The sequence below is a fragment of the Streptomyces sp. NBC_00988 genome (assembly GCF_045162645.1).
GTDB lineage: Bacteria > Actinomycetota > Actinomycetes > Streptomycetales > Streptomycetaceae > Streptomyces.
Window position 1 is genome coordinate 4,131,435 of sequence record NZ_CP108730.1, and the last position, 55,752, is coordinate 4,187,186.

56 protein-coding genes and 1 pseudogene (1 of these 57 cut by a window edge) are annotated in these 55,752 nt (G+C 68.8%); 40 read left to right on the forward strand and 17 right to left on the reverse strand.

Annotated features, from left to right (window positions below; all coding sequences use genetic code 11):
* The first annotated feature begins 10 nt into the window (after positions 1-10).
* Entirely contained in the window at positions 11-997 is a 987-nt protein-coding gene (locus tag OG496_RS18750) for a DMT family transporter (RefSeq protein ID WP_405976645.1), read from the forward strand.
* Here the strand turns inward: OG496_RS18750 and OG496_RS18755 are convergent.
* Positions 994-3,993 (reverse strand): bifunctional [glutamine synthetase] adenylyltransferase/[glutamine synthetase]-adenylyl-L-tyrosine phosphorylase, encoded by a 3,000-nt coding sequence (locus tag OG496_RS18755; protein WP_405971659.1) that lies wholly within the window; start codon positions 3,991-3,993, stop codon positions 994-996. The two genes, OG496_RS18750 and OG496_RS18755, sit on opposite strands and share 4 nt — an antisense overlap.
* 193 nt (positions 3,994-4,186) lie before the next feature.
* Between OG496_RS18755 and OG496_RS18760 the strand changes: the two genes are divergently transcribed.
* From OG496_RS18760 to OG496_RS18785, 6 genes are all read left to right on the forward strand, one after another.
* Positions 4,187-4,699, forward strand: a complete 513-nt coding sequence (locus OG496_RS18760; RefSeq protein ID WP_405971660.1) for a pyridoxamine 5'-phosphate oxidase family protein — start codon at positions 4,187-4,189, stop codon at positions 4,697-4,699.
* 24 nt (positions 4,700-4,723) lie between these two features.
* The gene (locus OG496_RS18765; RefSeq protein WP_399394732.1) at positions 4,724-5,164 is read left to right on the forward strand and encodes a VOC family protein; all 441 of its coding nucleotides are present in this window, start codon (positions 4,724-4,726) and stop codon (positions 5,162-5,164) included.
* 134 nt (positions 5,165-5,298) lie between these two features.
* Positions 5,299-6,174 (forward strand): alkaline phosphatase family protein, encoded by an 876-nt coding sequence (locus OG496_RS18770; RefSeq protein WP_405971661.1) that lies wholly within the window; start codon positions 5,299-5,301, stop codon positions 6,172-6,174.
* Between the two features lies 1 nt (position 6,175).
* Complete coding sequence (locus OG496_RS18775; protein WP_405971662.1) at positions 6,176-7,537, forward strand: MFS transporter; 1,362 nt, start codon at positions 6,176-6,178, stop codon at positions 7,535-7,537.
* Positions 7,534-8,553, forward strand: a complete 1,020-nt coding sequence (locus tag OG496_RS18780) for a TolB family protein (protein WP_405971663.1) — start codon at positions 7,534-7,536, stop codon at positions 8,551-8,553. The genes OG496_RS18775 and OG496_RS18780 overlap by 4 nt, the downstream gene beginning before the upstream one ends.
* Before the next feature lie 300 nt (positions 8,554-8,853).
* Positions 8,854-9,018 carry a hypothetical protein gene (locus OG496_RS18785; RefSeq protein WP_405971664.1) on the forward strand — a complete coding sequence of 55 codons (165 nt, stop codon included), beginning with the start codon at positions 8,854-8,856 and terminating at the stop codon, positions 9,016-9,018.
* Positions 9,019-9,032: 14 nt separating this feature from the next.
* Here the strand turns inward: OG496_RS18785 and OG496_RS18790 are convergent.
* Positions 9,033-9,125, reverse strand: a pseudogene (locus tag OG496_RS18790) (glutamine synthetase); the annotation flags it as partial.
* A 247-nt stretch (positions 9,126-9,372) separates the two neighbouring features.
* On the opposite strand from OG496_RS18790, the gene OG496_RS18795 reads away from it, so the two are divergent.
* Positions 9,373-10,011 carry a DUF4145 domain-containing protein gene (locus OG496_RS18795; protein WP_405971665.1) on the forward strand — a complete coding sequence of 213 codons (639 nt, stop codon included), beginning with the start codon at positions 9,373-9,375 and terminating at the stop codon, positions 10,009-10,011.
* 114 nt (positions 10,012-10,125) lie between these two features.
* On the opposite strand, the gene OG496_RS18800 is transcribed toward OG496_RS18795, so the two are convergent.
* On the reverse strand, positions 10,126-12,150 hold the full coding sequence (locus tag OG496_RS18800) for an ATP-binding protein (protein ID WP_405971666.1): 2,025 nt from the start codon (positions 12,148-12,150) through the stop codon (positions 10,126-10,128).
* A 234-nt stretch (positions 12,151-12,384) separates the two neighbouring features.
* Here OG496_RS18800 and OG496_RS18805 point away from each other — a divergent pair, with 234 nt between their 5' ends.
* Together OG496_RS18805 and OG496_RS18810 are read left to right on the forward strand one after the other, a co-directional pair.
* On the forward strand, positions 12,385-12,795 hold the full coding sequence (locus OG496_RS18805) for a GntR family transcriptional regulator (RefSeq protein WP_405971667.1): 411 nt from the start codon (positions 12,385-12,387) through the stop codon (positions 12,793-12,795).
* Between the two features lies 1 nt (position 12,796).
* Positions 12,797-13,363: an HD domain-containing protein gene (locus tag OG496_RS18810; RefSeq protein WP_405971668.1), complete on the forward strand. Its 567-nt coding sequence runs from the start codon at positions 12,797-12,799 to the stop codon at positions 13,361-13,363.
* Here the strand turns inward: OG496_RS18810 and OG496_RS18815 are convergent.
* Together OG496_RS18815 and OG496_RS18820 are read right to left on the reverse strand one after the other, a co-directional pair.
* The gene (locus tag OG496_RS18815) at positions 13,351-13,824 is read right to left on the reverse strand and encodes an NUDIX domain-containing protein (protein ID WP_405971669.1); all 474 of its coding nucleotides are present in this window, start codon (positions 13,822-13,824) and stop codon (positions 13,351-13,353) included. The two genes, OG496_RS18810 and OG496_RS18815, sit on opposite strands and share 13 nt — an antisense overlap.
* Before the next feature lie 2 nt (positions 13,825-13,826).
* Positions 13,827-14,585, reverse strand: coding sequence for a helix-turn-helix domain-containing protein (locus OG496_RS18820; RefSeq protein ID WP_405971670.1), 759 nt, complete (start codon positions 14,583-14,585; stop codon positions 13,827-13,829).
* A gap of 553 nt (positions 14,586-15,138) precedes the next feature.
* On the opposite strand from OG496_RS18820, the gene OG496_RS18825 reads away from it, so the two are divergent.
* From OG496_RS18825 to OG496_RS18910, 18 genes are all read left to right on the forward strand, one after another.
* Positions 15,139-15,507 (forward strand): hypothetical protein, encoded by a 369-nt coding sequence (locus OG496_RS18825; protein WP_405971671.1) that lies wholly within the window; start codon positions 15,139-15,141, stop codon positions 15,505-15,507.
* A 135-nt stretch (positions 15,508-15,642) separates the two neighbouring features.
* Positions 15,643-15,933 (forward strand): hypothetical protein, encoded by a 291-nt coding sequence (locus OG496_RS18830; RefSeq protein WP_405971672.1) that lies wholly within the window; start codon positions 15,643-15,645, stop codon positions 15,931-15,933.
* Positions 15,930-16,583 (forward strand): GGDEF domain-containing protein, encoded by a 654-nt coding sequence (locus tag OG496_RS18835; protein ID WP_405971673.1) that lies wholly within the window; start codon positions 15,930-15,932, stop codon positions 16,581-16,583. The genes OG496_RS18830 and OG496_RS18835 overlap by 4 nt, the downstream gene beginning before the upstream one ends.
* On the forward strand, positions 16,580-17,590 hold the full coding sequence (locus tag OG496_RS18840; protein WP_405971674.1) for a DUF2637 domain-containing protein: 1,011 nt from the start codon (positions 16,580-16,582) through the stop codon (positions 17,588-17,590). Before OG496_RS18835 ends, OG496_RS18840 begins: the two co-directional genes overlap by 4 nt.
* Entirely contained in the window at positions 17,590-17,982 is a 393-nt protein-coding gene (locus OG496_RS18845; RefSeq protein ID WP_405971675.1) for an RRQRL motif-containing zinc-binding protein, read from the forward strand. The genes OG496_RS18840 and OG496_RS18845 overlap by 1 nt, the downstream gene beginning before the upstream one ends.
* A gap of 13 nt (positions 17,983-17,995) precedes the next feature.
* Positions 17,996-18,313, forward strand: coding sequence for a hypothetical protein (locus OG496_RS18850; protein WP_405971676.1), 318 nt, complete (start codon positions 17,996-17,998; stop codon positions 18,311-18,313).
* Between the two features lie 2 nt (positions 18,314-18,315).
* Positions 18,316-18,651 (forward strand): hypothetical protein, encoded by a 336-nt coding sequence (locus tag OG496_RS18855; RefSeq protein WP_405971677.1) that lies wholly within the window; start codon positions 18,316-18,318, stop codon positions 18,649-18,651.
* A gap of 48 nt (positions 18,652-18,699) precedes the next feature.
* Positions 18,700-19,026 carry a hypothetical protein gene (locus OG496_RS18860; protein ID WP_405971678.1) on the forward strand — a complete coding sequence of 109 codons (327 nt, stop codon included), beginning with the start codon at positions 18,700-18,702 and terminating at the stop codon, positions 19,024-19,026.
* A gap of 81 nt (positions 19,027-19,107) precedes the next feature.
* Positions 19,108-21,366: a cell division protein FtsK gene (locus OG496_RS18865; protein WP_405971679.1), complete on the forward strand. Its 2,259-nt coding sequence runs from the start codon at positions 19,108-19,110 to the stop codon at positions 21,364-21,366.
* A 140-nt stretch (positions 21,367-21,506) separates the two neighbouring features.
* Positions 21,507-21,782, forward strand: a complete 276-nt coding sequence (locus tag OG496_RS18870) for a hypothetical protein (protein WP_405971680.1) — start codon at positions 21,507-21,509, stop codon at positions 21,780-21,782.
* Positions 21,779-21,973 (forward strand): hypothetical protein, encoded by a 195-nt coding sequence (locus OG496_RS18875; RefSeq protein WP_405971681.1) that lies wholly within the window; start codon positions 21,779-21,781, stop codon positions 21,971-21,973. Before OG496_RS18870 ends, OG496_RS18875 begins: the two co-directional genes overlap by 4 nt.
* A gap of 14 nt (positions 21,974-21,987) precedes the next feature.
* On the forward strand, positions 21,988-22,590 hold the full coding sequence (locus OG496_RS18880; protein ID WP_405971682.1) for a hypothetical protein: 603 nt from the start codon (positions 21,988-21,990) through the stop codon (positions 22,588-22,590).
* Positions 22,587-22,919 (forward strand): MazG-like family protein, encoded by a 333-nt coding sequence (locus tag OG496_RS18885; RefSeq protein ID WP_405971683.1) that lies wholly within the window; start codon positions 22,587-22,589, stop codon positions 22,917-22,919. The genes OG496_RS18880 and OG496_RS18885 overlap by 4 nt, the downstream gene beginning before the upstream one ends.
* On the forward strand, positions 22,916-23,227 hold the full coding sequence (locus OG496_RS18890; RefSeq protein WP_405971684.1) for a hypothetical protein: 312 nt from the start codon (positions 22,916-22,918) through the stop codon (positions 23,225-23,227). Before OG496_RS18885 ends, OG496_RS18890 begins: the two co-directional genes overlap by 4 nt.
* 84 nt (positions 23,228-23,311) lie before the next feature.
* The gene (locus OG496_RS18895; RefSeq protein ID WP_405971685.1) at positions 23,312-24,229 is read left to right on the forward strand and encodes a bifunctional DNA primase/polymerase; all 918 of its coding nucleotides are present in this window, start codon (positions 23,312-23,314) and stop codon (positions 24,227-24,229) included.
* Positions 24,230-24,428: 199 nt separating this feature from the next.
* Positions 24,429-25,979 (forward strand): YfjI family protein, encoded by a 1,551-nt coding sequence (locus OG496_RS18900; RefSeq protein ID WP_405976646.1) that lies wholly within the window; start codon positions 24,429-24,431, stop codon positions 25,977-25,979.
* A 284-nt stretch (positions 25,980-26,263) separates the two neighbouring features.
* Positions 26,264-26,503: a helix-turn-helix domain-containing protein gene (locus OG496_RS18905; RefSeq protein WP_405971686.1), complete on the forward strand. Its 240-nt coding sequence runs from the start codon at positions 26,264-26,266 to the stop codon at positions 26,501-26,503.
* Between the two features lie 85 nt (positions 26,504-26,588).
* Positions 26,589-27,839 (forward strand): tyrosine-type recombinase/integrase, encoded by a 1,251-nt coding sequence (locus tag OG496_RS18910; RefSeq protein ID WP_405971687.1) that lies wholly within the window; start codon positions 26,589-26,591, stop codon positions 27,837-27,839.
* A gap of 344 nt (positions 27,840-28,183) precedes the next feature.
* Here the strand turns inward: OG496_RS18910 and OG496_RS18915 are convergent, their stop codons facing one another.
* The 3 genes from OG496_RS18915 to glnA all read right to left on the reverse strand — a co-directional run bounded on the left by OG496_RS18915 (position 28,184) and on the right by glnA (position 31,394).
* Positions 28,184-28,726, reverse strand: coding sequence for a DUF4231 domain-containing protein (locus tag OG496_RS18915; protein ID WP_405971688.1), 543 nt, complete (start codon positions 28,724-28,726; stop codon positions 28,184-28,186).
* A 292-nt stretch (positions 28,727-29,018) separates the two neighbouring features.
* Complete coding sequence (locus OG496_RS18920) at positions 29,019-29,351, reverse strand: hypothetical protein (protein WP_405971689.1); 333 nt, start codon at positions 29,349-29,351, stop codon at positions 29,019-29,021.
* A gap of 681 nt (positions 29,352-30,032) precedes the next feature.
* The gene (gene glnA, locus OG496_RS18925) at positions 30,033-31,394 is read right to left on the reverse strand and encodes a type I glutamate--ammonia ligase (protein WP_019064820.1); all 1,362 of its coding nucleotides are present in this window, start codon (positions 31,392-31,394) and stop codon (positions 30,033-30,035) included.
* A 354-nt stretch (positions 31,395-31,748) separates the two neighbouring features.
* Here glnA and OG496_RS18930 point away from each other — a divergent pair, with 354 nt between their 5' ends.
* From OG496_RS18930 to OG496_RS18950, 5 genes are all read left to right on the forward strand, one after another.
* On the forward strand, positions 31,749-32,420 hold the full coding sequence (locus OG496_RS18930) for a DUF3105 domain-containing protein (protein WP_405971690.1): 672 nt from the start codon (positions 31,749-31,751) through the stop codon (positions 32,418-32,420).
* Entirely contained in the window at positions 32,417-33,046 is a 630-nt protein-coding gene (locus OG496_RS18935; RefSeq protein ID WP_405971691.1) for a DUF305 domain-containing protein, read from the forward strand. The genes OG496_RS18930 and OG496_RS18935 overlap by 4 nt, the downstream gene beginning before the upstream one ends.
* Before the next feature lie 266 nt (positions 33,047-33,312).
* Positions 33,313-35,232, forward strand: coding sequence for a S53 family peptidase (locus OG496_RS18940; RefSeq protein ID WP_366491401.1), 1,920 nt, complete (start codon positions 33,313-33,315; stop codon positions 35,230-35,232).
* 111 nt (positions 35,233-35,343) lie between these two features.
* Complete coding sequence (locus OG496_RS18945) at positions 35,344-37,380, forward strand: NAD(+) synthase (protein ID WP_405971692.1); 2,037 nt, start codon at positions 35,344-35,346, stop codon at positions 37,378-37,380.
* A gap of 120 nt (positions 37,381-37,500) precedes the next feature.
* Complete coding sequence (locus OG496_RS18950) at positions 37,501-37,914, forward strand: peptidoglycan-binding domain-containing protein (RefSeq protein ID WP_366491239.1); 414 nt, start codon at positions 37,501-37,503, stop codon at positions 37,912-37,914.
* Positions 37,915-37,976: 62 nt separating this feature from the next.
* On the opposite strand, the gene OG496_RS18955 is transcribed toward OG496_RS18950, so the two are convergent.
* The 4 genes from OG496_RS18955 to OG496_RS18970 all read right to left on the reverse strand — a co-directional run bounded on the left by OG496_RS18955 (position 37,977) and on the right by OG496_RS18970 (position 42,833).
* On the reverse strand, positions 37,977-39,191 hold the full coding sequence (locus tag OG496_RS18955; protein ID WP_405971693.1) for an MFS transporter: 1,215 nt from the start codon (positions 39,189-39,191) through the stop codon (positions 37,977-37,979).
* Positions 39,192-39,289: 98 nt separating this feature from the next.
* Entirely contained in the window at positions 39,290-40,342 is a 1,053-nt protein-coding gene (locus OG496_RS18960; RefSeq protein ID WP_366491237.1) for an endonuclease/exonuclease/phosphatase family protein, read from the reverse strand.
* A gap of 196 nt (positions 40,343-40,538) precedes the next feature.
* Entirely contained in the window at positions 40,539-41,189 is a 651-nt protein-coding gene (locus OG496_RS18965) for a TetR/AcrR family transcriptional regulator (RefSeq protein ID WP_405971694.1), read from the reverse strand.
* A 54-nt stretch (positions 41,190-41,243) separates the two neighbouring features.
* Positions 41,244-42,833 carry an MFS transporter gene (locus OG496_RS18970; RefSeq protein ID WP_405971695.1) on the reverse strand — a complete coding sequence of 530 codons (1,590 nt, stop codon included), beginning with the start codon at positions 42,831-42,833 and terminating at the stop codon, positions 41,244-41,246.
* Between the two features lie 215 nt (positions 42,834-43,048).
* Here OG496_RS18970 and panB point away from each other — a divergent pair, with 215 nt between their 5' ends.
* From panB to OG496_RS18985, 3 genes are all read left to right on the forward strand, one after another.
* Positions 43,049-43,924 (forward strand): 3-methyl-2-oxobutanoate hydroxymethyltransferase, encoded by an 876-nt coding sequence (gene panB / locus OG496_RS18975; protein WP_405971696.1) that lies wholly within the window; start codon positions 43,049-43,051, stop codon positions 43,922-43,924.
* Positions 43,925-44,130: 206 nt separating this feature from the next.
* Complete coding sequence (locus OG496_RS18980; RefSeq protein ID WP_405971697.1) at positions 44,131-45,150, forward strand: ATP-binding cassette domain-containing protein; 1,020 nt, start codon at positions 44,131-44,133, stop codon at positions 45,148-45,150.
* Positions 45,147-45,971, forward strand: a complete 825-nt coding sequence (locus tag OG496_RS18985) for an ABC transporter permease (RefSeq protein WP_365299765.1) — start codon at positions 45,147-45,149, stop codon at positions 45,969-45,971. Before OG496_RS18980 ends, OG496_RS18985 begins: the two co-directional genes overlap by 4 nt.
* Positions 45,972-46,023: 52 nt before the next feature.
* Here OG496_RS18985 and OG496_RS18990 read toward each other — a convergent pair whose 3' ends face one another.
* A complete protein-coding gene (locus OG496_RS18990; protein ID WP_405971698.1) occupies positions 46,024-49,332 on the reverse strand; it encodes a BTAD domain-containing putative transcriptional regulator in 3,309 nt (1,102 codons plus the stop codon).
* A gap of 277 nt (positions 49,333-49,609) precedes the next feature.
* Here OG496_RS18990 and OG496_RS18995 point away from each other — a divergent pair, with 277 nt between their 5' ends.
* Positions 49,610-50,410: a site-2 protease family protein gene (locus OG496_RS18995; RefSeq protein ID WP_328683724.1), complete on the forward strand. Its 801-nt coding sequence runs from the start codon at positions 49,610-49,612 to the stop codon at positions 50,408-50,410.
* Here OG496_RS18995 and OG496_RS19000 read toward each other — a convergent pair.
* The 3 genes from OG496_RS19000 to OG496_RS19010 all read right to left on the reverse strand — a co-directional run bounded on the left by OG496_RS19000 (position 50,400) and on the right by OG496_RS19010 (position 52,491).
* Positions 50,400-50,570 carry a hypothetical protein gene (locus OG496_RS19000; protein WP_405971699.1) on the reverse strand — a complete coding sequence of 57 codons (171 nt, stop codon included), beginning with the start codon at positions 50,568-50,570 and terminating at the stop codon, positions 50,400-50,402. The two genes, OG496_RS18995 and OG496_RS19000, sit on opposite strands and share 11 nt — an antisense overlap.
* A 69-nt stretch (positions 50,571-50,639) precedes the next feature.
* Positions 50,640-51,380 (reverse strand): NADPH-dependent F420 reductase, encoded by a 741-nt coding sequence (gene npdG, locus OG496_RS19005; protein WP_405971700.1) that lies wholly within the window; start codon positions 51,378-51,380, stop codon positions 50,640-50,642.
* Positions 51,381-51,417: 37 nt separating this feature from the next.
* Entirely contained in the window at positions 51,418-52,491 is a 1,074-nt protein-coding gene (locus tag OG496_RS19010) for an exo-alpha-sialidase (protein WP_405971701.1), read from the reverse strand.
* Between the two features lie 105 nt (positions 52,492-52,596).
* On the opposite strand from OG496_RS19010, the gene OG496_RS19015 reads away from it, so the two are divergent.
* Both OG496_RS19015 and OG496_RS19020 read left to right on the forward strand, forming a co-directional pair.
* Entirely contained in the window at positions 52,597-53,199 is a 603-nt protein-coding gene (locus tag OG496_RS19015) for a hypothetical protein (protein WP_405971702.1), read from the forward strand.
* Between the two features lie 337 nt (positions 53,200-53,536).
* Complete coding sequence (locus tag OG496_RS19020) at positions 53,537-54,862, forward strand: MFS transporter (RefSeq protein ID WP_405971703.1); 1,326 nt, start codon at positions 53,537-53,539, stop codon at positions 54,860-54,862.
* Positions 54,863-54,955: 93 nt separating this feature from the next.
* Here the strand turns inward: OG496_RS19020 and OG496_RS19025 are convergent, their stop codons facing one another.
* The gene (locus tag OG496_RS19025; protein ID WP_327404556.1) at positions 54,956-55,183 is read right to left on the reverse strand and encodes a hypothetical protein; all 228 of its coding nucleotides are present in this window, start codon (positions 55,181-55,183) and stop codon (positions 54,956-54,958) included.
* A gap of 58 nt (positions 55,184-55,241) precedes the next feature.
* Between OG496_RS19025 and map the strand changes: the two genes are divergently transcribed.
* Positions 55,242-55,752 carry the 5' portion of a type I methionyl aminopeptidase gene (map, locus tag OG496_RS19030; RefSeq protein WP_366491227.1) on the forward strand. 347 nt of this gene lie beyond the right edge of the window, so 511 of the gene's 858 nt are visible here — the first part of the coding sequence; its start codon is at positions 55,242-55,244; the stop codon falls past the right edge of the window.

Genomic DNA, 55,752 nt, shown 5'->3' on the forward strand with positions numbered 1-55,752 from the left:
CTTGTCCTGCATGGTCCGGCTGCCCGACCGTGGACCCATGCAGCCCGCCTCGACAGTCCGCATGGCCGTGCTCGCCCTCCTCTGGGGGTCCGGCTTCCTCTGGATCAAACTCGCCCTGAACCACGGCCTCTCCCCCGCCCAGATCACGATCACCCGCTGCGTCCTCGGCACCCTGGTGCTGCTGGCCCTGGCCCGCTCGGCCGGTCAGCGCCTGCCCCGCGACCGCGCGACCTGGGGCCGCCTCGCGGTGGCCGCCCTGTTCTGCAACGCCATCCCGTTCGCGTTGTTCAGCGTCGGCGAACAGACCGTCGACTCCGGTGTGGCGGGCGTCCTGAACGCCACAACTCCCTTGTGGTCCCTGCTGATCGGCATCGCGCTGGGCACAGACCGCGGCCTGAGCCGTGCCCGCCTGACCGGACTCCTCCTCGGCTTCGCGGGCACGGTCCTGATCTTCGCCCCCTGGCACCGTTCGGGCCTGCTCACCTGGGGCGCGCTGGCCCTCCTGGGCGCCGCCGCGAGCTACGCCGTGGCCTTCGCGTACATGGCCCGCAAACTCACCACGGGCCAGGCGCCGTTGGCCGTCTCGGCGGCGCAGTTGATGGCGGCGACGGCTTGGACCACCCTCGCCCTGCCTGCCACCGGCCCAGTACACCCCGACCTGACGGCCCTGCTCGCGGTGACCGCCCTGGGCGTCCTCGGCACCGGCGTGACCTTCTACCTCAACTACCGCCTGATCGCGGACGAGGGCGCGACAAGCGCCGCAACAGTCGGATATCTCCTGCCAGTTGTGTCGGTAACGCTGGGTGCGGTGCTGCTGGACGAGAGGGTGGGGCTGCGGGTGATGGCAGGCATGGCGGTAGTCCTGGTGAGCGTCGCCCTTACAAGGCGCAGCTCAGTGGACATGCCTTTCAGGGGTGCGGGGCTGCGACATTCGCGGCTCAGCCGCGCGGGCGCGCCCAGCCCCCACCGACGGTCAGCCGACGAACAACCCGCCTAGGCCCCGTAGAACAACACGTCCACCACACCACGCGCCCGCCGAGTAGTACGCCGGTAGTCGTCGAGCATGTCCCCCACATGCCCCGGCCCGTACCCCAAGTACCTTCCCACGGCAGCCAGTTCACGCGGATCAGACGGAAACGTGTCGCCCGCCCGCCCTCGCACCAACATCACCGCGTTACGAACCCGGGTAGCCAACACCCAGGCCTCGTCCAACGTCGCCGCGTCCTCGCCGGAAATGAGCTCAGCCGCACAAGCCGCCGCAAGCCCCGCCCGAGTACGCGTAGTCCGCAACCCCGGCTCCGCCCACGCATGCTGCAACTGCATCAGCTGCACAGTCCACTCGACGTCGGACAGCCCCCCACGCCCCAACTTCGTATGCAGAGTCGGGTCAGCCCCACGAGGCAACCGCTCGGACTCCATACGGGCCTTCAACCGCCGAATCTCCCGTACGGCATCGTCACCCAGCCCCTCCGCCGGATACCGCAGAGGATCGATCAGCTCGATGAACCGCCGCCCCAACTCCTCGTCCCCGGCAACAGGTTCGGCCCGCAACAACGCCTGCGACTCCCAAACCAGCGACCACCGGCGGTAGTACGCCTCGTAGGAGTTCAACGACCGTACAAGCGGCCCCGACTTACCCTCCGGCCGCAGATCCGCGTCGATCAGCAGCGGCGGATCCGAACTGGCGACCTGAAGCAACCGCCGCATCTCGGAGACGACCTTGTTGGCCGCCTCGGAGGCTTCCCGCTCGGCCACCCCCTCGCGGGGTTCGTGCACGAACAGGACGTCCGCGTCGGAGCCGTAGCCCAGTTCGTGGCCGCCGAAGCGGCCCATGCCGATGACGGCGAAGCGGGTGGGGAGGGTGTCGCCCCAGCCCGCGCGGACGACCGCGCGCAGGGTGCCGGCGAGGGTCGCGGCGGTGAGGTCGGAGACGGCGCCGCCGACCCGGTCGACGAGGGCGCCCTGGTCGGCCTCGACGGGCTGGGTCTCGGTGCCGTAGGAGCCGACGATGTCGAAGGCGGCCGTACGGAAGAGTTCGCGGCGGCGGACGCCGCGGGCGAAGGTGACGGCCTGGACGGCGTCGTCGGCGCGGCCGACCGCGGCCAGTATCTCCTGGTCCAGGTGGGCGCGTTCGCGGGGTTCGAGGCCGCTGCCGCCGTCGCCGTCGCCGAGGAGGGCGACCGCTTCGGGGGCGCGCATGAGGAGGTCGGGGGCGAGGCGGCCGGCCGACAGGACGCGGGCGAGGTTCTCGGCGGCGGCGCCCTCGTCCCTCAACAGCCGAAGGTACCAAGGGGTCTTGCCGAGCGCGTCGGACACCTTGCGGAAGTTGAGGAGGCCCGCGTCCGGGTCGGCGGAGTCCGCGAACCAGCCCAACAGGACGGGCAGCAGGGTGCGTTGGATGGCGGCCTTGCGGGTGACGCCGGAGGCGAGGGCCTCGATGTGGCGCAGGGCCGCCGCCGGGTCGCTGTAGCCGAGGGCGACCAGCCGTTCGCGGGCCGCCTGGGGGCTCAACCGGGTCTCGCCGGGGGCGAGTTGGGCGACCGCGTCGAGCAGCGGGCGGTAGAAGAGCTTCTCGTGCAGGCGTCGTACGACGGTGGCGTGCCGCTTCCACTCGCGGTTCAGCTCGGCGACGGGGTCGGTGCGCAGGCCCATCGAGCGGCCGAGGCGGCGCTGGTCGGACTCCTCGACCGGGACGAGGTGGGTGCGGCGCAGCCGGTAGAGCTGGATGCGGTGTTCCATCGTGCGCAGGAAGCGGTAGGCGTCGTCGAGGCGGGCGGCGTCCTCGCGGCCGACGTAGCCGCCGGCGGCGAGGGCCTCAAGGGCGACGAGCGTGGTGCCGCTGCGCAGCGAGGTGTCGGCGCGGCCGTGCACCAACTGCAGGAGCTGGACGGCGAATTCGACATCGCGGAGGCCGCCGGGGGCGAGCTTCAGTTCGCGGTCGATCTCGGCGGCGGGGATGTTCTCGACGACCCGGCGGCGCATCTTCTGCACGTCGGTGACGAAGTTCTCGCGCTCCGCCGCCTTCCACACGAGGGGTTCGAGCGCATCGATGTACTCCGCGCCGAGCGCGAGGTCGCCGGCCACCGGGCGGGCCTTGAGCAGGGCCTGGAACTCCCATGTCTTGGCCCAGCGTTGGTAGTAGGCGAGGTGGCTGGCGAGGGTGCGGACCAAGGGCCCGTTGCGGCCCTCGGGGCGCAGATTGGCGTCGACGGGCCAGATGGATCCCTCGACGGTGGTCTCGGAGCAGATCCGCATCATGTGCGCGGCGAGCTTGGTGGCCGCGCGGACCGCCTTGCCCTCGTCGGCGCCCTCGACGGCCTCGCCGACGAAGATCACGTCGACGTCGGAGATGTAGTTCAGCTCGTGGCCACCGCACTTGCCCATCGCGATCACCGCCAGCCGGCACAGCGCGGCGTCGTCGGGCGCGGCGGCACCGGCGATGGCGAGGGCTGCGCGCAGGGTGGCGGTCGCGAGGTCGGCGAGTTCGGCGGCGGTCTGCGCGAGGTCGGTGGTGCCGCACACGTCACGGGCGGCGATGGACAGCAGGCAGCGGCGGTAGGCGACGCGCAGGGCGACGGGGTCGGTGGCCTCGGCCAGCCCGCGCTCGAACTCCTCCACCCCGGGGTGGAGATCGCGCGGCTCGTACATGACGAGGGCGTGCCAGTCGCGCGGATGCCGGGCGAGATGATCCCCTAGGGCGGCGGAGGCGCCGAGGACACCGAGCAGCCGGTCACGCAGGGGCTTCGCCGCGATCAGGGTGTCCAGCAGCTCGCGGCGAGGAGTGTCCTCGGGCTGTGCCTCCAGGAGCCGTACGAGACCCTGAAGGGCCAGGTCGGGGTCGGCGGTGGCGCCCAGGGCCTCCAGCAGGACCGGGTCGTTCCTTATCGGCGCCAGCTCCGCGCTCTCCAGGAGCCGCTCGGCGGCCGAGGGATCGGTGAAACCGTGCCGCAGCAGTCGCGTGAAGGTGCTGCTCCTGCGCCCCGGCGCCGTCATCCTCGGCCTCCCTCGGATCAAGGTCGTTCGGATCTAGGTCGTAACGTCCCGAGCCTAACCGCAGGTGCGGGCGGTGGCGCCGGGGCGTGCGGCGATGAGTTCTGGAGGGGTACGGGGTCTGCCCCGTAGAACCAGAGAGGGACCGACACAGGGAGAAGCCGATGATCTACGGCTCAGGTACTAGGGGTAGCCGATGACCGACAAGAAACCGATCACCCGTCTCGACCCCCGCTACAGCGACCCGGCGGCGACCGCGACCGACTGGTCCGCGGCCGAGGCTCAGCTCGCGGCGGCGGAGCAGTTCTGGATCTCGACGGTACGGCCGGACGGGCGGCCGCATGTGACGCCCCTGCCCGCGGTGTGGGCGGACGGCGCGCTGCACTTCTGCACCGGGCCCGAGGAACGCAAGGCGCGCAACCTCGACGGCAACCCGCACGTCGTGCTGACGACGGGCACGAGCACCTGGGACGAGGGGTACGACCTGGTCGTCGAGGGTGCGGCGGCGCGGGTCACGGACGAGGACCGGCTGCGGGAACTGGCCGCCGCGTGGGAGGCGAAGTACGGCGGCTTCTGGCGCTTCGACGTGCGGGACGGGGCGTTTCATCACGGTTCCGAACACGCCTACGTCTTCGCTGTGGCGCCCCGCACGGTTTTCGGCTTCGGTAAGGGGGAGCCGTTCAGCCAGACACGGTGGCGGTTCGAGTGACGCGCCTGACAAAGGAGTCAAGCCATGGACATGACCCTCGAAGTGATCGTCCTGCCGGTCTCGGACGTGGACCGGGCCAAGGAGTTCTACCGGGACAAGGTCGGCTTCCACGTCGATCTCGACGGTGAGGTGATGGAGGGCGTGCGGATCGTGCAGCTGACGCCGCCGGGCTCGGGCTGTTCGATCGCGCTGGTCGACGGGTTGCAGATCCCCACTGGGACGCCGCAGCCGGGGACGTACCACGGCATGCAGCTGTGCGTGCAGGACGCGAAGGCGGCCTACGACGAACTGACCGCGCGCGGGCTCGATGTCAGCGAGCCGGTGCAGTTCGCGCCGCAGGACGGGGCGACGTTCATGTACTTCAAGGACCCGGACGGGAACGGCTGGGCGATCCAGGAGTACCGGAAGCGGGCCGCCGAGCCGCTGCACCAGGTGCTGGCCCAAGTGGCCGCACTGCAGGAGTAATTCACCACTTCTTCATCCGCCGGGTTGGGAGCGGTGGAGTGCGGGCATCTTGGCGTGTGCATGCTCGGTTCGCACCGTCACCCCCGTCCTCCCCCCACCCGGAGGTAGATGTGTCCGGCAGTTCCGCTAGTTCCGTGTACCGCCGCAGCCGCGCCGCCGTGGCGTCCGCGCTCGCCTTCTCGGCGGCCGCCGTCGGGGTCTGGACCGGTTTCGGCACCGTCTCGACCGCGCACGCCGCGACCGGGGTGCCGACCCCGGACCACGTCGTCGTGGTGGTGATGGAGAACCACGCCTACAGCCAGGTCATCGGCTCCTCCAGTGCCCCCTACATCAACTCGCTCGCGACCGGCGGCGCCGCCCTCACCCAGTCGTACGGGATCACCCACCCGAGCCAGCCGAACTACTTCGCGCTGTTCTCCGGCTCCACCCAGGGCATCACCAGCGACAGTTGCTACACGGCGGGCTTCTCCTCGGCCGCGAACCTCGCCTCCGAGGTGACCGCGGCGGGCGGCACCTGGGCCAGCTACAACGAGACGCTGCCGAGCCAGGGTTCGACGACGTGCAGCAGCGGCAACTACGCGCGTAAGCACAACCCTTGGTTCGGCTTCTCCAACGTCGCGACGTCCACAGCGAAGACGTTCACGCAGTTCCCGACGGACTACACGACCCTGCCCGACATCTCCTTCGTCACCCCCAACCTGTGCAGCGACATGCACGACTGCTCGGTGGCGACGGGCGACACCTGGGTGAAGAACAACCTTGGTGCGTACGCCACTTGGGCCAAGACCCACAACAGCCTGCTCGTCGTCACCTTCGACGAGGACAACCTGCTCAGCGGCAACCGCATCCCGACGGTCTTCTACGGCCAGCCGGTGACCGCCGGTTCGACGTCCTCGACCACGTACAACCACTACAACCTGCTGCGGACCCTGGAGGACTCCCAGGGCCTGACCACCCACGCGGGCAACGCGGCCTCGGCCGCCGACATCACCGGCATCTGGGCGTCCTGAGATGTACGTGGCGGACAGCCGCGCCAACGCCGACCCGAGTGCCGGGAGTACTACGGGTATTGCCCGTAGGACGGCGCGGGTGTCCGCTGCCGTAACCCCCACCGTCTTCGCCCTCGGCGCGGTCAGCCTCATCACCGACGTGTCGTCCGAGATGGTGACTGCGGTCCTCCCGCTGTACCTGGTGACGGGCCTCGGCCTGTCCCCGCTGGGCTTCGGTCTCCTGGACGGCATCTACAACGGCTTCTCGGCGCTCGTCCGGCTGGTCGGCGGCCACCTCGCCGACCGCGGCGGCGGTCGCCACAAGTGGATCGCGGGCATCGGCTACGGCATCTCGGCGCTCTGCAAACCGCTCCTGCTGCTGGCCCACACCCTCACCCCCATCGGCCTGATCCTCGCCGCCGACCGCACGGGCAAAGGCCTGCGCACGGCACCGCGCGACGCGCTGATCTCCCTCTCCTCCACCCCGGAGAACCGCGGTCGTGCCTTCGGCGTACACCGCGCGATGGACACGGCGGGCGCGCTGCTCGGCCCGTTGGCGGCGTTCCTGATCCTCCGGGCGACGGTGGACGGCTACGACGCGGTGTTCACGGTGAGCTTCTGCGTGGCGGTGGTCGGCGTCCTGGTGCTGGTGCTGTTCGTGCCGGGGTCGTCGTCAACTGCCGCGCCCCGCACGGAGAAGGCCGTACGGGAGAGGGTCGTAGGGAAAAAGGCCGTAGGGGAAAGGGCCGTCGGTGAGAAGCCCGTAGGTGAGAAGGCCGTACGCCCGACCCTCCGCGCCGCCTTCGCCCTCCTCGCCCGCCGCGACCTGCGCCGGATCACCGTCTGCGCACTGCTCCTGGGCCTCGCGACGGTCAGCGACTCCTTCGTCTACCTGCTCCTGCAACGGCGACTCGGTGTCCCCGACCGCTGGTTCGCACTGCTGCCGCTGGGCACGGCGGCGGCGTTCCTGCTCCTCGCCGTACCCCTGGGCCGGCTCGCGGACCGTGTCGGCCGCTGGCGGGTGTTCCTCGGCGGCCACGGCGCCCTCCTCACGGCGTACGCCTTGTTGCTGACGTCCTGGCACGGCACGGCCCTCCCCTACGCCGTCCTCCTCCTGCACGGCGCCTTCTACGCGGCGACCGACGGCGTGCTGATGGCGGCGGCCTCGGACAGCGTGCCGGAGGAACTGCGGTCGTCAGGGCTCGCGTTGGTGCAGACGGGCCAGGCGGCGGCACGGTTCGTGTGCTCGCTCGGCTTCGGCGCGGCGTGGACGCTGTGGGGAGACCGTACGGCGCTCATGGCGTCGGCGGTGGCGCTGGGAGTCTGCGCGGCCTTCGCCCTGACGCTCCGCCCCGGCCGATCAGTTCTGGAGCCCGCCTCATGACCTTGCGCAACCGCGTCCTGATCCTCGTCGCTGCCATAGCCGCACTCGCCGTAGTGGCGGTGGCCTCGATACTGCACGCGTCGGCCCGGGCCGAGCGACGGAACGAGACCCAGCCCGGCGGCCCGAAGATCACCGCGGGAAGGATCACGCTCACCGCGCCCGGCACCATGGTGTTCCGCAACATGGCCTGGGGCCCCCACCGGGACGAACTCACCACGGTCCCGGCGTCCGACCCCTCCGGCCCCCGCACCGCCGCGGGCGTCAAGTGCCTGCGCTTCTACGCCAGTTCGGGCACCGGGGTCTGCCTCCAGGCGGTCCACGGCACGGTCACGGACACGTACCGCGCGCTGATCCTCGACGCACACCTCAAGGAGACGGCCCACTACGACGTCCCCGGCATCCCCTCCCGTGCGCGCGTCTCCCCCACGGGCCGCTTCGCCGCGTGGACGGCGTTCGTGGGCGGCGACTCGTATGCCGGGACGAATTTCTCGACGCGGGCGGCGATCGTGGACACGAGGACGGGGAAGCTGATCCCGACGCTGGAGTCGTTCCGGATCATCAAGGACGGCCACGTCTACCACGCGGCCGACGTCAACTTCTGGGGCGTGACCTTCGCGTCGGACGACCGCACGTTCTACGCGACGGTGGCGACGAAGGGCAGCACCTATCTGGTGCGGGGCGACCTGCGCACGCGCACGGTCACCACGCTCCACACCAACGTCGAATGCCCGTCCCTCTCCCCCGACGGCACGCGCATCGCGTACAAGAAACGCGTGAAGGGCCTCCCGAAGGACGCCCCCTGGCACCTCTACGTCCTCAACCTCCGCACGATGCGCGAGACTTCACTGGCGGAGCCGAGGAGCGTCGACGACCAGGCCGTCTGGCGCGACGACCACACGATCGTCTACGCCATGCCCGGCGACTACGGCGCGGACCTCTACGAGGTACCGGCGGACGGCACGGGCAGGGCTCGGCTGATCAGCGGCGCGGCGGTGTCTCCGGCGTTCCTGAGGTAGCGCCCGACAGCTGTCCACCGTCCTGACCAAAACCGTCGCCGAGCGGCTCATCACCGGCGCCCGACTCCAGACCCGGGTCAGCCCGGACAAGGGTCAGGCCCCGGACGTCTGTGGCTACACCGCCCCCGACGGACGGTCGACGCTGTCCCTCAACCCGACCTCCCGCGCCTACGCCGCCGAACTGTCCGCCGCCCACAACCTGAGCGCGAACCCGGACCCGGCCGGGATGCGCGTCGTACGGGTCGACACGGTGGGCGACCTGGGCCGGCGGGCCTTACGGGAAACGGCGTCCAGACCCAGGTGCGGCAGCGGATCTCCTTCGTGGTGTGGAACACGGGCGCCCGAAGCTGGGTACTGACCTTCGCGACCACCACGGGCACCTCGACAGAGCCGACCACCGTGCCGCACGACACGGTGGTCCAGGTCGCCCGCTCCATCACGGCGAGACTGCCCGCGAGCCGGTGACCCACGCGCCCCGCCTACAGAACCGGCAAGTTCTTCCGCAGCTCGAACGCCGTGACCTCGGAGCGGTACTCCTCCCACTCCTGCCGCTTGTTGCGCAGGAAGTGTTGTGGTCCGTGAGCGACCTCGGGAGACCGACGTCGATGCAGCACTGGCCGTTGGCCGAACAGTCGTCGTTGGTCGTCGTTGGTCGCCTTGGGCCGCCCTTCGACGGCCCACAGACGGCCCCGCTGATGCGCAGCGGCACGAGCGGCGATTGAGGCCACAAATGAGGCCCGTTCGCATCAGATCGGTGTGCTTGCTGGAACGCCACAATGAGCATGCGACGGCGCCCACCGCGCGGGTACCCTCACTGCCATGGCATCGACAAATTGCGGCTGGTGTGGCGTTCTGACTCACATGATCCCAAGCTCGCAGGATCCTATTCGGGTGCCCAACCCTGCGGGCTACGGCGATCCGGTTTTCATGTCCACGTTCCAGTGCTCGAATGAGCATTGCAGCCGATACAGCATCGGCTATACGACCTCTCGCTCTCAGTACCTGAGCCGTGAGCAGTTCATCGTGATGCCCATGGAGTGGGAGCCCGCGAATGTCCGTCGCCCTAATTTCCCTGACGTGCCGGATCGGATTTCCGAAACCGCAAGCGAGGCACATGCCTGCCTTAGCGTTGGAGCGGCACGCGGCGCCGTTGCTCTAGCCCGTGCCGTTGTTGAGGCAACAGCCAAGGAAAAGAGCATCACTGCGGGCAGCTTGATGCAGAAGATCGACGAAATGGCCAACCAGGGAATCATCCGCGAGCTGACCAAAGAGACGGCGCACGCCATCCGCGATGGCGGCAACGAGATCGCCCATGGTGACATCGCCAACGATCCGATGCCGCTCGAAGATGCAACAGCCATTGTTGAGTTCATGGATTCACTGTTGGAAGAGGTCTTCCAACACCCTGCGAAGTTGGACCGCTTGAGACAGAGTCATCAGAACCGGAAGAACCCCTGACCCCGTCTCCGTGATCACCTGCATCCTTCCTTACGGGACCCGAAAAGCGTCGCCTAACCACGCCTGATAGGGCAGCGCTTGGGATTTAAATGAAACCCCTCCCAATAACTTGGGTCAGTTATCGTATCCTTCCACAGCAGAATTCATGCCTGAGACTGCGTCATCACTTCGGGGCGCCGGCACGATCGCAGCTGTCTCCTCATCATCATCCGGTTGCAGAACCGTTGGGGTGGCATCCGCATATTTTCGCACCAGGTACTCCAAAGCATGCTCGTCCGTAGACTGATAATCGAGCCTGTCTCGGTAGAAGTGCAAGCGTTGCTTGCATTCCTGGATGACTTCACTCCATTCACGAACCCACAACCTAGCAGTGGAACCAACCGTTGCAGCCTGTCCGGGAGGCAAGTGAGGCTGCCGGGTGATACTACGCAAAGCTTCATCCAGGGAGTTGCCGATGAGCCAGAAGTCCCAGTTGGCTTCAGTTGCCCTAAAGCGTTCGTCCTTGACAACGGCCGTCGCATACTTTACGAGCTGGCTAAACTCTGCCATTCCAAGTTTGACGCTAGGCCGCTTGAGCTCAACGACCAGATGGTGAGGTTTTTGCACCCACACCGTGGTCTTAGAAAGCATGAGATCAACTCGCCCTGTGCTGCCATCCAGAAGACGCACATTGGCATCGTCCGGCACGGGTAGCCTCAGTAGGGACAAATGCTTTCGGAGAACCTCCGAAAGACCACGCTCACTAACCATTAGAGAGTACTCTTCACCAAAAATCCAAGCCTCGTTCTCCAGAATCTTATGTAGTTGATCCCGCTCTCTTGTTACCTTCTTAGCTTCAGTATCAAAGAGGAGAATTTCCAAGGCGCGCAGGAAATCGAGACGGTCGGTGACCTCAGTGGAAGTTCGAATTAGCGACGTTAGACTTGTACGCTTCAGAAGGAAGCCCAGCTCCTCCTTCTCCTGAAGCGACAGGGAGAAGAACCGCTCCAGAATCTCTGGCGTGTGACCTGGCTTCGCAGCCAACGTCTCCTTAAGGAGCCCCAGCGTGGCCTTTCGAGCCTTGCGCGTTTTTGGAATATGTTTGGCGATAGTCGTCGCAACTGTATCGAACGCTTCGCGCTCGGTAACCTCCGAGGGTTCGACAGGCTCCCCTTCGTAGGGATAGACCTCTTCTCGCTGCCACTCCAGCACTTGCTCACGCCGTCGAGCATCAACCCTGCCCCGAAAGTGCACGCGCAGGCGCTCTCTGGCCTGCTCTACTACTTCCGAGGCTGGCGAATCCTCGTCCCAATCCACCAGCGCCAAATCTTGCGGACGATCTTCAAACCCCTTCCAGGACAGGTAGGCGGTGAAGTTAAATCCCGGCGCCTGAATTTCTGGACGCAGCTTTACTAGCGGCATCCTCCTAGAATCACACAGCGCAAGTTCACGCGTCACGCCCTTACGCCACTCTATTACTCGCAGTTCAGGTGCGGGCCGGTCGTCGACTTGATTGAGCGAATAGACGGCCGAATGAACCTGCACTTCGCCAGGATCAACCCGAATACCGTCATAAGTGACCGAAGAATCTGGGTAGGTTTCCAGATATAGAGCAAACTCAGTCGTAAGTGCCGCGATCACTCTTGGAGTGTTCAGCAATCGGCTCAGATGAGGTACCTCACCCCAAGCCTCAACGACGGTCCCGGTATCCTCAGAAGTGGCACCTATTGTGTCAATCTGAAATCTGCGCATCGAGGAGCGATCGGCCTCGATGACCGTTTTGATCACACCATCGATTCCCTCACCAATGGTAATCCAGCGAACATGTTGACCAAGAGCAAAAGCACGAACCCGACCCTGGCCATTCCTGCCGTGCATCGCACGACCCTTATCCAGGGAAACTAATTTAGTCTTCTTCCAAGATCCGCCCAGCTTGTCAAAATAGGACGGGCATGCTTCCGATGGCATTCCGTGACCATCATCTGAAACGATCACCTTACTGACGCCATCGATTTCGTTCCGCTCAATTCCTACGGTGACATTCGTCGCATCCGCGTCCAGTGCGTTCCAGATGAGTTCAATTACCGCACCTACCGGATCGTTCAGTTTGGCCACGCCTTCGACGTGGTCCTGCTCGACCCTCAGCGTGATGCTCTCCATGGCCCCCCCTGATGCAGCGTCGGATGACGCGATCGCTGCGCCAACTACTGTCAGTATCCGCTCGATGACGCCTGTTGTGAACACCGCGATCACCGCGTACTAGCCAGCCGGGCAATGCCTGCCTGCAGGCTCGGCTACATGGGAAGCTTGAGTCAGGAGACAGCCTGGTAGAGGGGAGAGTGCGTGTCACAGCAGGCCAGCCCTCGGGGGACCTTCTTGGAGGTTGCGGAGGCGGTGAAGGCCAAGATCAAGGCGGACCGGGAAATGACGGAACTCCCGCCCGCCGTCGACCTCATGCGCGATCACGACGTCTCGCGCGGGGTTGTGCTTCGCGCGTTCAAGGCGCTTGCGAAGGATGGTGTCGCCGAACCGGTACGGGGAGGCCGATGGCGCGTCGTACGTGAAGGCGAACAGGTCGACCGACGCCCGCTGGACGAGCGCATCGCCGCAATCATCCCTGCCGAAGGGTTCGAGGTGGGCGCAGCCTTCCTGAGCGCATCGGACCTGATGGACAGGTTCGGAGTCTCCCGCCCCACCGTGACCAAAGCCCTCGACAAGTTGGAGGCCGCCGGCGTGCTGGCGAGTAGAGGACAAGGCAAGGTGCGGACCGTCCGCGCCGTGCCGATTCGAGAGGAGCGTTCGTAGTTTGTCGGACCTGACGGAATGGGCCTATCCCCTGGCTGAGTCCCTGCTTGCCGAGCCTCTGCCGCGGCGCTGGGAGCACTGCCTAGGAGTTGCCGAGAGGGCACGTACTATCGCCCTCATTCTTGACCAGGACGCGGACCTGTTGGAAGCGGCGGCCGTGCTCCACGACATCGGCTATGCGCCGGACCTGGCCAAGACGGGCTTCCACCCTCTGGACGGCGCCCGCTACCTGCGGGATACGGCCAACGCCGACGAACGGGTCATCAACCTAGTCGCCCATCACTCCTGTTCCTGGCTGGAAGCGGAAGCGCGCGACCTGCGTGAGGAGTTGGAGAGCGAGTTCCCCCGCGAGAGTACGCACCTGAACGACGCGCTCTGCTACTGCGACATGAACACCACGCCGGACGGGACTCCCACGAACCCGATCGACCGAATCAACGAGATCACCGGACGGTACGGGCCGGACAGTCTGATCGGTAAGTTCATCCGGCGCGCCGAACCCGAGATTCTCGACTGCACGTCTCGCGTCCTCGAACGCGTCGCTGCCGCCAAGCGTCAGCCGATGTAGGGAGCGGTACGCGTTCGGTCCATGGCGTGCTCGATACGGAGCCGCATCGTGGGGTGGACGTCCAGCTCCCGCAGGTCCGTTGGGTCAGCCCAACGGACCTGCGTCGTCTCGTTGCTCGTACGCAGCTCGCCGCCGACAGGTCGCGCTCGGAAGCAGATGCTGAACTGCTGGCGGATCTCGCCGTCGTCGTACTGCATGACGTGCCCAGGGTCTGTGTAGATACCGGACAGGTCGACGACTTCGGCCTTGATCCCCGTCTCTTCCCAGACCTCACGGACCACCGTGTCGCTGATGGACTCGCCGACGTCGTGGCCACCGCCGGGTAGTGCCCAACGTCCGTTGTCGGATCGCTGAATCATGAGCACCTGGCCCGCGTCGTTCTGGACGAACGCCACGACCGAGGGCACAACCGAGTTGGCCGGCGGGGCGTCCGGGTCGTGCAAGTAGTCGATGCGTCCCATGCTCAAGCTCCCGTGAAGTCGTGTTCCATCACCTGGCGCGCGCCTCCCCAGGTCTGTTCGATGCTATTCGCATATGTGTCGAAGAGCCCGCCGCCGGGCACTCGCCGCAGGTGCAGTACGGGAGCCATGTAGGCGCCGATGCCGTAGACGTGAGTGTTCACCAACATCTCGTCATCCGACCGGAAGAGCGAGTTGTACAGCGTCGCATTGTGCAGCCGGAAGTGGATGTCGGGATGACTGGTGAAGAGCGGGCGGTAGTTCATCAAGGCGTTTCGGATCTTGCCGTCCATGATCCGATGACCTTCATCTATCCCACGCTGTTGAACTGCTGGGCAGTCAGGATCACCAAGCAGAACCCGGATTTGAGCGGTCTCTTCAGCCTTCGCCTTGAGAAGGTCGATGAACTGGGGATCTTCAGACAGCCACAGTCCCGCGTAGACGAGGATGTCCAGCCGAAGCCTTGCCCGTCCGTACATCTCGCGCCAGAGCCCTGCGGGCACCATGTGGCGGTGCGGATAGATGGTGACGATCTCAGCCTTGCTCAGGTCCGCAGCGCTTTCGACGGCGCGGGAGTCGTCCCAAAGAGTCGTCACGTCGACCGCTAAGGCTGACGCTGTCGCGTACTGGTGTCGCCGGTACGGCACCTTCCCCTGCGTGATCCAGCGTTCGACGGTCTTTGCGTTGACGTTGATGGCGTCGGCTAGATCCTGCACCGTCATGCCCTGCGCCAACAGGGCTGACCTCAAACGCTCGTTGGACATCTGAACCCCCGGTGGGACGTCTAGGGACTTCTTGAAGGTACCTAGACGTCCTTGAGGTGTCCACGTACGGGGTAACCAAGTCCCCTGACCTGGGGCGATTCTGATGATGCGCCAAGAAGTCCCGGCGCAAAACCAAGAGGTTCCGTCGCTGCACTTGACGGACCCCCATGCGGTACCTGTAAAACAGGTACCGCAACGAACGCCCGGAGGGTCCTCGAAACGGGATTCATCGGCTGTGTTCGCACCTGCTTGTCCTGCAAGACCGCACGACCAGGAGCCCCGCATCGGACGGGGGGAGGCGACCCGGCGCCTTGGCATTCACCGGAGGGCTTAGACCGCAAGGTCACGTCTCCATACGCCTACTTCGAGGCCGGACAGCTCTACCTGACACGGGAGCGCGGTTGCGATGAAGGAGACACGCACCATCTCGACTTCCGCCGCACTTGGTGCGGCGGCTGGTTGCCTCCCCCGCCCGTCCGGCTTTGCGCCGTACGGGTGGGGTTGAGGGGAGCCGGGATCGTCTCGGAACTCCGCGACTTCGAGGGGGAACCCCATGCTGCTCGCCATCGGTGACGTCGTCCGTATCCGCAGCACCAAGACACTGGGCACGGTGGCCGGCGTCGCCAACCACCGCGTCGGCAACGTGGTCGACGTCCAGATGAACGGCACCACGCGTCAGCCGGTCAGGCCGCAGGACATCGAGTTGGTCGCCCGCGGCTTCAAGCCGATGACGTCCGGCCGCGCGATGGCCACCCTGCTGTTCTTCGTGCTCGGCATCGCGTCCTCGGTCACCAACTGCGTCTACGTCCGCGACCTGGGCGCCAACTGGGCCATGGTCACGTTCGTCGCCGTCACCTCGGTCACCGCCGTCACCGGCGGACTGATCAACGTGTTCAACCGCCCGCGCCGGGTCCACGTCTGACCCCGTCGCGATCTGCGCCTCACTTCGCTTCGTTACCCGCCCGCGCATGCGGCACGGGTCCCTTCTCGCCGGGGCGGTCGCCTCTCGCCAAAAGACCGCGACCGCCCCGGCATCCCTTCGATGCCAGGAGAACCCATGCGTACATACATCGGCCGCCAACAGGCCGTCTCTGCCGAGGACTTCGCGGAACTCGCGCTCGGCACCCCGGTTGAGCTGTGGCTCGGGGTCGAGGGCGAGAGCGAGGAAGAGCGCGCGGCCCGTGAGGACGCGGCGCGCGACATCCTCGCCGACAACCCGACCTTCCCCGACGACCTGGTCCGCATCGCCGCGCAGGCCATCGAGGACAACCCGGACCTGTTCGACGTCGTCGCCCTGGTCCGCCCGGCCGCCCGCCGTCGCGCTGCCCGTAAGGGGGTTGCGGCATGAGTACGTTGCTGACTGCCGCCGTAGCCGGTGTGCCGATGGCGGCCGGATGGTCCCTGCACGCGCTGCGCCTGCGCCGCCGTATCGAGTCCGCGCGCCGTGACCCGCTGACGGGTCTGTTCACCCGTGACGCGTTCGCCGAACGTGCCCGGAAGGTGTTGGCGGGCGGCCGGAGCGCGGTCTACGTCATCGATCTCGACAGGTTCAAGGGGATCAACGACACGCATGGGCATGCTGCCGGGGACGCGGTCATCGCGGCCACCGGTGGGCGGCTCGCGGAATGGGCCGACGTCAACGGGGGCATCGTGGTGCGCCTGGGTGGCGATGAGTTCGCCGCGGTCGCCCGGGTGTTCAGCCTGGCTGATCTGTCGTGGACGCTGGGGGAGTTGACCCGCGCCATCAAGCGGCCGGTCATCGTCGACGGCCGCTCCCTCACGGTGGGCGCCTCCGTCGGTGTGGTCGCCTACGACCCGCGTACCGACGACGTGGACCTGTCCACGCTGCTACGGCTCGCGGATGAGCAGATGTACGCGGCCAAGCACTCCGGTGCCGACTGGCTCACGGCCCTGGACCTGACCCCGAAGAGCGGGACGGCCAACGGCCGCCGCGCCGGCCGCGCCGGTACGCACGGCGGGACGGAGGCCACGTCATGACCACCACCCCGCCTCTCGCCCCCGAAGCTCTGCCGTCCGGAGTGCCGCCGCTGACCCGCCCGGAGATGGGCCTCGCCGGTGTCGGCGCGCTCGCCGCGGCTGGTGTCGGCGCGCTCGGTCTGATCTCCTCCTTCGACGCGGTGTCCGCTGCCGCGGCGAGTTGGGGATTCTCCGCTCCGTGGATGCTGCCGGTCGGCATCGACGTGTCCATCCCGGTGTTCACCGTCGCCAACCTCCTCCTTATCCGGATGGACATGGCGCTTGCGTGGGTGCGGTTCGTGCCCTGGGTGCTGACGCTGATCACGTGCGGGCTGAACATCGCGGCCGGACACTCGCTGTCGGCGAAGGTCGCGCACGGCACGATGCCGCTGCTGTGGGTGGTGTTCTCCGAGATCGGCGCGCACGTCTACGCCGTGCGGATCGGCGCTGCCACCGGCCGCCGGATGGAGAAGATCCGCTTCTCCCGCTGGCTGTTGGCGTTCCCGTCCACGTTCGCGCTGTGGCGCCGGATGACGCTGTGGGAGATCACCTCCTACAGCGAGGCGCTGGCGCGGGAGAAGGAACGGCAGTTGGCCCGCGCGGACCTGCGCGAGACCTACGGCCGCAAGTGGCGGACCAAGACCCCACGGCGCGAGCGCGTGATGCTGCGCATGGGCGACCTCACCCCCACCACCGAAGAGACCACCCCCGCGCTGCCCTCGATCGAGACGCCGTCGGCGCCTCCGGCCGACGCCAAGCCCCGCGCCCGCCAGCAGACCGCCGCCAAGGCCAACGGCAAGGCGAAGGGGCAGCGCACTTTCGAGGTGCTGCTGAGTGAGGCGCGCACGGTCACCGCACTGTGGCCGGATGCGGAGTTGACCGCGGACCGCGTCCGTACCGCGGTGCGCTGCTCGGCAGCCAACGCCCGCGCGCTGCGTGACGCGTTGAAGTCGGAGCGCGCTGAAGGCCGCCCGCTGTACTCCGTGGACGCTGCGGAGGGCGAGGCGTCCGGGGCTGAGGCCGCCTGATGCCCGGGTCGTTCGGCAAGTGCTACGACCCCACCGGCGCCCAGTTCGGCATCCCCACCTACCCGTGGCGCTACGCCCCCGACGGGCTGGCCACGCGCCGCCAACTACGCGCCCGTGGCCTGCGTCCGGGCGGTCAGCCGATAGCGGCGCAGGTCTTACGGCCGCGCTACCGGCGCGGCCCGCTGGTCGCCTACCTCTACCGCCTCGACCAGGCCAAGCCGGTCCGGCCGATGACGCCCGGAAAGCGTGCCGCGCTCGCCAAGGCGATGTGCGCCCGCCGCACCTGCCCGGCCTGCCGCACGGACGCGGGATACGTCATCCCCAGCTCGCTCGGCATGTGCGTGCCCTGCGCCTACCCCGACACCCCCACCACCCCAACTTCCTGTCCCTGAAGGGGGATTGACCATGCCCAAGCCCAACACGAGCCGTCTGGACCGCGAGATCCAGCTCACCACCCGCAAGCTCGAAGCCGTCCGCAATCAGGAGATGTGGCCGCTCACCGGTGCCGAGCGCCGCGCGGTCCTGGGGGCTCTGGCCGGCGGCTCGTTCCGGGTCGTGCGCGGGAAGAGCACGACGCGCGCCGAGCGCAGGCTGGAAGACCTGTGGACGTCGGTCCAGACCCGGCTGAGCGGCGAGATCACCGCGTTGCAGAGGGAGCGGCAGCGGATCGTGACCGAGGCCGCCGCCGCGAAGGCCGCGAAGAAGTCCTCGGGGTGGTGGTGACCATGCGCGACACGGTGCTCCCGCCCGCGCTGGGTGAACTGCGCCCGGTCATCACGGCCGTGGCCGCGCTGGCGGGCGCGTTCCCCGCGCTGCCCGGTCCGGTCGAGATCGGCAGGGTGGTCACCCGCACCACGGTGGCGCTGGGCATCCGCGTGGAACTGCACACCACGTTCGCCGACTTCGAGGCCTGGCGGGCGGCGCTGGACGTCGACCCCGTGGCCGTCGAACATCTGCCGCTGGCCACCGTCCAGACCCTTCGGGCGTACGGCGTCTTCCACGGCGTGCCTGTCGTGGTGACCGCCTACAGCCCCGTGTACGTGCTCGCGCAGGCCGCGTAGCCATCCCGCGCGGCCTGTAACCCCGCTGTTCTCGGAAGGAGTTCAGGCGTGAACCTGCACTGGATCACCCGCCTGTTCCACCGTTCACACGGCTCGCTCGGTCAGCCGCTCCCCGCCGACTCGGCACGGTTCGTCTGCCTGTCGGGCAGCAAGTTCGGCCTTCACAGAGTGATCCCCGCGTCACATGCCCGCTTCGCGGTCAGTCGACGTCGGGCATGGGGACACGACGTCCGCACCTATCCGACCACCGGCCGCGACGGCACCCCGTTCACGGTCATCTACACCCGCGTCGCCCACATCGACGACCCCGGCCTTGAAGTCCTGGTCACGGTCTTCGAGTTCCCCTCCGACAACGCACTCCCGCCCGGCATCTAGCCAAACGGGTCCGGCCGCCCACCTCCTACAGCGTCGGCCGGACCCATCCCTCCCTCACGCCCGAAAGCGGAAGGAACTTCAGTGAACCACCCCGACGACAACGAACTCTTCAACCGACTCGAAGCAGAGCTGAACACCGACTCCGGAGCCAACTCCGGGGGTGAGGTAGTCGACCTCGGCAAGGCACGGTCGGCCCGTACCGAGTCGGCCGACTCCAACCCGACCGAGTCGCCCGACCCGACGATCCGTGTCACCGACTCCCAGCACACCCGAGACCTCGACGCGTTCCGCGACCCGTTCGGCGACCCGACCGCCCGCGTGATGGTCGACCTTCCGACCGTCAAGGCGACGGGTCCGGGCTACCTGGGTCGGCTGCTCGCCGCTCAGCGCCGTCCGGTCGTTCCACCGTGGCTTCAGTCCGTGGCGGAACTGCGGACCGCGTCGGCATGGGTGGCCCGGCACTACGCGCACTCGATCGGCTATCACGCGCTGCGCTCCCCGGTCTACGCCGCCCGCCTCACGCTCCAAGCCCCGTCGGGTGCGGCGAAGTTTGTGGGCGGCACGGTGCGGTGGATGGCCGACCGTGAGGGCGAACCGGTCCGCCTCGCCGCCGTACGGCGCGAGGACGCGGCCGAGTACCTGAAGCTCTCACGGCAGCGCGACGGACGGGTCCGACTGCGCACCCTCGCCGCCGTGCTCGCGATGTTCATCGGCCTCGGCTCTGCGCTCGCGATGTACGTCCTCGCCCCCGAGTGGCTTCAGGCCGTGTCGGTGAGCTCGGTCGTGATGGCGCTCGGCTTCGCCGGACGCAAGGCGGACGACCCGGTCATCCACCGCGCCGTGGAACTGCCCAAGGCCGTCAAGCTCACGTCGGACATCGTGCTGCGTGCGCTCGGGGCGCTCGGCATCCCCGCCATCAACCAGGCACAGGGCAAGGGCCGCGACGGCTTCGAGTTCACCGCCCCCATCACCCGCGACGGCCCCGGCTGGCGTGCCGAGGGCAACCTCCCCTACGGCGTCACGGTCACGGACGTCATCGAGCGTCGCGACCGCCTCGCGTCCGGTCTGCGCCGCCCGCTCGGGTGTGTGTGGCCGGAGGCGGTGCCGAACGAGCACACCGGGCACCTGGTGCTGTGGGTCGGCGATCAGGACATGTCGACCTCGAAGAAACCCAAGTGGCCTCTGCTCACGAGCGGTTCGGTGAACCTGTTCAAGCCGGTCGCCTACGGCACCGACCAGCGCGGACGCTGGGTCGACGTCACCCTGATGTACATCGCGGGCATCATCGGCGCCATCCCGCGCATGGGCAAAACCTTCCTGCTCCGCCTCCTGCTCCTGATCGCGGCGCTGGACCCGCGGGCGGAACTGCACACCTACGACATGAAGGGCACCGGTGACCTGGACCCGGTCGGCAACGCCGTCTCCCACCGGCACGCCGCCGGGGATGACGACGAGGCCATCGAGTACTGCCTCAACGACTTCCGGGCGCTGCGGGAGGAGCTGCGTCGGCGTACCAAGGTGATCCGCTCGCTGCCGCGGGACATCTGCCCGGAGTCGAAGGTGACCAGCGAACTCGCCGACAAGCGCTCGCTCGGTCTGCACCCCATCGTGATCGGGGTGGATGAGTGCCAAGTGCTGTTCGAACACCCCAAGCACAAGGACGAGTTCGAGGAGATCGCCACCGACCTGGTCAAGCGCGGCCCGGCCACCGGGATCGTGCTGTTGCTGGCCACGCAGCGGCCGGACGCGAAGGCGCTGCCCACCGGGATCAGCGCGAACGCGTCGGCGCGGTGGTGCCTGAAGGTCATGGGCCAGTTGGAGAACGACATGGTGCTGGGCACGTCCGCGTACAAGCGCGGGGTGCGGGCGACCATGTTCAGTTGGGGTGACAAGGGCATTCACTACTTCATCGGTGAAGGCTCCGACGCCCGGATCGTCGGCTCCGTCTACGTCGACGGACCCGGCGCGGACAGCATCGCCGCCCGCGCCCGCACAGCGCGTGAACAGGCCGGACTCCTGTCCGGTCACGCGCTGGGGGAAGAGCCGGAGACGGACGCGAGCACCGGCTACGACCTGCTCGCCGACATCCTCGCCGTGGTCCCCGCCAAGGAGACCAAGGCGTGGTCGGAGACCGTCGTCGCCCGCCTCGCCGACCTGCGCCCCGAGGTCTACGACGGCTGGGACTCCGACGCGCTCGCCGCGGCGCTGAAGCCGCGCGGCGTCTCCACCGTCCAGGTGGGCCGCCGCATCGAGGGCAAGTTCACCAACAAGCGGGGCATCGACCGCTCCCACATCACCGCAGCGGTTGCGGAGTGTGACGGAAAGCGGGACGCGGGCTGAGTCTCCGGGGCCGCTATCGATAGCGCCACACCCTGCTATCGATAGCGGCCCCGATAGCGCCCCAAACCCACCGTGATCAGGCCGCTAGCACATAGCGGCCCACCTGCGGAAACCCCTGAAAACCGCCCGGAGGGCCCCTCATGACCCCCATCCTGCTCGCTATCACACTCCTACTCGGCGTCACACTGTGTTACATCGCTGTGTGTGCTGCCTCGCCGTTCGGCAACTGCCGCAAGTGCCGCGGCATGGGCCACAAGCTGAAGACCGACCGCAAGGGACAGCTCAAGCGCGGCAAGGACTGCCGCCGCTGCAAGGCGACCGGCAAGCGCATACGCATCGGCCGCTGGCTCTACAACCGGTGGGCCCGCATCTACCGCGCCGGCACCGACACCCCGCGCCCGGAGGGCTCGCGATGACGCTGACCTTCTCCGCCGTGCTGCTGTTCGGCATCGCCTCCGTGTTCGCGGTCAAGACCAGGTCGACCGGCGCGGGTGCCGCGCTGCTGCTCTTCCTCTTCGGCTTCTTCACCGCGGGGACCGGCGCCTACGGCCCGATTCACGACCTGGTGGCGTCCTTCGCCCGCTTCCTGTCCCAGCTCGGCAACTGACCGGGAGAACTGCCATGAACGAACCCATCGTCGCCCGGCACTGGCTCGCCATCGTGGCGCCCAAGGCCGCGCCCGCGCTCGCCACCACGACCGTGCTCGCGCTGGCCAGGATCTGGAACGCCAACGGTGCCGAACACAGCGTGGGCAACGCCGCGTTGATGACCGTGCTGTCCGCCGGGGCCGCCGCCGCGGGCGTGGCCGCAGGCAACAGCACCGGAGACTCGGTGCTCGCCGGAACCGCGTTCGCCGCCTCCGGAGCGCTCGCCTTCGCGGGCGTGGCCGGATACGCCGACGGGCTGCCGCTGCCGCTGCTGCTGTGGTCCCTGGCCACCGCCGGCGCCTACGCACTCGCCGCCCGCTACTGGCGCACCGACCGACGCGACACCGTCTCCTACGAGCGGCACATGAGCGACCGGCGCGAGGAGTACGCCCACATCGAGCGCGTCGAAACCCTGCACTCCGCCACGCAGATCGAGGTGGCTCGCACCGGCGCGGCCTACGCCGAACAGCTCGCCGCCGCGCTCGTCACCCGCGCCACCCTGCCCGGCTTCGACCCCACCGCGCTGGAACGTGCGGGCCTGCCCCAACTCCCCAGCGCTGAAAGGGAGTCCGCATGAGCGCCGTCCTGTGGCCGGTCACCGCCCGCATCGTCACCGCCCTGAACCAGGCCAACGGCACCGGTGAGCACGAGGTCGCGATGCGGCTGATGAAGGTCGTTGAGGAGGCGGGGGAGGCGTCGGCCGCGTACATCGGCATGACCGGCCAGAACCCCCGCAAGGGCGTCACCCAGACCCGCGCCGACGTGGCCGACGAGCTGTGCGACGTCATCATCGCCGCGGCCGTCGCCCTGCACGCGTTCACCACCACCGCGCCCGCCGTGCTGGACGCCAAGCTGCACGCCGTCGCCCGGCGGCTGGACAACTGCATTCCGGAGCGTGCCGCATGAACCTGCGTACCCTGTCCCGGCTGCGTTTCCAGCGCGTCACCTGGCCCCGGCCCGCACTGATTCTCACCGACACGCCGCGCCCTGATTGCCCGGACTGCGAGGGCATCGGCGGCTTCGAGTACGACTACGGCAACTCCTACGACGGGGAGTACGAGGGCACCGACTGGGAGCCCTGCACCTGCTGGAACGAGGCCCGCCGCTGGGTCGTGTTGCCGCTGCCGCGCCTGCCCCGCTGGCTGCACCGACGGAGCGACACCGTCCGTGACCCGTGGGGCCCCGACGACTACAGCAACGAACCGCCCTTCTAGCTGTGGCTGGGGCGGTCGCCTCTCGCCAAAGACCGCGACCGCCCCGGTTCTCCGTCCCTTCGACAGAAACAGGAGACCTCCAGCATGACACCTGACCGCAAGACCCCCCGCCCCCCTGCCGTGAACCTCCGGGGCGGCGATCCTCTGCGGACTGCGCTGTACCTGGCCACGGCCGGTGTGCCGGTGCTGCCGCTGCGGGACGGGAAGGTGCCGTTCGGCAACTGCCGTGCGTGCGCCAAGAACGCCTGCGGCGGGCGGCCGAACATGAAGCGCGCGGGCGCCTGCCGCTGCCCCGCTCCCTGCCACGCGTGGGCCGCCGCCACCACCGACCGCAACGTCATCCTCTCCCCGCTGTGGGGCGCGGCATGGGAGCGGGCCGTCTGTGTCGGCTACCACCCCGGCGGGGCGCGGCTGACCGTGGTCGACCTCGACAACGCGGCGGCCGTCGCATGGGCCCGCGAGACCCTGCCGGCCACCCGCACCGTGCTGACGACGCGCGGCGAGCACTGGCTGTACCAGAGCGTCATGCCCTCGCACAACGCGGTCCGTCCGGGCGTGGACATCAAGTCCCTCATGTCCTACGCCCGTTGGCTCGGACCCGGCACCGGCACCATGGCCGCACTGCCGCCCGCCGTCCTCGCCCTCGCGGTGAAGGAAGAGACCACCCCCGCCCCGGGGGAGGTGGTCTCTTCCCTCCCCGAGCGCGCCGTGTGGGATCGCACGGTGGCCACCGGATGCCGCCACACCGAGCAGTACGTGACCACCGGCCTTAAACGAGGCCTCGCCCTGGTACGCGCCCGCACTGAATCCGGGGCCGCCTCGCAGGCGTTCGGCGTAGCCCGGTTCCTGGCAGTGCGGCACGCACAGTGCCCCGGACCGTGCGGGCTGGACGTCATCGGCGCGCAGATCGTCGCCGCAGCCGTCTCCGTCGGCGTTCCCGAGGACTACGCCCGCCGCGCGGTCACCAACGGCCTTCAGACGGCCGAGAGGAACGCGGCGTGACCATCAATCCCCGAAATGCCCGCAAAGAGGCCGATAACGCCATGCAGCGCCCATCACGGGCGGCCGTAGGCGACCGAAGGAGTGTCGCCGAAGGCGTCCGCACTGCTGTTGGCCCTGACCCGCACCATGCCCAACACCGCGCCCTGTGGCCGCTGTTGGACCCCCTCGAAGGGAGGACGGTCTCATGACCCCACAGTCTGTGGACAACCCCGACCTGTGGGCCGGACTGCCCACCCTCGAAGAGGAACCGCCCGGCGAGGACGACGCAGCACCGGACGTGTGGGAAGACCCCATTCCCCTCACCGGCCACCGCAAGCGGCCCGCGTTCCCCGCCCACGTCTTCCCCGCCTGGCTGGGGGAGTTCGTGGCGGCCGTCGCGGAAGAGACGCAGACCCCGGTGGACCTTGGCGGTTCGATCGCCCTCGCTGTGCTCGCCACGGCGGCCGGCGGCCGGTCGGTGGTCCACGTGCGCGGCCACTGGCGTGAGCCCACCAACCTCTTCACCGTGGTGGCGCTTCCGCCCGGCACCCGCAAGTCTGCCGTCTTCGGCTTGCTCACCGACCCCTTGTACGAGGCTGAGAAACAGCTTCAGGCGGCGATGAAGCCGGTCATCGTGGAAGCGGAGCTGACGGCACGTCTGGCCAAGGAAGCGGCGGACAAGGCCACCGCACGGGCCGCGTCCGCCGACGGCAACAAGCGTGACGAGATGGTGGCCACCGCCATCGGTCTCGCGCAGACCGCCGACACTCTCACCGTGCCGGCCGAGCCCCTGTTGTTGGCGGACGATTGCACCCCCGAAACGGTCACTTCGCTCATCGCGGAACAGGGCGGCCGGCTGTCGGTGATGAGTGATGAGGGGGGCATCTTCGACATCATCGCGGGCCGCTATTCCGGCAGTCCCAACATGGAGGTCTTCCTCAAAGGCCATGCCGGGGGCCGTCTGAGGGTGAACCGGCAGACCCGCCGCGAGTATGTCGACGCACCGGCCCTGACCATGGGCCTGGCCGTCCAGCCCGATGTGCTGGTGGACATGGGGAAGATCAAGGGCGGGAAGGGACGCGGCCTACTGGGCCGCTTCCTGTACTCGCTGCCGCTGTCGACGGTCGGCGACCGGAAGGTCATCACCGATCCGGTCCCTGAGCAGACGGCCGCCACCTACACCGCGAGGGTCATCGACCTCACCCTGTCCCTCGCGGGATGGACCGACCCGGCGCTCATCCAGCTCACCCCCGAAGCGGACGCGGCGCTGATCACTTATCAGGAACGGGTCGAACCGCGGCTCAGGGCACGAGGCGGGCGGCTGGGCCACATCGCCGACTGGGCCGGAAAACTCGTTGGAGCGACCGCCCGCATGGCCGCGCTGCTGCATCTCGCCGAACACGGCGGCAACGGTTACGCCCACCCCGTCACCGAGGCCACGATGCGCGCGGCCATCGAGCTGGGGGAGTACTACACCGCCCACGCCCTCGCCGTGTTCGACGCCATGGGCGCCGACCCGGTCATCGCCCGCGCCCGCAGCGTCCTGGAAGCGCTGCGCACTCACGAGTGGCGGGAGGTCAGCAAGCGGGACCTGATGGTCAAGCTCTCCCGCTCCGAGTTCCCCACCGCCAACGACCTCGACCCCGTGTTGGCGCTGCTGGAAGACCACGGGTACGTGCGCGCCCAAGCCGTCCACCGCACCGGAGGACGCGGCCGGCCACCCTCCCCCCGCTACCTGGTCCACCCCCGCCTGACCACCCCGACCGCCTGACCCCCGCCACACAAACTACAGAATCACAGAAATACCCCCGCCAAGCCCCTGACCAGCACAGACAGCCCTGTCAGGGGCCTGCGGGGTACTGCCACAGAATCCAACCGAGAAGCCACAGAAATAACCCGCCACCGGCCGCGCCGGTCCGGCCGCTTATTTCTGTGGGACTTTCCGCGAATTCTGTGGCAGCCCCCACCCTGCGGCATCGCCGCAGGTCAGCCCACCAATCCAAGGTTTCTGTGTATTCCGTGGTTTCTGTGGCGCTCTCCCGGCTTGGAGACCCCATGGCCACTCCCCCAGTGAGCGACCCACGCGTGATCCTCCGGTCCGGACTCCCGGACCAGTACCTCACCCCCGACGACATCGCCACGATGTTCAAGGTCCCCAAAGAGACCGTCTACCAGTGGCACAAGAAGCGCACCGGCCCGCCCGGATTCCGCATCGGCAAACACCTGCGCTACGACCCCACCGACGTCCGCACCTACGTCACCGAACGCAAGACCGACGACCAGGCCACCGCCTGACCCAGCCACAACCGCACAGCCCAACACCCCAGGGAGGGCCACACCGTGGCCCTCCCTTCTCCATGCCTCGAAGGGAACACCCCGCATGGCAGGCCACATCCAAGACCGCTGGTACAAGACCGAAACCGACGCCAACGGCAAGATCACCCGCGCCCGCTCCGACCGCTACGGAACCGGCCTGCGCTACCGCGCCCGCTACGTCGGCCCCGACGGCACCGAGAAGTCCAAGAGCTACCCCGACGGACAGAAGCGCCTCGCTGAGAAATGGCTCTCGAAGATAGAGGCCGACATGGACAGCGGGAACTACGTCGACCCGGCCGCCGGCCGAACCACGTTCGGGCAGTACGCCGAGAAGTGGCTGAAGACTCAGAGCACCGACCTGACGACCCGAGAGACCGTCACCTCTACGGTTCGCGGCCACGCGATCCCCTACCTTGGGTCGCGCCCCCTCGGTTCCTTCAAGCCGGAGCACGTCCGCGACTGGCTGAGCGAGTTGGAGCGGGCCGTACCCGCGACGTCGTACCGGCGCGTGATCTACAACAACGTGTCGACCATCCTCAACGCGGCCGTCGACGACGGCCACTTGCCGAAGAACCCGTGCCGCGCGCAGTCCGTACGCCCCCCCGCGCCGGGGACTGGTCGCGTGGTGCCGTGGACAGCCGAGCGCGTCTTCGGCGTCCGGGAGGCGCTGCCGGAGCGCTTCCGCACGGCGGTCGACCTCGGGGCGGGATGCGGTCTGCGGCAGGGAGAGATCTTCGGACTCCCTGTCGACGAAATCGACTTCGAGTCCGGTTGGCTGCACATTGTGAATCAGGTCAAGGTGACGACCGACGGTCTCGTCTTCGGCCCACCGAAGCGGGACAAGCTCCGTGACGTTCCCCTGCCCGATCGTGTGGCGAACGCCCTCAGGCGCCACATGAAGGAGTTCCCGCCGGTCCCGATCACCCTGCCGTGGCTGCGGAAGGACGGCCGTCCGGTGACGCGCAAGTTGCTGTTCACCCGCCTTGACGGCGCGGGCGCGGTCCGGCGGACCGACTTCAACGACCGCGCTTGGAAGCCCGCTCTCGTCGCGGGCGGGGTGATCCCCAAGCCGAAGCCCGGTGAGCGTCACCAGGCGGCCCGCGAACACGGGATGCACGCCCTGAGGCACTTCTACGCGTCGGTCATGCTGAACGCCGGCGAAAACATCAAGGCGCTGAGCCACTACCTCGGACACAACGACCCGGGGTTCACGCTGCGGGTGTACACGCACCTCATGCCAAGCAGCGACGCACGGGCCCGGAACGCAGTGGACGGCCTGTACGAAGGCATCGATTCGACGCCAAACACCTCCTGACTGCCTCTGACCCGCTGGAACCTTCCGTCGGTGAAAACCGACGGAAGGTTCCAGGACACCTCGATACGAACTACGGGCGCGTAGGTCGCTGAGGTCATCCGTCCAAGTCACTGTGGCACTAACCGTCGAGGGCGGTCACCTTTGGCCGACACGGTTGCTGTACTCCGCTGCTGTACTGCACACGCCCGGTCGTCTCACGCACCACCACTTTCGGAGCGAGGTTGCGCAGCGCTCGGCGTGACCTGCGGGGTTCCTGCCTTTGGTGGCGATAGCCGACTGTCTCCGCGCGTGCCACGGTTCCCCGCGAGTCACCACCCGTCCCGGCACGCAAGCGGCACGCCTGTCTAATGAAGCTCTCGCCGGGCAGTTGGGATGGTGGGCGGTGTTTGAACGTCAGTACTTACCTGGCCGCCCAGGGTCATCACGTTGAGGGTCGCAGAGTTTTCGTTGGCGATTGAGCTCTCCACACGGGCGACCAAAGTCGAGAATGCTTCGTTCTCCGAGAGACCTGAGTAGGGCCCCACTCTGGCTTCGAAGTAGACCCGCTCATGCCCAAGGAGCTGTTCGGTCGACCTGTAGTTCTTCCACTGTTCGCGGTAGCGGTACACGCTTTCCAAAGAGACCGAACCGACAACGATCAAGCTCAGCACGGTAGCGGTAAGTTTGGCGAATGACAGATCAAGGTTGACTAACACAGGGACCAAGGCTCCCCCAACGACAGATATCGTCCTCATCCGGAGATGCATGGCCTTGGTCTTAACGGCCTTCTTGTCGTACCACCTCTGGTACTGAGCCAGCCTCTCCTCCACGTAGTCCTGCGCTGAGGCCACAGGCCGGGAGACAGGCGGGTGAGCTTCGAGTGACTGACCGTCATCCGTTCCTGACATGCGCGGAAGTACATCGGTGGTGGAACGACGCAGTCAACTCGGCAGTTCAGTTTTGGAGCACCAGTTTGGAAGATCGCGTATGCGGACCGGGGCTGACCTGGCAAGACGTTGGCCTGTGGGTTTTCGGACCGTTCGCCGAGACTCCCCGCTGTTCCCCGTCGGCCGCTCCCTCACCGGGCACGCAGGGGGCACGGCGTCACTCGTAGAACTGCCCGTGAGCCCCCGCTCTTTCTGGCACGACAGTGGCACGGGATGGTTGCGAGGTGTTGGCAAGTGAGTCCGATGGGTCACCTCAGTCCTCCCACATACCGCGCTCTTCCGCCTCGGTTTCCTCCTCGTGCGTCAGCCCCCTGACCAGAGTGGCGTCGTTGCCGGTGCGGAACCGCTCGCTGTTGAACAGCAGCAGATGACCACATGCCGAGCATTCCACTCCGACTAGGAAGAGGACGTTTTGGTCATCATCGGCCACGATGTCCTTGGCAGAGTGGAGGCCCCCGATCTCCGCCATTACGGGCCAGGGCTTTGCCCCTAGGCTCTCGGAGTTGCACACCGGACAGCTCTTCAGACCGAGCTGAACGAGTTTCTCTGTCACTTCGGTCAGGAACTTCTTGCGCCAACGGGCCACTGTCACCCACCTCTTCGTGATCGACGGACCCAAGTGCACTGAGCCGAGCCCTTGCCACTCACTCTAGCCACTACTATCCCCAGCTCCCATCCCGTCCGCCGTCGACCCACACACCGTGGAGCGGGCGTGGTTCATGGCGTCCAGGTGGAGCGCGCCACTGTACGAACGACCTGGACGTCATGGGCCGCGTCTTCTCGACTTTGCCTGGGTCGATGGTGGACGGGATGGGAGCACTCCGCCCACGCCCCTACGAACCCGCAGTCGCGAACGGCGCCCCTATCCATCCCGGTGCCGGCTGATCCCCCGCCGGAGGCATGGTCGTGACCGTGGCTACTGCATGTTCAGGTCTCTACTCGGGGCCGTAACTTGCTGCGGCCCCAGGGCTTGGCCCCGGCGCCGGAGGCGCAGAGGGGCCGGAGCCCAGGGGCCAGCCCGCGCCTGCGCAGGCACTTGAGCGATGTGGGGAAAGTTGAGTGCCCTGCCGCCATCAAGCAACGCCAGCCAGTTCTCCGGTACACCGAACCAACGCTGAGAGCGAGCACCGAGGGCAGCTACAGCGAGTCGGGGATGCGTTCGGACGGCCCAGAGACGGCCCAGGGCCCGCAAGACACGGTGGGGCTGACGGTCCGTGACCGTCAGCCCCACTCGCCGAATCAGCAGGAAACCCGCTCTGACCTGCGCCTACAGCACCGGCAGGTTCTTCCGCAGCTCGAACGCCGTGACCTCGCTGCGGTACTCCTCCCACTCCTGCCGCTTGTTGCGCAGGAAGAAGTCGAAGACGTGCTCGCCCAGGGTCTCGGCGACGAGGTCGCTGCGCTCCATCAGGGTGAGGGCCTCGCCCAGGTTCTGGGGCAGGGGCTCGATGCCCATCGCTCGGCGTTCCGCGTCGGAGAGGGCCCAGACGTCGTCCTCGGCACCCGGGGGGAGTTCGTAGCCCTCTTCGATGCCCTTGAGGCCGGAGGCGAGGAGGAGGGCGTAGGCCAGGTACGGGTTCGCGCCCGAGTCCAGGGAGCGGACCTCCACGCGCGCGGAGCCGGTCTTGCCGGGCTTGTACATCGGGACGCGGACCAGGGCGCTGCGGTTGTTGTGGCCCCAGCAGATGTACGAGGGGGCCTCGCCGCCGGCGCCGGCCGTGCGCTCGGAGCCGCCCCAGATGCGCTTGTAGGAGTTGACCCACTGGTTGGTGATGGCGGAGATCTCGCCCGCGTGCTTCAGCAGGCCCGCGATGAAGGAGCGGCCGACCTTGGAGAGCTGGTACTCCGAGCCGGACTCGTAGAACGCGTTCCGGTCTCCCTCGAAGAGGGAGAGGTGCGTGTGCATTCCGCTGCCCGGGTGCTCCGAGAACGGCTTCGGCATGAACGTCGCCTGCACGCCCTGCTCCAGCGCCACCTGCTTCATGACCAGGCGGAACGTCATGATGTTGTCCGCCGTGGAGAGGGCGTCCGCGTAGCGGAGGTCGATCTCCTGCTGGCCCGGCGCTCCCTCGTGGTGGGAGAACTCGACCGAGATGCCCATCGACTCCAGCATGGTGATCGCCTGGCGGCGGAAGTCCATGCCCACGTTCTGCGGGGTGTGGTCGAAGTAGCCGGAGTTGTCGGCGGGCGTCGGGCGAGAGCCGTCCAGGGGGCGGTCCTTCAGGAGGAAGAACTCGATCTCCGGGTGGGTGTAGAAGGTGAAGCCCAGGTCGGAGGTCTTGGCGAGGGCCCGCTTCAACACATACCTGGGGTCCGCGAAGGACGGGGAGCCGTCCGGCATGAGGATGTCGCAGAACATGCGGGCCGTGCCGGGGGCCTCCGCGCGCCACGGCAGGACCTGGAAGGTGGAGGGGTCCGGCTTGGCGATCATGTCGGACTCGTAGACCCGGGCGAAGCCCTCGATCGCGGAGCCGTCGAAGCCGATGCCCTCGTCGAAGGCCTGTTCCAGCTCCGCGGGGGCCACGGCGACGGACTTGAGGAAGCCCAGCACGTCCGTGAACCACAGCCGTACGAACCGGATGTCGCGCTCCTCCAACGTCCGGAGCACGAACTCCTGCTGCTTGTCCATCTTCCGCTTCCCCATCCTTGCTGGTCAGGCCGCCTGTCCTCGTACCGCAGGAGGCGGTCGGGCACCTGAGCATCCCACCACAACACCATTTCGTGCGCGTTGCCGACCATGATCGACCGGCCGACCTCGGGCTGAACGGCTCGCGTACGGCAGGTGTCCTGCGCTCTTGCCCCTCTTGTGACCATCTTGCCTGCTCGGACTGACATTCGTAATGCCTGGTCCGGGGGTGACCCTGGCGTTCCCCCGACTTTGCTGTGGGCGCCCTACGAGAACGTGTTTCTGCCCACTACGATCAGCAGGGCCCGACCTTCCTGCCCCTTCCCCGTCCCTTCCCCCAAAAAGGACACATACCTCATGGGTTCCGCCAAGAACACCGGTACCGCGGCGCGCAAGGCCCGCATCGAGGAGATGCGGCGCGCCGAGCAGTCCCGCGAGCGACGCACCCGGATCGTGAAGATCGCGGCGAGCGCGGTGGTCGTCGCCGGTCTCGTCGTCGGCGGGGTCGCGGTCGTGCACGCGCAGTCCGGCAAGAAGGACAGTTCCGCGAGCGACTCCAAGAACTCCGCTTCGGGGCACTTCGTCGCCGGTGCGGACGGTGTGAACACGTGGAAGGGCACGCTGGGCCGCACCCACGTCACGGGCACGGTGAAGTACCCGATGCACCCGCCGGTCGGCGGCAACCACAACCCGGTCTGGCTGAACTGCAACGGCGACGTCTACACCAAGGCCGTCAAGGACGAGAACGCGGTGCACGCGCTGGAGCACGGCGCGGTCTGGGTGACGTACAACACAAAGGCCTCGGCGGCCGACATCAAGGCGCTCGCGGCCAAGGTGAAGTCGACGCCGTACTCGCTGATGAGCCCGTACGACAGCCAGAAGGACCCGATCACGCTGTCGGCGTGGGGGCACCAGCGGACCGTGAAGAGCGCGAGCGACCCGGCCGTGAACACGTTCTTCGAGAAGTTCGTGCAGGGCAGCCAGACGCCGGAGCCGGGCGCCGCGTGCACGGGCGGGCTGTCGCAGTGAGGTCCGCGGCTCTGATCGCCGGGGCCGCGGCGACGGCGCTCGTCGCGGCCGGCGCGATCACGTACGCGGTCGCCGAGGACGGTGGCGGGTCGAGCAACTCCCCCACTCCTACGGCCGATTCGGCGGACGCGGGCTTCGCGCGGGACATGGCGGTCCATCACCAGCAGGCCGTCGAGATGTCGTACATCGTGCGGGACCGTACGAAGAACGTCGAAGTGCGGCGCCTCGCATACGACATCGCGCAGACGCAGGCCAACCAACGGGGCATGCTGCTGGGCTGGTTGGACCTGTGGAACCTGCCGAAGGTGTCGGCCGACCCGCCGATGACCTGGATGGGCATGGGGGACATGGCGTCCGGCAAGGACGGCGCGCTGATGCCGGGGATGGCGACCAACACCGAGCTGAAGAAGCTGAACACGCTGAGCGGCAAGCCCGCCGAGGTGTTCTTCCTGCAGCTCATGACGGACCACCACAAGGGCGGTATCCACATGGCCGAGGGGTGTGTGGAGAAGTGCCGGGTGGGGGTGGAGAAGCGGCTGGCGCAGGGGATGGTCGACGCGCAGCAGTCGGAGATCCAGTTGATGGCCGACATGCTCAAGGAACGTGGCTCAAAAGCGCGTTCGTAAAGCATCCCCGGTCGTTCGTTACACGCCCGTAAGGAAAAAAGCCCCCAATTCGCCCTGGGTGAAGGTTCCTTGGGGTTCTCTTGACTTTTGCGTTCCCCTGGCATGAACGGTTCATCGAAAGAGTGGCCCCCACGTGTGATCCATCCACGGACCTTCCCGCCGCGGGTTCCGTAGGGATCGACGACGACCAACCACTCCATGCGTCGAACCGCATAGCAGGGGGTTTTATGAGATCCAATCGCGCCACCAGGCGCGCCGGCGTGAGCATGGCAGCGACACTGCCCATGATCGCCGGGGCGCTGGCGCTCGGCATACCCGCGGCGCACGCCGCGGACAGCCCGGGCCGGGACACGCTCGCGGGCACCAAGCCCGCGTGGGCGACGACCAAGGCGGACAAGGGAGCGACCTCCGACAGCTCCCAGGTCTCCGCCCGGGTCTACCTCGCCGGCCGGAACGCCTCCGGTCTCGCGGCGTACGCCAAGTCCGTCTCGGACCCGAGTTCGGCCCTGTACGGCAAGTACCTGAGCGCCGCTCAGGTGCAGCAGCGCTTCGGCGCCACGACGGCCCAGGTGACCGCCGTCAAGTCCTGGCTGAAGTCCGCCGGGCTGAAGGTCACCGGCACCACGCAGCACTACGTCACGGTCTCCGGTGACGTGGCCGCGGTCGAGAAGGCGTTCAGCACCTCGCTGCACAACTACTCGAAGGGCTCGAAGACCTACCGCGCCCCGTCGAAGACGGCCTCCGCGCCGGACAGCCTCAACGGTGCCGTCCTGACCGTCACCGGTCTCGACAACGCGCCGCACACGGCGAACCACGACGACGCGCTGCCGGGTCCGACCGCGGTGTTCAAGAACGCGGGGCCGTTCTCCTCGTACTACGGCTCCAACACCGCGACCACGCTGCCCAGCGCGTACGGCAAGAAGATCCCGTACGCCGTCGAGGGGTACACCGGCAAGCAGCTGCGTGCCGCCTACGGCGCGGGCAAGTACACGGGCAAGGGGGTGCGGGTCGCGATCACCGACGCGTACGCCTCCCCGACGATCGCCTTCGACGCGGCCAAGTACGCGAAGAACCACGGCGACGCGTCCTGGAAGACCAGCCAGCTGCACCAGGTCCTGCCCTCGGAGTACACCAACACCGGTGCCGACGAGTGCGACGCCTCGGGCTGGTACGGCGAGGAGACCCTCGACGTCGAGGCCGTGCACGCGGTGGCTCCGGCCGCCGACGTCACGTACGTGGGCTCCGCCTCCTGCATGGACGACGACCTGCTTGACTCGCTCAGCAAGGTCGTCGACAACCACCTGGCCGACATCGTCTCCAACTCGTGGGGCGACATCGAGGCCAACCAGACCCCGGACCTCGCGGCCGCCTACGACCAGGTGTTCCAGCTGGGCGCGGTCGAGGGCATCGGCTTCTACTTCTCCTCCGGTGACAACGGCGACGAGGTCGCCAACACCAAGGTGAAGCAGGTCGACACCCCGGCCAACTCGGCGTGGGTGACGGCGGTCGGCGGTACCTCGCTGGCGGTCGGCAAGGGCGACAAGTACCTGTGGGAGACCGGCTGGGGAACCGAGAAGGCCTCGCTGTCCACGGACGGCAAGAGCTGGACCAGCTTCCCCGGCGCCTTCACCTCGGGCGCGGGCGGCGGCACCAGCAAGACGGTGGCCGAGCCCTTCTACCAGAAGGGTGTCGTCCCGGACGCGCTCGCCAAGGCCAACAGCGCCACCGGCAACCGCGTCGTCCCGGACATCTCGGCGATCGCCGACCCGAACACCGGATTCAAGGTCGGCCAGACGCAGACCTTCCCCGACGGTTCGGAGCAGTACAGCGAGTACCGGATCGGCGGCACCTCGCTCGCCTCCCCGGTGATCGCGGCGGTCCAGGCCCTGGCCCAGGAGGCGCGCGGCGGCAAGGCGATCGGTTTCGCCAACCCGTCGATCTACTCCAAGTACGGCACGAAGGCCTACCACGACGTGACCGACAACCCGACGGGCTCCGGCCTGGCGGTGGCGCGCGTGGACTTCGCCAACGCGTTCGACGCCTCCGAAGGCCTGCTGACCTCGGTCCGCAGCCTCGGCAAGGACAGCTCGCTGTCCGCGGTCAAGGGCTACGACGACGTCACCGGCGTGGGCACGCCCGCGGACGGCTACGTCTCGTCGTTCAGCCGCTCGCAGGGTCACCACTGACCTCGTAGCGGCAACAAGTAGTCACCTGTAATGGGGTGGCGTGGGGTGCACCACACCTCGCGCCACCCCATTGTGTCGCTCTGACGATTACGGGCGATTACAGTGGACCCCGTGCCTCCACTGAACTTCTGGTCGATCTATCAGCACGGCTTCGCCCGCGTCGCCGCCTGCACGGGCCACACCGTGATCGCGGACCCGCACGCCAACGCCGAGGCCGTCCTGCGCCACGCCCGCCGGTGCGACGAGGAGGGCGTCGCCGTCGCCGTCTTCGCGGAGATGGGCCTGTGCGGCTACTCCATCGAGGACCTGATCCTCCAGGACGTCCTCCTGGACCAGGTCGAGGAGGCGCTACGGGACGTGGTGACGGGGTCGGCGGACCTGCTGCCGGTGCTGGTCGTCGGCGCCCCGCTGCGCCACCGCAACCGGATCTACAACTGCGCGGTGCTGGTGCACCGGGGCCGGGTCCTGGGCGTCGTACCGAAGTCGTACCCCCCGAACTACCGCGAGTTCTACGAGCGCCGCCAGATCGCCGACGGCGCCGACGAGCGCGGCGGTTCGATCCAAGTGGGCGGCGAGAGCGTGCCGTTCGGGGTGGATCTGCTGTTCGCGGCGCAGGACGTACCGTCCCTCGTGCTGCACGCGGAGATCTGCGAGGACATGTGGGTGCCGGTGCCGCCGAGCGCGGAGGCGGCCCTCGCGGGCGCGACGGTCCTCGTCAACCTCTCCGGCAGCCCGATCACGGTCGGCCGCGCCGAGGACCGCAAACTGCTCTGCCGCTCGGCGTCCGCCCGCTGCCTCGCCGCGTACGTCTACGCGGCGGCCGGCCTCGGCGAGTCGACCACCGACCTGTCCTGGGACGGCCAGGCGATGATCTACGAGAACGGCGCACTGCTGGCCGAGACGGAACGCTTCCCGCTGGGCGACGAGTACGCAGTGGCCGACGTCGACCTCGACCTGCTCCGGCAGGAACGGCAGCGGATGGGCACGTTCGACGACAACCGCCGTACGCACAGCGCGAGGACGGCCGACTTCCGCACGGTTTCCTTCGAACTCGCCCCGCCGCTCACCGACTTGGGACTCCGCCGCCGCCTGGAACGCTTCCCGTTCGTGCCGGCCGACGCGGAACGCCTCGCGCAGGACTGCTACGAGGCGTACAACATCCAGGTCGAGGGCCTCCAGCAGCGGCTCGCGGCGATCGGCGGCCCGAAGGTGGTCATCGGGGTGTCCGGCGGCCTCGACTCCACGCACGCGCTGATCGTCGCCGCACGGGCGATGGACCGCGCGGGGCGCCCGCGCAGCGACATCCTGGCGTGGACGCTCCCCGGCTTCGCGACCAGCGACCACACCAAGGACAACGCCCACGCGCTGATGCGGGCGATCGGCGTCACGGCGGCCGAGCTGGACATCACGCCGACGGCACGGCTGATGCTGAAGGAGATGGACCATCCGTTCGCGTCGGGCGAGCCGGTGTACGACATCACCTTCGAGAACGTGCAGGCCGGGTTGCGCACGGACTACCTCTTCCGCCTCGCCAACCAGCACAACGGCATCGTGCTCGGCACAGGTGACTTGTCCGAGCTGGCGCTCGGCTGGTCCACGTACGGCGTGGGCGACCAGATGAGCCACTACAACGTCAACTCCGGCGTCCCGAAGACCCTGATCCAGCACCTCATCCGCTGGGTCGTCAGCAGCGACCAGTTCGACGAGGAGACCGGCAAGATCCTCACCGCGATCCTCGACACGGAGATCAGCCCGGAGCTGGTACCGGGCGAGGAGATGCAGTCGACGGAGTCGAAGATCGGCCCGTACGCGCTGCACGACTTCACGCTGTTCCACGTCCTGCGCTACGGGTTCCGCCCGTCGAAGATCGCGTTCCTGGCGTGGCACGCGTGGCACGAGGTGGGGGCGGGGGCGTGGCCCCCTGGGTTCCCCGAGGCCAAGCGGGTCGCGTACGACCTTCCCGAGATCCGGCGTTGGCTTGAGGTGTTCTGCCGGCGCTTCTTCGGCTTCGCACAGTTCAAGCGGTCGGCGATGCCCAATGGGCCGAAAGTTTCGGCGGGGGGGTCGTTGTCGCCCCGGGGGGACTGGCGGGCGCCGTCCGATGGGTCGGCTACGGCTTGGCTGCGGGATCTGGAGCGGTTCGACTAGGGCTGTTCCGGGACGCGGCCGGCAGCTTTCGTCCTCGGCTTACCGGTGTGGGGTTGGTTCATGGTGAGGACCTGAGTGAGGGTGTTCCGCGACGTCCACCCTCACCCGTAACGAGGTCCGATGAGACAGCCCCGCCTGCTCCGCCGTGCCACGGTGACCCTGGCCGCGGCCCTCACCGTGGGGCTCGGCACGACGACCGCCCATGCGGACCCCGGAATCCCGGACATCGGCTACGGGCACGCCAACAACCCCGAATCGGTCGGCTGTGTGCAGTTCTTCGTGAACAACTACCTCGACCTGCACCTCCTGGTGGACGGCAAGTTCGGCCCGCAGACCGAGCTGGGGGTCGAGAAGCTCCAGAAGTACTCCAACTACCACTGGGCCACGACCCAGTTGGCGGTCGACGGGATCTTCGGCAAGAACACGGGCGAGGTCGTGCTCAAGCACATCAAGCGGTACCCGCTGTCGATCGACTACCGGAAGGCCACTCGCTGCGCACACGAGGTGCCTTCGTACGGCGTCATCCTCAACTGACGCCCGTCGGGCGGCCGGTACCCCTCCCAACCGGCCGAGACGGGTGGGAGGGTGGGCAGAGGTCAGGGGTGCAACGCCGGTGCCTGTTCGGGGACATGGGTTGCGACCACGCGCTCGCGCCCCGGTACTGCTCGACGCCGGTCGACGCTCCACGCCGTACCTGCAACTCCCAACCCCAGCACAGCCAACACCGCACCGGCCAGCGCAGGCGACGTAGCGCCGAAGCCTGCCGCCAAGGCAAGGCCGCCGATCCAAGCGCCGCCCGCGTTGGCCAAGTTGAAAGCCGCCTGGTTCGCCGAAGACGCCAACGACGGGCCCGCCGACGCCTTCTCCATCACCATCAGTTGGAGCGGGGAGCCCGTTACGAACGCCGCCATGCCCAGTAGGACGACCGCCAGTGCCGCCGTCCACTCCGTCGTCATCAGGAGGGGGAACAGGGCCAGGACGACGGCCAGGGACGTCAGGCCGCCGAACAACGTGCCGCGGAGGGAGTGGTCCGCCAAGCGGCCGCCGACCAGGTTGCCTGCCGTGGCGCCCACGCCGAACAGGGCCAGCAGCAGTGTCACGCTGCCCTCCGCGAAGCCTGCCGCGTCCGTCAGCATCGGGGTGATGTAGCTGTACGCCGAGAAGAGCGCGCCGAAGCCCGCCACCGTCGTGCCCAGCGCCAGCCAGACCGGGAGGGAGCGGAGCGCCGCCATCTCGCGGCGCAGGCCCACCGCGGGCGCCTGTGCGTGGTCGTGCGGGATCAGTAGCGCCAGCGACGCTATCGCCGCGACGCCGATCACGCTGACGCCGAGGAAAGTGGCCCGCCAGCCCAGGTGTTGGCCCATCAGCGTGGCCGCCGGTACGCCCACGATGTTGGCGACCGTGAGGCCCAGGAACATCAGGGAGACGGAGCGGGCCTTGCGTTCGGGCGCGACCATCGTCGTGGCGACCACCGCTCCCACGCCGAAGAAGGCGCCGTGCGGCAGGCCGCTCAGGAAGCGGGCCGCGAGGAGGTAGTCGTAGTTCGCGGCGAAGGCCGAGAGGACGTTGCCCGCCACGAACAGGACCATCAGGCCGATCAGGACCGTGCGGCGGGACAGGCGGGCCGTCACCGCCGCCAGCAGCGGGGCGCCGATGACGACGCCCAGCGCGTACGCCGAGACCAGGTGGCCCGCCGTGGGGATGGAGACGTGGAGGTCGTCCGCGACCTCGGGCAGGAGGCCCATGATCACGAATTCGGTGGTGCCGATACCAAAAGCGCCGACGGCCAGAGCGAGCAGGGCCAGGGGCATGGAAGTGCCTGTGCCTTTCGAGGGAGAGCGGAGTTCCGTACTGCCAAGCTTAAGTTCATTTACGGAACAAAGACTCCCAGGCCCGCTATTCCACGAGGTTAAGAGCTCGTGTCGAGGTTCACACGGGCCGCGATCGGGAGATGGTCGCTGCCCGTCTTCGGGAGGGTCCACGACGTCACCGGTTCGACGCCCTGGACCATGATCTGGTCGATCCGCGCCATCGGGAACGACGCCGGCCAGCTGAAGCCGAAGCCGCTGCCCGCCGCGCCCTGCGTGGAGCGCATCTGGGAGGTGACGGCGTTCAGGGAGCGGTCGTTCATCGTGCCGTTGAGGTCGCCGAGGAGGATCTTCCGCTTGAGCGGCTCGGCGGCGATGGCCTCACCCAGCGCGTCGGCGCTCGTGTCGCGCTGCCGGGCCGTGAAGCCGGCCTCGATCTTCACCCGCACCGAGGGGAGGTGGGCGACGTAGACCGCGATCTGGCCCTCGGGGGTCGCGACGGTGGCGCGCATCGCGCGCGTCCAGCCCAGCTTTATGTCCACGGCCTTGATGCCGCTCATCGGGTACTTGCTCCACAGCCCGACCGTGCCCTCGACCGAGTGGTACTTGTACGTCGACGCGAGTGCCTTCTCGTACGTCGGGACCGCCGAGGCCGTCAGTTCCTCCAGGGCGACGATGTCCGCGCCGGACGCGGCGACGTCGCGGGCCGTACCGGACGGGTCGGGGTTCTCCGCGTTGACGTTGTGCGTGGCCACCGTCAGGTCGCCGCCGGTGCCGGTCTTGTCGCTGAGCAGCAGGCCGCCGAAGAGGTTCAGCCACACGATCGTCGGGAGGACGACGGCGATGAGCGCGGTCGCCGACTTCCGGACCAGGCCGAGGACCAGGAGGACCGGGATCGCGAGCCCGAACCACGGCAGGAACGTCTCCGTGAGGCTGCCGAGGTTGCCGATCCGGTTCGGGATGCGTGAGTGCAGGAACATGACGAGGGCGAGGAGGATCGCCAGCGCGGCGAGGACCAGGCCCCGGCGCCAGATCCTCGGGTCGCCGCGCCAGCCGCCGGTCAGTCTGTTCCACAGGCGCCGAAGCCGGGATCCGCGCGGCTCGTCCCCCGAGCCGCCGTCGTCCGTCTCCGTCACATACGCCTGCTGTGCCATACCGTCGCCTCACTACCTGCCGTGCACACCATCGTCCCCGCGCCTACGACCCTAGGGGATGATCGGTTCCGATCCGCCGTCCCATGACGGCCGTACGGGCACGAGGACGAACAAGTCGGTGTCCGGAGTTCCGAACACGCGCGGCCGCAGTGCCTTCTGTGACGGAACGCGCACATTCGCGCGCCGCACACACCGACTACGAACTGACGGGTCGCAGGGCCACCAGCACCGTGTCCACGAGGAGTTCCGACAGGCCCTCGGGGAGGTCCGCGTCGAAGCGCATGACGGTGCGCAGGAGCATCGGGCCGACCAGCATGTCGTTCATCAGCTCGGCGTCGATGTCGGTGCGGAGTTCGCCCCTCTCCTGTGCTCGGCGCAGGAGGTCGACCTGCTTGCGGCGACGGGGTTCCACGACCGTCGCGTGGTAGGCGGCCCACACCTTCGGAGTGCTCTTCATCTGCGCGAAGACGTTGTGCAGGAGCGCCGAGGACCGGGTCAGCAGGCCGCGCTGGCGCAGCTGTTCCATCATGGCCACGAGGTCGTCGCGCAGCGAGATGCCGGGCAGTTCGGGGTCCTGCGGCTCGGCCTCGCGGACGACGTCGACGAACAGTTCCTCCTTGCCCGGCCAGCGGCGGTAGATGGTGGCCTTGCCGACTCCGGCGGTACGGGCGATGCGCTCGATGGAGAGTTCGGCCAGCGGCACGCCGTCCTCCAGGAGCTTCATCACGCCCTCCGTGATGGCCCGTTCGACGGCCTCGCTGCGTGGACGCCCTCTGGTGGGCGCACACGCCCGGGTCCCGCTGTCGGTGCCGTTGTCCGTACCGGTGCCGTTGTCGGCAAGGCTCACTTCACTCCGTCCCTTCCGCTGTTCCCCCGTTCCCGTCTCAGGTGATTGTCGTCGCTATTCCCCTACGACGACCAACTCCGGCTCCTCCTTGCCCTCCTGAGGGACCGGAGGCCTGCCGGGCAGGAACAGGAACGCCACTACGGCGCCGATGACCGCGACGCCCGTGCCGCACAGGGCGGTGACGTGCATGGCGTGCAGGAACGCGTCGTTGGCCGGGGTGACCAGGGCCCTGCCCTGCGGGCCGAGCTTCGCGGCGACACCGAGAGTGGCCTCGATGGACTCGCCGGCGGTGTCGCGCAGTGCGGCCGGCACCGAACCGAGCTTGCCCTCGATGCCGTTGCGGTACGCCGTGGACAGCACCGAGCCGAGGACGGCGATGCCGAGGGCGCCGCCGACCTGGCGGAAGGTGTTGCTGAGCGCGGACGCGGAGCCCGCCTTCTCGCGCGGCAGGGCCTGCATGATGACGACGCTGGTCGGGGTCATGACGTGGGCCATGCCGGCGCCCATGAGGAAGAAGATGACCTCCAGGATCCAGATCGGCGTGTCCGCCTTGAGGGTCGCGAAGGCGGCGAGCATCCCGGCGAGCACCAGCAGGCCGACGCCGGTCGTGATCCTGTTGCCGAACCGGTTGACGACCAGCCGGGCCCGCGGCGCGAAGATCATCTGCGCGGCGGCCAGCGGCAGCATCAGCAGGCCGGTCTGCAGCGGCGAGTAGCCGCGCACGCTCTGGGTGTAGAAGACCGAGAAGAAGGTCACGCCCATCAGCGCGAAGAAGACCAGCGCGATGGCGGCGATCGCGGCCGAGAACACCTTGTTCTTGAAGTACGTGACGTCGATCGACGGGTGGTCGCTGCGCTTCTCGAACCAGACGAACCCGGCGAGGACCACGACACCGGCGATGATCGTCGCCAGCACCTTGGGCGCCGTGAAGTCGGCGAGCTCGCCGCCCTCGATGATGCCGTAGACCAGCAGGACCAGGCCCACGACGGACAGGACGACGCCGACCGGGTCGAGGCGGCCGGGCTTGGGGTCGCGGGAGTCGGGGACCAGCCAGATCATCAGGGCGAGGGCGATCAGCACGATCGGGACGTTGATCAGGAAGACCGAGCCCCACCAGAAGTGGTCGAGGAGCACGCCGCCGGTGATCGGGCCGATCGCGATGGCCAGGCCGACGCCGCCGGCCCAGATGCCGATGGCCTTGGGCTGCTCGTCGCGCTCGAAGACGTTCATGAGGACGGCGAGGGTGGCGGGCATCACGAACGCGGCGCCCAGCGCCATCAGGGCGCGGTAGCCGATGAGTTGGTCCGGCGAGCCGGACTCGGCGGCGAGCGCGGAGCCGATGCCGAACACGACGAGTCCGCCGAGCAGGACCTTCTTGCGGCCGATCCGGTCACCGAGCAGGCCCGCGGTGAACAGCAGACCGGCGAAGACGAGGGTGTAGGCGTTGATCGCCCACTCCAGCTCGCTCTGTGTCGCGCCCAGGCCGGTCGGGGCCGGGGTGGAGATGGTCTTGATGGCGACGTTGAGGATCGAGTTGTCGAGCACCACGATGAGCAGGCTCAGCATCAGCACGCCGAGGATGGCCCAGCGGCGGCGGTGCACCGCTTCGGGTATCCGGGTGCCAGGGACGGGTGGAGTGGTCATGCGGTCCAGACTAGGGAGCCGCTGGCCAATTACGATACGGGTCCGTGCCGTATCGTAAATATTTTACTCAGGCCTTACGTACTGGACTGCGTACCGGTCGGGACGTGACGGGGGCGACGGGGGTCCCTCTGGCCCTCTGTGGCACGAGGTGCCACCATGGAGGGGATCTGGGGACGCCGTAAGGGTGCCTCAAGATGACTGAAGGAGCCGTTGCAATGACGCAGCTTTCGGCTGCCCAGGCTGGCAAGAACAGCTCCTCCGACGGCAGCAAGGCGCTGTACGGAGGCAAGGGCACACGACGTATCACCGTCCGGGACATCGCCCTCGCCAAAGAACGCGGCGAGAAGTGGCCCATGCTCACCGCCTACGACGCGATGACCGCGTCCGTCTTCGACGAGGCCGGGATCCCGGTCATGCTCGTCGGGGACTCGGCGGGCAACTGCCACCTCGGGTACGAGTCGACCGTGCCCGTCACCCTCGACGAGATGGCCATGCTGTCCGCGGCCGTCGTACGGGGCACGAGCCGTGCCCTGATCGTCGCCGACCTGCCGTTCGGGTCCTACCAGGAGGGGCCGGTGCAGGCGCTCCGCTCGGCGACCCGGCTGGTCAAGGAGGCGGGCGTCGGGGCCGTGAAGCTGGAGGGCGGCGAGCGGTCGCACGAACAGATCCGGTTGCTGGTCGAGTCCGGGATTCCGGTCATGGCGCACATCGGGCTCACCCCGCAGTCCGTGAACTCGATGGGGTACCGGGTGCAGGGGCGCGGCGAGGAGGCGGCTCAGCAGTTGCTGCGGGACGCGAAGTCCGTGCAGGACGCGGGCGCGTTCGCGGTTGTACTGGAGCTGGTTCCGGCGGAGTTGGCGGCCGAGGTCACTCGGGTGCTGCACATTCCCACGGTCGGGATCGGGGCCGGCGTCGAGACGGACGCGCAGGTGCTGGTGTGGACCGACATGCTGGGGCTGACCGGCGGGAAGATGCCGAAGTTCGTGAAGCAGTACGCCGATCTGCGTCAGGTCATGGGCGACGCGGCGAAGGCGTTCGCGGAGGATGTCGTGGGCGGGACGTTCCCGCTTGAGGAGCACTCGGTCCACTGACCGGGTCTGGCCCATCTGAACCATTGCGGCACCATGGCAGCCCGCCGATCTTCCCCCGTCGGCGGGCTGCCCCTTTGCCGCCTGCCGCCCGTCTCGGTCGGCCGAGAAGTGCACGTACAGACGCCGTCGGTCACGTGTAGGTGGCTGTCGGCGGCTGTCGGTGGGATGTAGGCGTTCTGTCGGCAGACCCTGGCACTGTCATCCGCATGACGCGAATCGACAAGAATTCCGGCGGCGCGGCCGTGTCCGTGCGGGGGCTGGTCAAGCACTACGGCGAGACCAAGGCGCTGGACGGCGTCGACCTGGACGTCCGGGAGGGCACCGTGATGGGTGTGCTCGGGCCGAACGGTGCCGGTAAGACCACCCTCGTACGGATCCTGTCCACGCTGCTCGCCCCGACCTCCGGCGACGCCACCGTCGCCGGCTACGACGTCCTGCGCCAGCCCCGCCAGCTGCGCCGGGTGATAGGCCTCACCGGCCAGTACGCCTCCGTGGACGAGAAGCTCCCGGGCTGGGAGAACCTGTACATGATCGGGCGGCTGCTCGACCTGTCCCGCAAGGACTCCCGGGCCCGCGCCGACGAACTGCTGGAGCGGTTCTCGCTGACGGACGCGGCCAAGCGGCCGGCGAGTACCTACTCCGGCGGTATGCGGCGGCGGCTCGACCTGGCCGCCTCGATGATCGGGCACCCGCAGGTGCTGTTCCTGGACGAGCCGACCACCGGGCTCGATCCCCGCACCCGCATGGAGGTGTGGACCGAGGTGAAGTCCATGGTCGGCGGCGGTGTGACCGTGCTGCTCACCACCCAGTACATGGAGGAGGCCGAGGCGCTCGCCTCCGAGCTGACCGTCGTCGATCACGGCAAGGTCGTGGCGAGTGGTGCCATCGATGAGCTGAAAGCCAGGGTCGGGGGGCGGGCGTTGCGTGTTCGGCCTGCCGATCCAATGCAACTGCGGCCGCTGGCACGGGCGTTGGACGAGTTGGGCATCACCGGACTCGCCACCGTCACCGTCGACGTGGAGAGCGGAACCGTCCTGGTGCCGATCCTCAGCGACGAGCAACTGACCGCCGTGGTGGGCGCGGTGAGCGCCCGGGGCATCACCATCGCCTCCATCACCACCGAACTCCCCAGCCTGGACGAGGTGTTCCTGTCTCTCACCGGACACCGCGCCAGCGCCCCGCAGGACTCCGTGCCCACCCACGACCGCGAGGAGGTCGCCGTATGAGCGCCGTCACCGTGAGCCCCGCCGGCGTATCGGCGGCGGACCCCCGTATCCCGCTGCGCAACCATCTGCGCCACACCGGCGCGCTGATCCGCCGCAACCTGCTGTGGATCCGGCAGGACCCGGAGTCGATGTTCGACGCCATCCTGTTCCCGGTCATCTTCACGCTGCTGTTCGTGTACGTCTTCGGCGGCTCGATCGGGCAGTCGCTCGGCGGCGGGCAGGAGGCGTACGTGCAGTACGTCGTGCCCGGTCTGCTCGCCATGATGGGCATGAACATGGCCCAGGGGGTCGGCACCGGCTTCAACACCGACTTCCACACCGGGGTCATGGACCGGTTCCGGTCGCTGCCCATCGGGCGTGCCTCGGTGCTGATCGCCAAGATCTCGGTCGAGATGATGCGGATGCTGGTCGCGTCGGCCGTGCTGATGGTCGTCGGTGTCCTCGTCGGCTTCCACATCCACCACTGGCTCGGCATGTTCGCCGCGATCGGACTGTCCGCGGTGTTCGGCTCGGCCCTGATGTGGGTGTTCCTCACCCTCGGCGTGACCATGAAGAGCGCGCAGTCCGTGCAGGCCATGGGCTTCCTGGTGCTGATGCCGCTGCAGTTCGGCTCGTCGATCTTCGCGCCGACCGGGTCGATGCCGGGCTGGCTGCAGAACTTCACCGACTACAACCCGCTGTCCGCCCTGGCCGACGCGGCCCGCGGGCTGATGGTGGGCGGCCCGGTCGCCCACGGCGTGCTGCTGACGCTGGCCTGGTCGGTGGGGCTCACCGCGGTGATGGCCCCGATCTCGATCTACAAGTTCCGCACCAAGACCTGACCGCGCCGGACCGGTACGCACCACAGTCGCGTCCCACCGGTACGCGTCGGCGTCACACCAGGGCGGCGGCCTCCTCCACGGAGAGGCCGCCGCCTTCGGCGTACCCGGCCGCGCAGGTCTCGTAGGCCTCGTCGCCGAGCGCGGCGCGCGCGCACCGCTCGGCCCGGAGGTAGACCTCGCGCTCCATCGACGTCGCGACATGCGACGGCGGCAGCAGCGCCCGCGCCGTGACGAGGCAGCGGACAGCGTCACGGGCCCGGCTGCCGCCGTCGATCTCGGCGAGGGCGATCGCGGCCACTCCCAGGTACAGCGGGGTCATGTGCGGGGCGATGGCCTCGGACAGCGGGTCGCCCGCCCGCCGCAGCGCCCCCCGGATCTTGTCCAGGGCCTCGTCGTGGTCGCCGTCGACCGTCGCCACCCAGGCCTCCAGGCCGAGGATGTACGCGTCGAACACGACGAAGTGGGAGATGGAGAACTGCTCGCGCAGCAGGCGCAGTTGCTCGCGTGCCTCCGCGGGCCGGCCGGTCAGGGCGAGGTAGCCCGCGAGGAACATCCGGGCGGCGGGCATCGCCTCGTTGCCACTGCCGTACGGCTGGTTCTCGACCACCTCGCGCAGGATGCGCTCGCCCCGTTCGGTCTCGCCGCCCTCGACGAGCACGCTGCCGAGCCGGGCGCCGAGCACGGCCGTCTGGCCGTGGGCGCCGAGCTGTTCGGCGCGTTCGATCGCGGCCTCGTAGTCGGCGGCGGCGAGCCCGAACTCGCCGATGCGTTCCCGGGCTTCGGCCCGTGCGGAGAGCGCCTCGGCGGTGCCCCAGGCGTCGCCGAGCCGGCGGAAGATCTCCAGCGACTCGTCGGCGTCTCGGACCGCGTCGCCCGCCCAGTCGCTGCGGTTGGCGAGCATGTTGGCGCGCATCTGGAGGGTGGTGGCCAGCTCCCACTCCATGCCGGGGGTGGCACGGCAGGTGTGGACGCCGGCTTCGAGGATGCCCGGCAGCCGCTCCACGTTGCCGGTCATCAGCACGGCGTAGAACCAGAGCATGCCGGGGGTACGGCAGGTCTGTGGCTGGCCGGGTTCGTAGACCTCGGTGATCAGGCGGAGTTTCTCCTTCGCCGCCGGTGCCTCCCAGGCCTCCAACTCCGTGTCCATCCAGCCCAGATGGGCGAGATGGACGCCGCGTCGGGCCTCGGCGAGGAGTTCGCCGGTGAGTGGGGGCGGGACGTCGGTGCAGCGCTGCCAGACGGGTTCGGCGCGCTGGACGGGGGCGGTGAAGGGGTCGGGGCCCAACGCCATCACCTCGACGCACCAGTTGCGGGCCTCGATGCGGACGTCGCGCATCTGCCAGTACCAGACCAGCGACAGGACGAGGCAGATCGCCTCCTGCTCGTCGCGCTCGGCGACGGCGTGCCGCAGGGCGGTGCGGAGGTTCTCGTATTCGAGCTCCAGCCGTCCTACGGCGGCGAGTTGGCCGGGGCCGCGCAGCAACGGGTCGGTGGTGCGGGCGAGTTCGCGGTAGTACGTCAGATGGGCGCGCTCGGCGCGGGGGCGGCGGCCGGCCTCGTCGAGGCGTTCGCCCGCGTACTCGGCGACGGTCTCCAGGAGCCGGTAGCGCATCTCCCCCTCGCCCGAAGGGGCCGCCACCACAAGGGACTTGTCGACGAGGGAGCCGAGCGTCTCGAACGCGACGGGCCCGCACACGGCCTCGGCGGCGGCGAGGTCGCAGCCACCGGCGAAGACGGACAGGGTGGTCAGCACGTCCCGTTCGTCCGCGTCGAGCAGGTCCCAGGACCAGTCGACGACGGCCCGCAGGGTCTGCTGGCGGGGCAGCAGCGTACGGCTGCCCGAAGTGAGCAGCCGGAAGCGGTCGTCGAGCCGGTCGGCTATCTGACGCGGCGTCAGCATCCGTAGCCGGGCGGCCGCCAGCTCGATGGCGAGGGGCAGTCCGTCGAGACGCCGGCAGATCTCGGCGCAGGCCTCGGGGTCGTCCTCGACGCTGAACCCGGGCCGGGCGGCGGCCCCGCGGTCGGCGAGCAGCCGTAGCGCGACGGGGTCGGGCAGGGGTTCCACCGGGCGCAGCAACTCGCCCGGTACGCCCAGGGGTTCGCGGCTGGTGGCGAGCACGGTGAGGCCGGGGCAGCGCTCCAGCAGGGTCTCCACGAGGCGGGCGGCGGCGTCCACGACGTGCTCGCAGTTGTCGAGGACGATCAGCATCCGGCGGCTGCCGCAGTGTTCGGCGAGCCGGTCGACGGGGGCGTCGTGCCGCTCACCGCCGGCGGCCCGGATCGCCTCGGCGCCGGCGCCGTACATCACGGTCTCGCGCGCGCCGACGGCAGTGAGCACGGCCGTCGGTACGGCGTCGGGGTCGTCCACGGGGGCGAGTTCGGCCAGCCAGACCCCGTCCCGCGCCGCGTCCCGCACCCCCTCGGCGGCCTCCTGCGACAACCGCGTCTTCCCGGCCCCGCCGGGCCCGAGCAGCGTCACCAGCCGGGCCGAGGCGAGATCACCCCGGATGGCATCGATGTCGGCCTCCCGGCCGACGAAGGAGGTGAGGCGGGCGCGGAGGTTGCCGGGGGGCGGGGTGGCTCGGGGGGAAGGTGCGACTGCGGGGGTGGAGGTGGACGTACTGGGCGCGGGGGCGAGGCTGAGCAACTCCCCGTGCAGCGACCGCAGTTCAGGCCCCGGGTCCGAGCCCAGCCGGTCCGCCAGGAGCTGTCGTACGTCCTCGTAGGCGGCCAGTGCCTCCGCTGTGCGGCCCGTCGCGCGGAGGGCGCGGAGGCGTAGGGACTGGAGGGGTTCGTCGAGGGGGTGGGTGTCGCAGAGGGCGGTCAGTTCGGGGAGGGCGGTGTCCGCGTCACCGAGGGAGACGGCCGCGGTGAGGCGGGCGCGGCGGGCGTCGAGGTGGCGGGTCTCCCAGCGGGCCGCCTCCGCCGTGCGGTCAGGGAGGTCGGCCAGGGCCGGGCCGTTCCACAGGGCCAGCGCGTCGTCCAGGACCTCGGCCGCCTTCGCGGGGTTGCCGTCGGCCAGCGCCCGCAGCCCCTCCCCCGTCAGCCGCTCGAAACGGTGCAGGTCGATGTCGTCGGGGGCGGCGGCGAGCCGGTAGCCGCTCTCCGCCGAGGTGATCGCGTCGGCGCCGAGCGCCCGGCGCAGCCTGCCCACCAGCGCCTGGAGTGCACCCGTGGCGTCGGCGGGCGTGTCCACGCCCCAGACCTCGTCCACCAGGAGGCTCGCGGGTACGGCCTTGCCGGGGCGCAGGGCGAGCACGGTGAGCAGGGCGCGCAGCCGCGCCCCGCCGACCGGGACGGGCGTGCCGTCGGGGCGGAGTGCCTGGGTGGTGCCGAGAATGCGATAGCGCACGGGGTCCATTGTCTCCGGTGGCGTGGAAAGCGGTCACGGGGTTACGGCGGCGCGGCGCCGGACGCGGCACGACGACCCGAGAAGCCCCCCAAGAAGCCCCCGAGGGGTGACGGGGTCGTAGAACGCGTGTCAGAGTCCCATGTCCCCACCTTCCCCCGTCCCCGGCCCCGTTCCCTGCCCCTTCCCCTACCTTCCCCGGAACCGACGGCCGCTCGCGAGACGTTTTCCCCTAGTGCCCGGTACCGTCGGGCTTCGCGTCCACCGACCCAGCAGGGAGCCCGCCCCCATGACCGCCACCACCACCCGCCCCAGTGACCGGCGGATCAGTCCCGTCTTCATCGGGATCCTGGCTGTCACGGCGGTGACCGGCTGGGCCACCTGGACCGGGTTCGCCGAGCAGCCGGGCGTCGCCGTGTTCCTGTTCGTGACGGCGGCCTGGATCGTCTCCCTGTGTCTGCACGAGTACGCGCACGCGCGCACCGCGCTGCACAGCGGTGACATCTCGGTCGGCTCGAAGGGCTATCTCACCCTCAACCCGCTGAAGTACACGCACGCGCTGCTCAGCATCGTGCTCCCGGTGATCTTCGTCATCATGGGCGGCATCGGTCTGCCCGGTGGCGCGGTGTTCATCGAGCGGAACCGGATCCAGGGCCGGTGGAAGCACAGTCTGATCTCGGCGGCGGGTCCGCTGACGAACGTCCTGTTCGCGGCCGTGTGCACCGCGCCGTTCTGGCTGCACTCGCTCGACGGGGTGCCGCGTGACTTCCGGTTCGCGCTGGCGTTCCTCGCGCTGCTCCAGGTCACGGCCGCGCTGCTGAACTTCCTGCCGGTGCCGGGCCTGGACGGCTACGGCGTGATCGAGCCCTGGCTGTCGTACAACATCAAGCGGCAGGTGGAGCCGTTCGCGCCGTTCGGCCTGCTGTTCGTGTTCGCGCTGCTGTGGGTGCCGTCGATCAACACGTACTTCTTCGACGTGATCGACGCGATCCTGCGCGGGCTGGGCATCAGCGACTTCGAGACCTACTGCGGCCAGAACCTGTACCGCTTCTGGCAGGGCACCAACGAGTTCTGCTCGATCAACGGGTGACCGAGCGGCCGCGCTTCAGGTAGTACCAGCACATGTTGGACGAGAGGCCCGCGAGCAGTACCCACACGATCCCGATCCAGTTGCCCTGCACGAAGGAGACGACCGCCGCGGCCACGGCGAGCAGGCAGACGACGAGGGCGTAGAGGGCGAGGCGGGGCATGGGTTCGGCTCCTGTCGGCAGAACAAAGGGGACACCGGTGGTCGGTTGCCACCAGTGTCCCCCACCCGCTCAGACGTCCGTGACGCGCAGGCCCGCGTGTGCCTTGTAGCGGCGGTTGACGGAGATCAGGTTCGCGACCAGGGACTCCACCTGGTGCGCGTTGCGCAGCCGCCCGGCGAAGACACCGCGCATGCCGGGGATACGGCCGGCCAGCGCCTGCACGATCTCGACGTCGGCGCGCTCCTCTCCCAGCACCATCACGTCCGTGTCGATCTCGGCGATCTCCGTGTCCATGAGCAGCACGGCCGACAGGTGGTGGAAGGCGGCGGCGACCCGCGAGTCGGGCAGCAGGGCGGCGGCCTGTTCGGCGGCGCTGCCCTCTTCCGGCTTCAGCGCGTAGGCGCCCTTCTTGTCGAAGCCGAGCGGGTTGACGCAGTCGACGACGAGCTTGCCGGCCAGTTCCTCGCGCAACGACTCCAGGGTCTTGCCGTGGCCGTCCCAGGGCACGGCGACGATCACGACGTCGCTGCGGCGCGCGGTCTCCGCGTTGTCGGCGCCCTCGACCCCGTGGCCGAGCTCGTCGGCGGCGGCCTGCGCGCGGTCGGCGGCGCGGGAGCCGATGATCACCTTCTGGCCGGCCTTGGCGAGCCGGTAGGCGAGGCCCTTGCCCTGCGGCCCGGTCCCGCCGAGCACGCCGACGACCAGTCCGGAGACGTCGGGGAGGTCCCACGGGTCCTTGGCGGGGGCCTTCGCGGGGGCGGTCCCGGAGGCCGTCGCGGGGGGCTGTGCAGCACTGTCGGTAGAGGTCATGGGCCGACTTTACGTCCGCCTCCGCACCCGTATCGGCTCAGGTGAGGTCCGTCACGGGGACCCGTCGGAAGGTGATCGTCTCGTACGGCCCGAAGTCGCCGGTCTCGTAGAGGAGTCCGACCGTGTCGTCGTCGATCCGTACGAGGTCGGAGTAGGCGGCGGGCAGTCCGTCGACCGTGTGCACGGGGCGCCAGGTGGTGCCGGCGTCGGTGGAGGCGCGCAGGGTCATCAGGGCGCGGGCGGCCGGGTCGCCGGGGCCGGAGTACAACAGCACGTCGGGGTCGCGGAGTTGGAGGACGCTGGCCTCGCAGACCGGGGCGGTGAGGCCGGTCTGCGGGCGGAAGGGCTCCACGAGGGTCGTGCCGCCGTCCGCCGAGTACGCGTCGGCGCGGTGACCGGGGGCCGTCGCGTCGTTGCGGGTGTTGAAGTAGACGCGCCCGTCGGGGAGTTCGGCGGCGGTGGTCTCGTTGCAGTTGATGTAGCCGTCCGGGTTCTCGTCGAGGTAACCGAGGGACCAGGTCTCGCCCTTGTCGTCGCTGAGCAGACAGTGGCCGCTGTTGTACTTCGCCTCATTTCCTACGTCCTTGCCGGTGGGCGGGATCGTGTGGTTGGCGGCGACGACCACACGGCCGGTGCTCAGCTGGATCGCGTGCCCGGGCGTGGTGGCGTACCAACGCCACTCGGGCTTCTTCACCTGCGCGGTGATCTCCTTCGAACTCGACCAGGTGACACCGTCGTCGTCGCTGTAGCGCACCCAGATCCGCCGCCCGTCGGCCGCCGACACCTGGCCGCGCAGGATGGCGTCCTCGGTGGCGGTGGCGGTCGCGCGGACGTACACGAGCAGGATGCGGCCGGTGTCGAGGACGACGGGGGCCGGATTGCCCGCGAGATGGGGGCCGTTGGTGGCGGCGGCGGTGAGCGGGCCCCAGGTGCGGCCGCCGTCCGTGGAACGCCGTAGGACGATCTCGATGTGGCCGTGGTCGCTCGCGGAGTCGACCCGGCCCTCGCAGAACGCCAGGACGGTGCCGGCGGAGGTCACCACCACCGCCGGGATCCGGTAGCTCGCGTAGCCTCCCTGGCCTGCGACGAAGGGGACGGTTACCTCTGTCATGAGTTGACTCCTTGTGTGGCCTATGAGCCCGCACCATCCCCAAGTTGGGCGAATTCGTGGTGAACTCCACGTCACGAACGGCCGGTTGAGGCAGGATGCGCGGACATGGATGCCGTACGGGTCGCGCTGTTGCGTGAAGTGCTCGCCGGGACCGAGTGGTTGGGGGCGACGCGACGGTTCGCGGGGGTGTTGCGCGGGTCGGTGGTGTCGCACGGGGGTGGGCTGCTGCTGGTGGGCACGCCGGCTTACGAGCCGTGGCATCTCGCGGCGCATCTCGTCGACGAGGCGGCCTGGTCGGGTACGCCCGAGCTGGCACCGACTCTTGTACGGCATGACGCGCGTCCCTCGGATCCGGCGCACCTGGCGGTCGGGCTCGGCCGGATCGAGGCGGCCCGGCGTGGTGAGACGCTGCTGGTGGTGTCGGCGGAGGGCATTGGGGACCCCCTCCTGGAGCGGGTGCACGACGCCCGCCGGGCCGGGGCGACCGTCCTCTCCCTGGGCTCCGAGAACCGCGAACTCGCCGCCCTGGCCCACGAGTCGCTCCCCGTACCCGAGGGCACGGACCTGGACCTCGACACCGTGCAGCACCTGGTGAGCGCGGCGGCCGGGGAGAACGTGCTGCCGGCGACGCGGGGGCGGCGGCGCTTCCGTGACCGGTTGTCCCGCCTGACGGACCATTTGACAGCACCGCCGCCTGCGCCCTGGTAGGGGGTTGCCCACCCACCCACCCGTGTCGGCCAGTCGAGAAGTGGACGAGAGACGCGGCATCAGACCACCGCCACCTCCAAGTGACCGCGGCGCGTCGTCACCGCCACCGGTTTCCCACCCACCCACCCGTCTTGGTGAGTTGAGAAGTGGACGAGAAAAGCGGGGGACCAAGCCACCGCCGCCACCAAATGACCGCATCGGATCGTCACCGCCAACTCCCCACACCGCCCGGCCATCGACCCCCCACCCACAACCCGACGAAATCCAGTCCCCCCGACAACACCACCCGCGAAAATCCGCTTGCCACCCCCACCCCCCACCCCGACCATTGCCCCTCGTGACCGACAGCGCGGATCCCCCCGCCGAACCCCCCACGGGCCTCCGCGCCCTCCTCCCCGATCTCGCCCCCTGGCACGCCTCCGCCGACTTCCGCAGGCTCTGGATCGCGGGGCTGGTCTCGAACTTCGGGACTTTCCTGACGTTCGTCGCGCTTCCGGTGCAGATCAAGGAACTCACCGGCTCCGCGGCGGCGGTGGGCGCGGTCGGGGCCGTGGAGCTGGTGCCGTTGATCGTGTTCGGGCTCTACGGCGGCGCGCTCGCGGACGCGTGGGACAAGCGGAAGTTGATCATCTGGACCGAGGTCGGACAGGGCGTGCTCTGCGGGGCGCTGCTGTTCAACTCGCTGTTGCCGCACCCCGCCGTATGGCCGCTGTACGTTTTCGCCGCCCTGACCTCCGTCCTCGGCGCGATTCAACGCCCCGCGCTGGACTCGCTGTGGCCGCGGATCGTGGCGCACGAGCACATGACGGCCGCGTCCGCGCTCAACTCCCTGCGCTGGACGGTCGGCGGGGTCACGGGACCGGCGCTGGCGGGGGTGGTCGTGGCGTTCGCGGGGCTGCCCTACGCGTTCGCGGCGGACACGCTGACGTTCGCGGTATCCGTCGTCCTGATCTTCCGTATCGCCGCCTCCCCCGGCGTCCACGAGGCGCAGAAGCCGTCGCTGAGGTCGATCGCGGAGGGCGCCGGGTACGCCTGGAGCCGTAAGGAACTCCTCGGGACGTACGCCATCGACCTCGCGGCGATGTTCTTCGCGATGCCGCTGGCGGTGCTGCCGTTCCTCGCCGATGATCTGCACGCCCCGTGGGCGCTGGGGCTGATGTACTCGACCGTCCCGGCCGGTGCCCTGCTGGTGAGTGTGACCAGCGGCTGGACCTCGCGGATCCACCGGCACGGGCGGATGGTGGTGCTGGCGGCGGCGCTGTGGGGCGCGGCGATCGCCTGCGCGGGCGCGGTCGCCAACGTGTGGCTGGTGCTGCTGTTCCTCACCGTCGCGGGCGGTTGCGACATGGTCAGCGGCATCTTCCGCGGGGTCATCTGGAACCAGACGATCCCGGACGAGCTGCGCGGCCGGCTCGCCGGGATCGAGCTGCTGTCCTACTCGGTGGGCCCGCAGCTGGGCCAGGTCAGGTCCGGTGGCATGGCCGCCCTGTCCGGGGTGCGGACCTCGGTGTGGGCGGGCGGGCTGATGTGCGTGGGCGCGGTGGGGCTGCTGGCCGTGGGACTGCCGAAGCTGATGTCGTACGACGCGCGGACGGACGAGCACGCACTACGGCTGAAGGCGCGGCGCGCGGCGGCGACTCCTACGACCCCTGCCGACGCCTGAGCGGTCGCCGCCGGTGCCCGCCGGTGCCCGCCGGTGCCCGCCGTAGCGCGGCCTGGTCAGGTCACCGCCGGTGCCCCTCGTGGCGCGAACTGATCAGTCGTCGTCGGTGCCCTTGGTCGCGTCGTGCCACTTGGGGTCGTTCTCCCACTCCAGGTTGCGCTCGCGGGCCGTCTCCATCGCGTGCTCGGCCTCGGCGCGGGTGGTGTACGGCCCGAACCGGTCCTTGGCGGGGCACTCCGGCCCCTCCTCGACCTTCTTGTGTTCGAGGCAGTAGTACCACTCGCCGGGCTTCCCGACCGTGCGCTTCTTGAACAGGGCCATCAACGGCTCCTTTCCCTACGGCCATGTTCCCCCATGTCCGCTGGTTAGACTCGCTGGCATGTCTGGCCAGTCGCTGCTCGTACCAGGGGAGCTCTCCCCCACCCGTCCCGTGCCCGGAAACATCCGTCGCCCCGAGTACGTCGGCAAGCCCGCGCCGACCCCGTACACCGGGCCGGAGGTGCAGACCCCCGAGACGATCGAGGCGATGCGTGTCGCCGGGCGGATCGCCGCGCGGGCGATGGCGGAGGCCGCGAAGATCATCTCGCCGGGGGTGACCACGGACGAACTCGACCGCGTGGCGCACGAGTACATGTGCGACCACGGCGCCTACCCGTCGACGCTCGGCTACCGCGGCTTCCCCAAGTCCCTGTGCACCTCGCTCAACGAGGTGATCTGCCACGGCATTCCGGACTCCACGGTGCTGCGCGACGGCGACATCATCAACCTCGACGTGACGGCGTACATCGGCGGGGTGCACGGCGACAACAACGCGACCTACCTGGTCGGTGACGTCGACGAGGAGTCCCGGCTGCTGGTCGAGCGCACCCGCGAGTCCCTGGACCGCGCGA

Coding starts and splice junctions, on each gene's coding strand:
- OG496_RS18750 (WP_405976645.1), top strand. CDS start 11: ATGGTCCGGCTGCCCGACCGTGGACCCATGCAGCCCGCCTCGACAGTC.
- OG496_RS18850 (WP_405971676.1), top strand. CDS start 17,996: ATGCCCAAGCCCAACACGAGCCGTCTGGACCGCGAGATCCAGCTCACC.
- panB (WP_405971696.1), top strand. CDS start 43,049: ATGACGCAGCTTTCGGCTGCCCAGGCTGGCAAGAACAGCTCCTCCGAC.
- OG496_RS18930 (WP_405971690.1), top strand. CDS start 31,749: ATGGGTTCCGCCAAGAACACCGGTACCGCGGCGCGCAAGGCCCGCATC.
- OG496_RS18760 (WP_405971660.1), top strand. CDS start 4,187: ATGACCGACAAGAAACCGATCACCCGTCTCGACCCCCGCTACAGCGAC.
- OG496_RS18895 (WP_405971685.1), top strand. CDS start 23,312: ATGACACCTGACCGCAAGACCCCCCGCCCCCCTGCCGTGAACCTCCGG.
- OG496_RS19010 (WP_405971701.1), bottom strand. CDS start 52,491: ATGACAGAGGTAACCGTCCCCTTCGTCGCAGGCCAGGGAGGCTACGCG.
- OG496_RS18825 (WP_405971671.1), top strand. CDS start 15,139: ATGCTGCTCGCCATCGGTGACGTCGTCCGTATCCGCAGCACCAAGACA.
- OG496_RS18905 (WP_405971686.1), top strand. CDS start 26,264: ATGGCCACTCCCCCAGTGAGCGACCCACGCGTGATCCTCCGGTCCGGA.
- OG496_RS18830 (WP_405971672.1), top strand. CDS start 15,643: ATGCGTACATACATCGGCCGCCAACAGGCCGTCTCTGCCGAGGACTTC.
- OG496_RS18985 (WP_365299765.1), top strand. CDS start 45,147: ATGAGCGCCGTCACCGTGAGCCCCGCCGGCGTATCGGCGGCGGACCCC.
- OG496_RS18910 (WP_405971687.1), top strand. CDS start 26,589: ATGGCAGGCCACATCCAAGACCGCTGGTACAAGACCGAAACCGACGCC.
- OG496_RS18875 (WP_405971681.1), top strand. CDS start 21,779: ATGACGCTGACCTTCTCCGCCGTGCTGCTGTTCGGCATCGCCTCCGTG.
- OG496_RS18890 (WP_405971684.1), top strand. CDS start 22,916: ATGAACCTGCGTACCCTGTCCCGGCTGCGTTTCCAGCGCGTCACCTGG.
- OG496_RS18870 (WP_405971680.1), top strand. CDS start 21,507: ATGACCCCCATCCTGCTCGCTATCACACTCCTACTCGGCGTCACACTG.
- OG496_RS18820 (WP_405971670.1), bottom strand. CDS start 14,585: ATGTCCAACGAGCGTTTGAGGTCAGCCCTGTTGGCGCAGGGCATGACG.
- OG496_RS18990 (WP_405971698.1), bottom strand. CDS start 49,332: ATGGACCCCGTGCGCTATCGCATTCTCGGCACCACCCAGGCACTCCGC.
- OG496_RS18980 (WP_405971697.1), top strand. CDS start 44,131: ATGACGCGAATCGACAAGAATTCCGGCGGCGCGGCCGTGTCCGTGCGG.
- OG496_RS18855 (WP_405971677.1), top strand. CDS start 18,316: ATGCGCGACACGGTGCTCCCGCCCGCGCTGGGTGAACTGCGCCCGGTC.
- OG496_RS19000 (WP_405971699.1), bottom strand. CDS start 50,570: ATGCCCCGCCTCGCCCTCTACGCCCTCGTCGTCTGCCTGCTCGCCGTG.
- OG496_RS18885 (WP_405971683.1), top strand. CDS start 22,587: ATGAGCGCCGTCCTGTGGCCGGTCACCGCCCGCATCGTCACCGCCCTG.
- npdG (WP_405971700.1), bottom strand. CDS start 51,380: ATGACCTCTACCGACAGTGCTGCACAGCCCCCCGCGACGGCCTCCGGG.
- OG496_RS18800 (WP_405971666.1), bottom strand. CDS start 12,150: ATGGAGAGCATCACGCTGAGGGTCGAGCAGGACCACGTCGAAGGCGTG.
- OG496_RS18840 (WP_405971674.1), top strand. CDS start 16,580: ATGACCACCACCCCGCCTCTCGCCCCCGAAGCTCTGCCGTCCGGAGTG.
- OG496_RS18960 (WP_366491237.1), bottom strand. CDS start 40,342: ATGGCACAGCAGGCGTATGTGACGGAGACGGACGACGGCGGCTCGGGG.
- OG496_RS18915 (WP_405971688.1), bottom strand. CDS start 28,726: ATGTCAGGAACGGATGACGGTCAGTCACTCGAAGCTCACCCGCCTGTC.
- OG496_RS19015 (WP_405971702.1), top strand. CDS start 52,597: ATGGATGCCGTACGGGTCGCGCTGTTGCGTGAAGTGCTCGCCGGGACC.
- OG496_RS18765 (WP_399394732.1), top strand. CDS start 4,724: ATGGACATGACCCTCGAAGTGATCGTCCTGCCGGTCTCGGACGTGGAC.
- OG496_RS18780 (WP_405971663.1), top strand. CDS start 7,534: ATGACCTTGCGCAACCGCGTCCTGATCCTCGTCGCTGCCATAGCCGCA.
- glnA (WP_019064820.1), bottom strand. CDS start 31,394: ATGGACAAGCAGCAGGAGTTCGTGCTCCGGACGTTGGAGGAGCGCGAC.
- OG496_RS18880 (WP_405971682.1), top strand. CDS start 21,988: ATGAACGAACCCATCGTCGCCCGGCACTGGCTCGCCATCGTGGCGCCC.
- OG496_RS18755 (WP_405971659.1), bottom strand. CDS start 3,993: ATGACGGCGCCGGGGCGCAGGAGCAGCACCTTCACGCGACTGCTGCGG.
- OG496_RS18835 (WP_405971673.1), top strand. CDS start 15,930: ATGAGTACGTTGCTGACTGCCGCCGTAGCCGGTGTGCCGATGGCGGCC.
- OG496_RS18955 (WP_405971693.1), bottom strand. CDS start 39,191: ATGCCCCTGGCCCTGCTCGCTCTGGCCGTCGGCGCTTTTGGTATCGGC.
- OG496_RS18950 (WP_366491239.1), top strand. CDS start 37,501: ATGAGACAGCCCCGCCTGCTCCGCCGTGCCACGGTGACCCTGGCCGCG.
- OG496_RS18970 (WP_405971695.1), bottom strand. CDS start 42,833: ATGACCACTCCACCCGTCCCTGGCACCCGGATACCCGAAGCGGTGCAC.
- OG496_RS18795 (WP_405971665.1), top strand. CDS start 9,373: ATGGCATCGACAAATTGCGGCTGGTGTGGCGTTCTGACTCACATGATC.
- OG496_RS18995 (WP_328683724.1), top strand. CDS start 49,610: ATGACCGCCACCACCACCCGCCCCAGTGACCGGCGGATCAGTCCCGTC.
- OG496_RS18940 (WP_366491401.1), top strand. CDS start 33,313: ATGGCAGCGACACTGCCCATGATCGCCGGGGCGCTGGCGCTCGGCATA.
- OG496_RS18845 (WP_405971675.1), top strand. CDS start 17,590: ATGCCCGGGTCGTTCGGCAAGTGCTACGACCCCACCGGCGCCCAGTTC.
- OG496_RS18815 (WP_405971669.1), bottom strand. CDS start 13,824: ATGGGACGCATCGACTACTTGCACGACCCGGACGCCCCGCCGGCCAAC.
- OG496_RS19025 (WP_327404556.1), bottom strand. CDS start 55,183: ATGGCCCTGTTCAAGAAGCGCACGGTCGGGAAGCCCGGCGAGTGGTAC.
- OG496_RS18775 (WP_405971662.1), top strand. CDS start 6,176: ATGTACGTGGCGGACAGCCGCGCCAACGCCGACCCGAGTGCCGGGAGT.